Origin of the sequence: Fodinicola feengrottensis, from assembly GCF_039530045.1 — a bacterium.
GTDB lineage: Bacteria > Actinomycetota > Actinomycetes > Mycobacteriales > HKI-0501 > Fodinicola > Fodinicola feengrottensis.
Genome location: NZ_BAAANY010000001.1, coordinates 226,251 through 282,898, shown reverse-complemented (window position 1 = coordinate 282,898; position 56,648 = coordinate 226,251). Strand labels below are relative to the sequence as shown.

Annotated in this window: 50 protein-coding genes and 2 pseudogenes (2 of these 52 cut by a window edge); 25 read left to right on the top strand and 27 right to left on the bottom strand. The window is 66.4% G+C overall.

Features of this window, described 5'->3' with window-relative positions:
• Window positions 1-719, bottom strand: the 5' portion of a protein-coding gene (locus ABD301_RS01355) for an MFS transporter (RefSeq protein ID WP_344306350.1). The gene continues 502 nt to the left of window position 1, outside the view; the window shows 719 of its 1,221 coding nt (coding positions 1-719); its start codon is at window positions 717-719; its stop codon lies off the left edge, out of view.
• Window positions 720-897: 178 nt separating this feature from the next.
• Between ABD301_RS01355 and ABD301_RS01350 the strand changes: the two genes are divergently transcribed.
• The 3 genes from ABD301_RS01350 to ABD301_RS01340 are packed head-to-tail and all read left to right on the top strand — an operon-like array spanning window position 898 to window position 9,490.
• Window positions 898-4,008 (top strand): non-ribosomal peptide synthetase, encoded by a 3,111-nt coding sequence (locus tag ABD301_RS01350; protein WP_344306348.1) that lies wholly within the window; start codon window positions 898-900, stop codon window positions 4,006-4,008.
• Window positions 4,005-7,112: a non-ribosomal peptide synthetase gene (locus tag ABD301_RS01345; RefSeq protein ID WP_344306346.1), complete on the top strand. Its 3,108-nt coding sequence runs from the start codon at window positions 4,005-4,007 to the stop codon at window positions 7,110-7,112. Before ABD301_RS01350 ends, ABD301_RS01345 begins: the two co-directional genes overlap by 4 nt.
• Entirely contained in the window at window positions 7,112-9,490 is a 2,379-nt protein-coding gene (locus tag ABD301_RS01340) for a beta-ketoacyl synthase N-terminal-like domain-containing protein (protein ID WP_344306344.1), read from the top strand. The genes ABD301_RS01345 and ABD301_RS01340 overlap by 1 nt, the downstream gene beginning before the upstream one ends.
• Before the next feature lie 99 nt (window positions 9,491-9,589).
• On the opposite strand, the pseudogene ABD301_RS01335 reads toward ABD301_RS01340, so the two are convergent.
• The 5 genes and pseudogenes from ABD301_RS01335 to ABD301_RS01315 form a co-directional block, all read right to left on the bottom strand.
• A pseudogene (locus tag ABD301_RS01335) lies at window positions 9,590-10,462 on the bottom strand (acyltransferase domain-containing protein); the annotation flags it as partial.
• A gap of 14 nt (window positions 10,463-10,476) precedes the next feature.
• Window positions 10,477-11,508 carry an HAD-IIIC family phosphatase gene (locus tag ABD301_RS01330; RefSeq protein ID WP_163569930.1) on the bottom strand — a complete coding sequence of 344 codons (1,032 nt, stop codon included), beginning with the start codon at window positions 11,506-11,508 and terminating at the stop codon, window positions 10,477-10,479.
• A complete protein-coding gene (locus tag ABD301_RS01325; protein WP_344306342.1) occupies window positions 11,505-12,659 on the bottom strand; it encodes an acyl-CoA dehydrogenase family protein in 1,155 nt (384 codons plus the stop codon). The genes ABD301_RS01330 and ABD301_RS01325 overlap by 4 nt, the downstream gene beginning before the upstream one ends.
• Window positions 12,649-12,903: a phosphopantetheine-binding protein gene (locus ABD301_RS01320; RefSeq protein WP_163569928.1), complete on the bottom strand. Its 255-nt coding sequence runs from the start codon at window positions 12,901-12,903 to the stop codon at window positions 12,649-12,651. Before ABD301_RS01320 ends, ABD301_RS01325 begins: the two co-directional genes overlap by 11 nt.
• Window position 12,904: 1 nt before the next feature.
• Window positions 12,905-13,771, bottom strand: a complete 867-nt coding sequence (locus ABD301_RS01315) for a 3-hydroxyacyl-CoA dehydrogenase family protein (protein ID WP_344306713.1) — start codon at window positions 13,769-13,771, stop codon at window positions 12,905-12,907.
• Between the two features lie 281 nt (window positions 13,772-14,052).
• Between ABD301_RS01315 and ABD301_RS01310 the strand changes: the two genes are divergently transcribed.
• Complete coding sequence (locus tag ABD301_RS01310; protein WP_163569927.1) at window positions 14,053-14,307, top strand: phosphopantetheine-binding protein; 255 nt, start codon at window positions 14,053-14,055, stop codon at window positions 14,305-14,307.
• Window positions 14,304-16,424: a non-ribosomal peptide synthetase gene (locus ABD301_RS01305; RefSeq protein WP_344306339.1), complete on the top strand. Its 2,121-nt coding sequence runs from the start codon at window positions 14,304-14,306 to the stop codon at window positions 16,422-16,424. Before ABD301_RS01310 ends, ABD301_RS01305 begins: the two co-directional genes overlap by 4 nt.
• 86 nt (window positions 16,425-16,510) lie before the next feature.
• Here ABD301_RS01305 and ABD301_RS01300 read toward each other — a convergent pair.
• From ABD301_RS01300 to ABD301_RS01290, 3 genes and pseudogenes are all read right to left on the bottom strand, one after another.
• Window positions 16,511-16,940: pseudogene (locus ABD301_RS01300) on the bottom strand (transposase); the annotation flags it as partial.
• A gap of 220 nt (window positions 16,941-17,160) precedes the next feature.
• Window positions 17,161-18,402 carry an HNH endonuclease gene (locus tag ABD301_RS01295; protein ID WP_344306337.1) on the bottom strand — a complete coding sequence of 414 codons (1,242 nt, stop codon included), beginning with the start codon at window positions 18,400-18,402 and terminating at the stop codon, window positions 17,161-17,163.
• A 791-nt stretch (window positions 18,403-19,193) separates the two neighbouring features.
• Window positions 19,194-19,751 carry a TetR/AcrR family transcriptional regulator gene (locus ABD301_RS01290; RefSeq protein ID WP_163569922.1) on the bottom strand — a complete coding sequence of 186 codons (558 nt, stop codon included), beginning with the start codon at window positions 19,749-19,751 and terminating at the stop codon, window positions 19,194-19,196.
• A 108-nt stretch (window positions 19,752-19,859) separates the two neighbouring features.
• On the opposite strand from ABD301_RS01290, the gene ABD301_RS01285 reads away from it, so the two are divergent.
• Window positions 19,860-20,816, top strand: a complete 957-nt coding sequence (locus ABD301_RS01285; protein WP_344306335.1) for an NADP-dependent oxidoreductase — start codon at window positions 19,860-19,862, stop codon at window positions 20,814-20,816.
• 26 nt (window positions 20,817-20,842) lie between these two features.
• Window positions 20,843-21,250, top strand: a complete 408-nt coding sequence (locus ABD301_RS01280; RefSeq protein WP_344306333.1) for a YchJ family protein — start codon at window positions 20,843-20,845, stop codon at window positions 21,248-21,250.
• 11 nt (window positions 21,251-21,261) lie between these two features.
• Here ABD301_RS01280 and ABD301_RS01275 read toward each other — a convergent pair whose 3' ends face one another.
• Together ABD301_RS01275 and ABD301_RS01270 are read right to left on the bottom strand one after the other, a co-directional pair.
• Complete coding sequence (locus ABD301_RS01275) at window positions 21,262-21,627, bottom strand: hypothetical protein (RefSeq protein ID WP_344306331.1); 366 nt, start codon at window positions 21,625-21,627, stop codon at window positions 21,262-21,264.
• 168 nt (window positions 21,628-21,795) lie between these two features.
• Window positions 21,796-22,413: a TetR/AcrR family transcriptional regulator gene (locus tag ABD301_RS01270; protein ID WP_163569921.1), complete on the bottom strand. Its 618-nt coding sequence runs from the start codon at window positions 22,411-22,413 to the stop codon at window positions 21,796-21,798.
• A 206-nt stretch (window positions 22,414-22,619) separates the two neighbouring features.
• Here ABD301_RS01270 and ABD301_RS01265 point away from each other — a divergent pair, with 206 nt between their 5' ends.
• Entirely contained in the window at window positions 22,620-23,627 is a 1,008-nt protein-coding gene (locus tag ABD301_RS01265; RefSeq protein ID WP_344306329.1) for an MBL fold metallo-hydrolase, read from the top strand.
• 153 nt (window positions 23,628-23,780) lie between these two features.
• Window positions 23,781-25,475, top strand: coding sequence for a hypothetical protein (locus ABD301_RS01260; protein ID WP_344306327.1), 1,695 nt, complete (start codon window positions 23,781-23,783; stop codon window positions 25,473-25,475).
• Between the two features lie 41 nt (window positions 25,476-25,516).
• Here the strand turns inward: ABD301_RS01260 and ABD301_RS01255 are convergent, their stop codons facing one another.
• Window positions 25,517-26,095 (bottom strand): TetR/AcrR family transcriptional regulator, encoded by a 579-nt coding sequence (locus ABD301_RS01255; RefSeq protein ID WP_344306325.1) that lies wholly within the window; start codon window positions 26,093-26,095, stop codon window positions 25,517-25,519.
• Window positions 26,096-26,181: 86 nt separating this feature from the next.
• On the opposite strand from ABD301_RS01255, the gene ABD301_RS01250 reads away from it, so the two are divergent.
• Entirely contained in the window at window positions 26,182-27,063 is an 882-nt protein-coding gene (locus ABD301_RS01250) for an SDR family oxidoreductase (RefSeq protein ID WP_344306323.1), read from the top strand.
• 27 nt (window positions 27,064-27,090) lie between these two features.
• Here the strand turns inward: ABD301_RS01250 and ABD301_RS01245 are convergent, their stop codons facing one another.
• Together ABD301_RS01245 and ABD301_RS01240 are read right to left on the bottom strand one after the other, a co-directional pair.
• The gene (locus ABD301_RS01245) at window positions 27,091-28,317 is read right to left on the bottom strand and encodes an RNA polymerase sigma factor (RefSeq protein ID WP_344306321.1); all 1,227 of its coding nucleotides are present in this window, start codon (window positions 28,315-28,317) and stop codon (window positions 27,091-27,093) included.
• Entirely contained in the window at window positions 28,314-28,685 is a 372-nt protein-coding gene (locus ABD301_RS01240; protein WP_344306319.1) for a YciI family protein, read from the bottom strand. Before ABD301_RS01240 ends, ABD301_RS01245 begins: the two co-directional genes overlap by 4 nt.
• 302 nt (window positions 28,686-28,987) lie before the next feature.
• Between ABD301_RS01240 and ABD301_RS01235 the strand changes: the two genes are divergently transcribed.
• Complete coding sequence (locus ABD301_RS01235; protein ID WP_344306317.1) at window positions 28,988-30,544, top strand: MFS transporter; 1,557 nt, start codon at window positions 28,988-28,990, stop codon at window positions 30,542-30,544.
• A gap of 129 nt (window positions 30,545-30,673) precedes the next feature.
• Window positions 30,674-31,450 (top strand): AfsR/SARP family transcriptional regulator, encoded by a 777-nt coding sequence (locus ABD301_RS01230; protein WP_344306315.1) that lies wholly within the window; start codon window positions 30,674-30,676, stop codon window positions 31,448-31,450.
• A 2-nt stretch (window positions 31,451-31,452) separates the two neighbouring features.
• On the opposite strand, the gene ABD301_RS01225 is transcribed toward ABD301_RS01230, so the two are convergent.
• Window positions 31,453-32,352, bottom strand: coding sequence for an N-acetylmuramoyl-L-alanine amidase (locus tag ABD301_RS01225; RefSeq protein ID WP_344306313.1), 900 nt, complete (start codon window positions 32,350-32,352; stop codon window positions 31,453-31,455).
• Between the two features lie 68 nt (window positions 32,353-32,420).
• Window positions 32,421-32,927, bottom strand: coding sequence for a CGNR zinc finger domain-containing protein (locus tag ABD301_RS01220; RefSeq protein ID WP_163569913.1), 507 nt, complete (start codon window positions 32,925-32,927; stop codon window positions 32,421-32,423).
• Between the two features lie 97 nt (window positions 32,928-33,024).
• On the opposite strand from ABD301_RS01220, the gene ABD301_RS01215 reads away from it, so the two are divergent.
• The gene (locus ABD301_RS01215; protein ID WP_344306311.1) at window positions 33,025-33,744 is read left to right on the top strand and encodes an SDR family oxidoreductase; all 720 of its coding nucleotides are present in this window, start codon (window positions 33,025-33,027) and stop codon (window positions 33,742-33,744) included.
• Window positions 33,745-33,838: 94 nt separating this feature from the next.
• Window positions 33,839-35,491, top strand: coding sequence for an MOSC domain-containing protein (locus ABD301_RS01210; RefSeq protein WP_344306309.1), 1,653 nt, complete (start codon window positions 33,839-33,841; stop codon window positions 35,489-35,491).
• Window positions 35,492-35,569: 78 nt separating this feature from the next.
• Here the strand turns inward: ABD301_RS01210 and ABD301_RS01205 are convergent, their stop codons facing one another.
• The 3 genes from ABD301_RS01205 to ABD301_RS01195 all read right to left on the bottom strand — a co-directional run bounded on the left by ABD301_RS01205 (window position 35,570) and on the right by ABD301_RS01195 (window position 39,045).
• Complete coding sequence (locus ABD301_RS01205; RefSeq protein WP_163569912.1) at window positions 35,570-36,829, bottom strand: DUF222 domain-containing protein; 1,260 nt, start codon at window positions 36,827-36,829, stop codon at window positions 35,570-35,572.
• Between the two features lie 366 nt (window positions 36,830-37,195).
• The gene (locus ABD301_RS01200) at window positions 37,196-38,368 is read right to left on the bottom strand and encodes a sensor histidine kinase (RefSeq protein ID WP_344306306.1); all 1,173 of its coding nucleotides are present in this window, start codon (window positions 38,366-38,368) and stop codon (window positions 37,196-37,198) included.
• 20 nt (window positions 38,369-38,388) lie between these two features.
• Entirely contained in the window at window positions 38,389-39,045 is a 657-nt protein-coding gene (locus ABD301_RS01195; protein WP_344306304.1) for a response regulator transcription factor, read from the bottom strand.
• A gap of 134 nt (window positions 39,046-39,179) precedes the next feature.
• Between ABD301_RS01195 and ABD301_RS01190 the strand changes: the two genes are divergently transcribed.
• Genes ABD301_RS01190 through ABD301_RS01175 form a run of 4 tightly spaced genes read left to right on the top strand, consistent with a single transcriptional unit; the run spans window position 39,180 to window position 42,653 of the window.
• Complete coding sequence (locus ABD301_RS01190) at window positions 39,180-39,689, top strand: hypothetical protein (protein ID WP_163569911.1); 510 nt, start codon at window positions 39,180-39,182, stop codon at window positions 39,687-39,689.
• Complete coding sequence (locus tag ABD301_RS01185; RefSeq protein WP_344306301.1) at window positions 39,689-40,759, top strand: peptidoglycan-binding protein; 1,071 nt, start codon at window positions 39,689-39,691, stop codon at window positions 40,757-40,759. Before ABD301_RS01190 ends, ABD301_RS01185 begins: the two co-directional genes overlap by 1 nt.
• Window positions 40,756-41,463 (top strand): ABC transporter ATP-binding protein, encoded by a 708-nt coding sequence (locus tag ABD301_RS01180; protein ID WP_344306299.1) that lies wholly within the window; start codon window positions 40,756-40,758, stop codon window positions 41,461-41,463. Before ABD301_RS01185 ends, ABD301_RS01180 begins: the two co-directional genes overlap by 4 nt.
• Entirely contained in the window at window positions 41,460-42,653 is a 1,194-nt protein-coding gene (locus tag ABD301_RS01175) for an ABC transporter permease (protein ID WP_344306297.1), read from the top strand. Before ABD301_RS01180 ends, ABD301_RS01175 begins: the two co-directional genes overlap by 4 nt.
• A gap of 25 nt (window positions 42,654-42,678) precedes the next feature.
• Here the strand turns inward: ABD301_RS01175 and ABD301_RS01170 are convergent, their stop codons facing one another.
• Both ABD301_RS01170 and ABD301_RS01165 read right to left on the bottom strand, forming a co-directional pair.
• Window positions 42,679-43,341, bottom strand: coding sequence for a rhomboid family intramembrane serine protease (locus tag ABD301_RS01170; protein WP_344306295.1), 663 nt, complete (start codon window positions 43,339-43,341; stop codon window positions 42,679-42,681).
• 29 nt (window positions 43,342-43,370) lie between these two features.
• Window positions 43,371-44,144 (bottom strand): helix-turn-helix transcriptional regulator, encoded by a 774-nt coding sequence (locus ABD301_RS01165; protein ID WP_163569909.1) that lies wholly within the window; start codon window positions 44,142-44,144, stop codon window positions 43,371-43,373.
• A gap of 128 nt (window positions 44,145-44,272) precedes the next feature.
• Between ABD301_RS01165 and ABD301_RS01160 the strand changes: the two genes are divergently transcribed.
• From ABD301_RS01160 to ABD301_RS01150, 3 genes are all read left to right on the top strand, one after another.
• Window positions 44,273-44,626, top strand: coding sequence for a VOC family protein (locus ABD301_RS01160; RefSeq protein ID WP_344306293.1), 354 nt, complete (start codon window positions 44,273-44,275; stop codon window positions 44,624-44,626).
• Window positions 44,627-44,899: 273 nt separating this feature from the next.
• Window positions 44,900-45,340 (top strand): MerR family transcriptional regulator, encoded by a 441-nt coding sequence (locus tag ABD301_RS01155; protein WP_163569908.1) that lies wholly within the window; start codon window positions 44,900-44,902, stop codon window positions 45,338-45,340.
• Window positions 45,341-45,361: 21 nt separating this feature from the next.
• Window positions 45,362-46,246, top strand: coding sequence for a phosphotransferase (locus tag ABD301_RS01150; RefSeq protein ID WP_344306289.1), 885 nt, complete (start codon window positions 45,362-45,364; stop codon window positions 46,244-46,246).
• Here the strand turns inward: ABD301_RS01150 and ABD301_RS01145 are convergent.
• Genes ABD301_RS01145 through ABD301_RS01135 form a run of 3 tightly spaced genes read right to left on the bottom strand, consistent with a single transcriptional unit; the run spans window position 46,227 to window position 49,426 of the window.
• On the bottom strand, window positions 46,227-47,534 hold the full coding sequence (locus ABD301_RS01145) for an ABC transporter substrate-binding protein (RefSeq protein ID WP_344306288.1): 1,308 nt from the start codon (window positions 47,532-47,534) through the stop codon (window positions 46,227-46,229). The two genes, ABD301_RS01150 and ABD301_RS01145, sit on opposite strands and share 20 nt — an antisense overlap.
• On the bottom strand, window positions 47,531-48,430 hold the full coding sequence (locus ABD301_RS01140) for a carbohydrate ABC transporter permease (RefSeq protein WP_344306286.1): 900 nt from the start codon (window positions 48,428-48,430) through the stop codon (window positions 47,531-47,533). The genes ABD301_RS01145 and ABD301_RS01140 overlap by 4 nt, the downstream gene beginning before the upstream one ends.
• Window positions 48,431-48,439: 9 nt before the next feature.
• Window positions 48,440-49,426: a carbohydrate ABC transporter permease gene (locus tag ABD301_RS01135; RefSeq protein ID WP_344306284.1), complete on the bottom strand. Its 987-nt coding sequence runs from the start codon at window positions 49,424-49,426 to the stop codon at window positions 48,440-48,442.
• Between the two features lie 167 nt (window positions 49,427-49,593).
• On the opposite strand from ABD301_RS01135, the gene ABD301_RS01130 reads away from it, so the two are divergent.
• Both ABD301_RS01130 and ABD301_RS01125 read left to right on the top strand, forming a co-directional pair.
• A complete protein-coding gene (locus ABD301_RS01130; RefSeq protein ID WP_344306282.1) occupies window positions 49,594-50,229 on the top strand; it encodes a DUF998 domain-containing protein in 636 nt (211 codons plus the stop codon).
• A 99-nt stretch (window positions 50,230-50,328) separates the two neighbouring features.
• Entirely contained in the window at window positions 50,329-51,768 is a 1,440-nt protein-coding gene (locus tag ABD301_RS01125) for an aldehyde dehydrogenase family protein (RefSeq protein ID WP_344306280.1), read from the top strand.
• A gap of 22 nt (window positions 51,769-51,790) precedes the next feature.
• On the opposite strand, the gene ABD301_RS01120 is transcribed toward ABD301_RS01125, so the two are convergent.
• Both ABD301_RS01120 and ABD301_RS01115 read right to left on the bottom strand, forming a co-directional pair.
• The gene (locus ABD301_RS01120) at window positions 51,791-52,600 is read right to left on the bottom strand and encodes an alpha/beta fold hydrolase (RefSeq protein ID WP_163569903.1); all 810 of its coding nucleotides are present in this window, start codon (window positions 52,598-52,600) and stop codon (window positions 51,791-51,793) included.
• A 59-nt stretch (window positions 52,601-52,659) separates the two neighbouring features.
• Complete coding sequence (locus ABD301_RS01115; protein ID WP_344306276.1) at window positions 52,660-53,634, bottom strand: AraC-like ligand-binding domain-containing protein; 975 nt, start codon at window positions 53,632-53,634, stop codon at window positions 52,660-52,662.
• Window positions 53,635-53,799: 165 nt separating this feature from the next.
• Between ABD301_RS01115 and ABD301_RS01110 the strand changes: the two genes are divergently transcribed.
• Together ABD301_RS01110 and ABD301_RS01105 are read left to right on the top strand one after the other, a co-directional pair.
• Window positions 53,800-55,230, top strand: a complete 1,431-nt coding sequence (locus tag ABD301_RS01110) for a BTAD domain-containing putative transcriptional regulator (RefSeq protein WP_344306274.1) — start codon at window positions 53,800-53,802, stop codon at window positions 55,228-55,230.
• Complete coding sequence (locus ABD301_RS01105) at window positions 55,227-56,624, top strand: APC family permease (RefSeq protein WP_344306272.1); 1,398 nt, start codon at window positions 55,227-55,229, stop codon at window positions 56,622-56,624. The genes ABD301_RS01110 and ABD301_RS01105 overlap by 4 nt, the downstream gene beginning before the upstream one ends.
• On the opposite strand, the gene ABD301_RS01100 is transcribed toward ABD301_RS01105, so the two are convergent.
• On the bottom strand, window positions 56,608-56,648 hold the 3' portion of the coding sequence (locus ABD301_RS01100; RefSeq protein ID WP_344306270.1) for an MFS transporter. It continues 526 nt past the right edge of the window; 41 of the gene's 567 nt are visible here — the last part of the coding sequence; its start codon lies beyond the right edge, outside the window — the gene reads right to left on this strand; it ends in the stop codon at window positions 56,608-56,610. The two genes, ABD301_RS01105 and ABD301_RS01100, sit on opposite strands and share 17 nt — an antisense overlap.

Genomic DNA, 56,648 nt, shown 5'->3' with positions numbered 1-56,648 from the left:
ATCCACAGCGGTACGCCGGCGTCGAGCATTCCCCAGTTGAGCGCGAGTACGCCGTTGAACGCCGTGAGGAGCAGGAAAGGCCGGTCTCTGAGGACGAGCATGCGACGCTTGACGCGAAGGTCCGAAAGAGATGTCACGTGTGGCACTCTGGCCAGCAATGCCAAGAAAACAAGGGTGATCGTTCCGCACCCCAGGCACAGGGTCCGGTAGGCCGCGTCGGTGTCGACGCTGAGTACGACCGTGCCCACGACGGCTCCGCCGATGGTGCCGAGTTGGACCATGGCGTGAGCGGTCGAGACGCTGGACAGTCGCTGGTCGGGTTCGGCGAGGCCGGAGACCAGCGCGACGCGCATTCCCGGGGTGGCGCGCTCAGCGGCGACGAGGACGCAGGTGACGGCCAGAATGGTGGGAAAGTCACGTACGACAGCAAAGGCGAACATGGCCGCGCATTGCGCGATTCCGATCGCCAGGAGGGTTTCGCGGGTCCCTATCCGGTCGGCCAGGTAGCCGAGCGGACCGCTGATCGCCAGACCGGCGATCCCGGCGGCGGTGACGCCGATGCCGAACTGTGCCGTGCTCAGGCCGATGCCGTGCAGGAAGAACAATGCCCAGCAGGTGAACCATGCTCCTCTGCTGATGCTGGACACCAGGACGGCGAGATGGACCGAGGCCATCGGTGGCCGCCGGCCGGTGTGGCGGAGGGTTTCCGGTGCGGTCATGTGGCGTCCAGGATCCGCGAGATGACGGGCCGGCGCAGGTGCTGGCGACAGGCCTGCACGATCGGGATGCCTGAAAGGGATGTGTTGCTGGACAACGACTTCTCGATCTGAGCAGATGAGGGGGACCGGTCGTTTGTCAGTGCGACAGCCAAAGCGGCAGCCGGTCGGGAGGCTGGACATGCGCGAATCCGCTGGTGCGCCACTGTCGTACGCGCAGCGGCGGCTGTGGTTTCTGCAGCAGCTGGATCCGGACAGCCCGGCCTACAACATGCGGTGCGCGCAGCGGGTACGTGGTCGCCTCGACCTGACCGTTCTGCGCCGGGCACTGAACGAGGTCGTCCGGCGCCATGACATTCTGCGGTCCACAGTGGACGATGACGGTGCCGGGCCGATGCTGCACTCCCGTACGACGGCCGATGTCGACATCGCGCTGACGATCGCCGCTCTCGACGAGGTGCCGGACCTGGCGCGCGACCGGCTGCGCCGGCCGTTCGATCTGCGCCGCGGGCCACTGCTGCGCGCCGAAGTCTTCCGGATCGGTGCCGACGACCACGTGTTCCTGTTGTGTCTGCACCACATTGTCCTCGATCATTGGAGTTTGTCCGTCCTGTTGGACGAGATTTCCGCGTTGTACGAGCGTTTTGTGTCCGGCCGGCCGGCGGATCTGCCGGCGCCCGCGCTGCAGTACGCGGCATTCGCCAGTTGGCAGCGTGATCGGTTGACCGACAGCGTCCTGGCCGGTCAGCTGCGCCGATGGCGGGAACGCCTCAGTGGCATCCAGCCGGTCGCTCTGCATCCAGACCGGCCCCGTCCGATCTTCCAGGAATGGCAAGGCGAACGCGTACGACACACCTTGCCGGCGGAGGCGTTGCAGGACATTCGCGCGTTCGCCGCCGGCCACCGTGCGACGGTTTTCATGGTGGTGGCGACCGCATTGTCGGTGTTGCTCAGCCGGTACGCGCGGCAGGCCGATGTGTCGTTCGGCGCGGCGTTCGCGGATCGCAGCCGCAGCGAGCTGGCTGGCATGATCGGGTTTTTCGTCAATACGCTGGTGTTGCGGACGGACCTGTCCGGCGACCCGGGTTTCGCCGAGGCGCTCGGACGCGTCCGACGGACGGTTCTGCGGGCACATGACGACCCGGATCTGCCGCTGGAGCGGCTCGTCGACCTGGCCGGACCAGATCGGGACCTGAGCCGTCCGCCGCTGGTCAGCGTCGTGCTGTCCTATTTGAACGAAGCAGCGTCTGGCCTGCGGGTTCCTGGCTGCGACACGAGCGAGTTCGCATTTGATCCGGGTATTGTCCGGTTCGAGCTGGACCTGACGATCGGGGAGTTCTCCGATGGTCTGGAGATCGACCTCGACTATCGGAGCGATCTGTTCGACAGGCCCGCGATGCGGCGGCTGCTGGCGCATCTGGTGCGGCTTCTGACCGGTGGCGTAGCTGAACCGGACCGGCCGATTTCCGGTCTGCCGCTGCTGTCCGAGGCCGAGCGAGCCGAACTTCTGGCCTGGGGCAACGTCGACGACACGACCGCCGCGCCGGGCCGAGGGCTGGCGGCGCTGGTCGCCGAGCAGGTCGCGCGGCGGCCGGCTGCGCCGGCGGTGCGCGACGGCGAGGTGGTCATCACGTACGGCGAGCTCGCCGATCGAGCGGCGGCGATGCGGGAAACGCTGCGGTCGTACGGTATCGGGTCTGGCAGTTGCGTCGGTGTCTGTCTGGAACGATCCGTTGAGCTGGTAGTGACGCTGCTGGCGGTGGTGGAAGCCGGCGGCCACTACCTGCCGTTGGATCCTGGCTATCCGGACGAACGGCTCGCCTACATGCTGGCCGCCACCGGTACGTCGGTCGTCGTCACCACCACCGCGCTGGGAGAGCGGCTTCGCGAGCCAGCGGCGACCGTGCTGTGGCTGGACGATGGACTGCCGTCCGGAGTCGCCGCCGGTCGCGCGTACGACGCGGATCCCGAGGACCTCGCCCAACTGCTCTACACGTCCGGGTCGACCGGCCGGCCCAAGGGGATCGAGCTGTCCCAGCGGGCCGTCGTCCATCTCGCCATGAACAACGGTTATCTGGAGCTCGGCGCGGATGACCGCGTGGCGCACGCGGGCAGCGTGTCGTACGACGCCGCGACGCTGGAGATCTGGGGTGCGCTGCTCAACGGCGCGGAACTGGTGGTGATCCCGCGATCGGTCCTGGTCGACCCGCAGCGGATGGCAGCCGCGATACGCGAGTACCGGATTACCGCGCAGCTGGTGACCAGCTCGCTTTTCAACCATCTCGTCGGCGCTGTTCCGGATACGTTCGCGCCGGTCAGGACGGTAGTGGTGGGTGGAGAGGCGCTCGACGTCGGGACCATCCGCGCAGTGCTGCGCAATGGCAAACCACAGCGGCTGCTGAACGGCTACGGGCCGGCCGAGAACGGCACGTACTCGACCTGGTACCCGATCGACACGGTGGCTGACGCGGACCGGTCCGTGCCGATCGGCCGGCCGGTCCGCGGTACGCGCTGCTACGTCGTGGACGACGCGCTGGAACTGGTGCCGGCTGGCGTCCCCGGCGAGCTGTGCCTGGCCGGGCTCGGGTTGGCCCGCGGGTACGTCGACGATCCGGGGACGACGGCGCGGGCGTTCGTGCCAGATCCGTACGGCGGACCAGGCGAGCGGATGTACCGCACCGGCGACATCGTGCGCTGGCGTCCGGACGGGACGCTGGATTTTCTCGGCCGCCGCGACGGACAGTTCAAGGTGCGCGGCCAACGGGTGGAACCGGCCGAGATCGAGGCGCGGCTGCGCGACTGTCCCGGGGTACGGTCCGCGGCCACCTTGCTGCGCGGACCGCACGAGTTGGTCGCGTACGTGGTCCCGGATGACCAGGCGCGCGAGCTGTCTGCCGCCGCGCTGCGGCGAGCGCTGGCCAGCAGGGTGCCGGCGTACATGATCCCCACGGGTTTTGTGATTGTCGACGAGTTGCCCTTGAACGCGCACGGAAAGGTCGACCGATCCAGGCTTCCGGAGTCGCCTGACGACGCCGGCGGCATGGATTTCGTGGCGCCGCGCAACGACACCGAGAAGGCGGTCTGCGAGGAATGGGCGCAGGTCCTGGCGACCGGGCTGGTCGGCGTCACCGACGATTTCTTCCAGCTGGGCGGTCATTCGCTGCTGGCCACCGCGCTGACGGCACGGCTGCGCCGGCGGCTCGGGATCCGGGTGCCGGTACGAATGTTGTTCGACCATCCCACGGCCGAAGCGTTCGCCGCCGCGATCGACGATCTCCTGGACCGCCGGTGACGCCGGAGATCTGGCTACCGGCGGCCGGAGTCCAGCAACGGATGTGGTTGGCCGACCGACTCGAACCCGGTGCCGGCCGGTACGTGGTGCCGCTGGCCTGGCAGGTCGATGCCGAGATTTCCGTTCCAAGACTGGAAAAGGCGCTGGCCAAGCTGGTCGAGCGGCACGAGATCCTGCGGACGTCGTTTCGCGAGCGCGATGGCCGGCTCTATCAGGTGGTCGGACGGCCCTGGCTGCCGGCGGTCGAGGAGGTCGAGGGCGACCGCTCCCGGTGGCTGCGCACTGCCGCGTCGCGTCCGTTCGATGTCACGACGAATCGGCTGCTGCGGGTCAGCCTGGCCCATCGTCGGGTGCTTTTGTTGTGCGTACACCATCTCATCTGGGACGCGGCCTCGATTCCGTTGTTTTTCCGTGAGCTGGACACGCATTACGCTGGACGGCAGGCACCTGCCGTCGTTCAGTTCGAGGAATTCGTACGCGCTCAGCGCGCGATGGCCGACGAGGCTGAGGGGCTCGACTACTGGACGGATTTTCTTGCTGGCGCACCGGCATATCCGGCGGTGCCGCCGCCGCTGCGCACCGGCCCGCCGGGGGCTGTCCCGGTGCGCGTACCGGATGACCTGTTCGACCGGCTGGCCGCGATGTCCGGGGTACGGCACATATCATGGTTTATGGTGCTCGCCGCCGGACTGGCGGCTCTGCTGCATCGCTGGACCGGCCAGGACGACGTGACCATCGGGGTTCCGGTCGCTAATCGGGACGACTTTCCCGAGACATTGGGGCCCTGCCTGAACACCGTCGTGGTGCGCTCGCGGATCACCGCCGCGACGACGGTCCGGCAGTTGCTGGATGGCATTCGCGACCAGGTGCTGGACTCGCTGGAATACCAAGGCACGCCGTTCGAGGCGGTCGTGGGGGCGTTGAACCCGCCACGGCGACCCGGCTGGGTGCCGTACGCGGACGTCACGCTCGCGGCCACCACCGCCTTCCGCGACGATCTGCGGCTGGGTGACGCGCGACTGGTTCCGTACGCGCTCGACCACGACGACGCCGGTTACGCCGGAAAGTTCGGGCTGACGGCGACCTTCGAGGAGATCGATGGCCGGCTACGTGGCGTGTTGATGTATCGCGGGGACCGGTTCACCACCGCTGAGGTGCGGCGGATGGCCGGCTGGCTCGGCCGTTTCACGCATTCCTTCGACACCGCCCTGGATCTTGCGGTCAAGACGCTCGATCTCCTGGATGTGGCCGAGCTCGCCGAAATCCACCGGTTCGAGGCCGGTCCACCGGCGCCCGCAGCGGCCAGCGTGCCAGCGGCCTTCGACCAGCGGTGCGCCGACCAGCCGGACGCCGTCGCCATCGGCTCATTAGAAGGCGACCTGACCTATCGCGAGCTGGCCAGCCGCGCCGATGCGGTGGCGGCCGTGCTGTCGCCACTCGTGCGGGATGCACTCGTACGCGGCCGGCCGCCAGTGGTCGTGGTGGTCCTTCCCCGCGGCCCGGACCTGGTCGCCGCGATGCTGGCGGCGTGGCGGGCCGGTTCGGCGTTCTGTCCGGTCAGCCCCGGCCAGCCGGTCGACCGGCTGGCGTTCATCCTGGCCGATCTCGATGCGTCCGCGGTCATCACCGACGATCCGCGGGCGATCCGCGCCGCCGCGGCCACCGGGACCGCCGTGCTGCGCAGTGCCGCCTTTGTCGGTACGTCCGCGCAGCGCAGGCCTCAGCTGCCAAACCCGGACGACACGGCGTACGTGCTCTACACCTCGGGCACGACCGGCGAACCCAAGGGGGTCACGTACAGCCACCGCAGCCTGGCGTCAGCGACCCGCGCGTACGCGGATTTTCTCGGCGTACACAGCGAAGACCGGATCAGCTGGATCCACGACGTGTCGTTCGACATGACACAGTGCGAGGTGTGGCCGGCGTTATGCGCCGGCGCGACCATCTGCCCGTACGAGCACAGCGTGGTGGTCGCGGATCTCGCCGGCTGGCTGGCCTACCGCCACGTCACGGTGGCGTTCACCCCGACACCGCTGGCCGAGGTGTTATGGACATCCGGCGCCGACCTGACGGGCCTGCGCTGGCTGGTGTTCGCCGGGTCGCCGCTGACCGCGTTGCCACCGGCATCGGTCACCTATCGGATCTGCGACGCGTACGGGCCCACCGAGACCTTCATCGCCACCATGCACGCGGTCTCCCCGAAGTCGGCGACCGCACTCAACTGCGTCGGCCGGCCGGTCGCCGGAGCCCGCGTTTTCGTCCTGGACCAAGCTGGCCAGCGATGTCCGGTCGGGATGCCCGGCGAGATCCACGTGGGCGGCGCGACCGTCGCGGACGGCTACTGGCGGCGACCGGAGCTGACCAGCGAACGGTTCGCCGAGCGGACGTATCGAACGGGCGATCGGGGCCGCTGGCTGACCGACGGGACACTGGAATACCTCGGTCGAGCGGACCGTCAGCTCAAGATTCGGGGCTATCGCGTCGAACCAGCCGAGATCGAGGCACGCCTGCACAGCGATCCGGCGGTCCGGGCAGCCGCTGTCCACGGCCACGACGGCAGCATCCTGGTGGCGTATCTGGTTGCCGCGGCCGGTACGCCACCGGACACCAGCGCGGTGGTGGCGCGGCTGCGTACCTGGCTGCCGGCCTTCATGATTCCCACCGCGATGGTGTGGCTGGCCGAGTTGCCGATGAACGAGCGCGGCAAGGTCGACACGGCGCGGCTGCCTCGGCCCGGCGGGGTGGACCTGGTCGGACACCGTCGATGGACGCCGCCGCGGACCGAGCTGGAGCGGCGGATCGCGGCGGTGTGGACGGCCGTGCTCGGCGTCGAATCGGTCAGTGTGGACGACAACTTCTTTGATATCGGTGGAAACTCGCTCCTGCTGGCCGCACTGCACGCGCGGCTCGCCGCCGAGCTGGACGCCGGACTGACCTTCCACCGACTGTTCGAGTTTCCCACCGTACGAGCACTCGCGCGTGCTTTCGCCGTGGACACCGTCCCGGCGGACGCCACCGACGACATCGGGCTGCGCGCGCGGAGAGCTCGCCAAGCGCGAGCCGCCCGCGTACGGCCTCCCCGCCGCGACGAAACGGATCACTGATGACCGACCACATCGCCATCGTCGGGATGGCCTGCCGGCTGCCTGGTGCGAACAACGTCGAGCAGTACTGGCGAAACCTGCGCAGGGGGACCGAAAGCATCAGCCGGTTCGACACCGCGCAGCTGCTGGCCGCCGGCATCGATCCCGACACCGCACGGCATCCCCGGTACGTGCCGGCGCGCGGAGTCATCGAGAACGCCGAGTTCTTCGACCGCGCGTTCTTCGGGATGAGCCCGGCCGAGGCGGCCGGCACCGACCCACAACACCGCGTGCTGCTGGAAACCGCGTCCGTCGCGCTGGACGACGCCGCCATCGACCCGGATCGGTTCGGTGGCTGGATCGGGGTGTTCGCCGGCTGCGCACCGGTGAACGTCGACCTGCTCGCTCGCGGCGATGACGACCTGATCGAGATGATCGGCTACGACAAGGACTTCCTGGCCACCAAGGTGGCGTACAAGCTGGGCCTGCGCGGCCCGGCAATGACCGTGCTGGCCGGCTGCTCGACCTCTCTGGTGGCCGTCCACCAGGCCGCGCAGAGCCTCGCGAACTACGAGTGCGACGCGGCGATCGCCGGTGGCATCGCGCTCTGGATGCCGCAGACCACCGGCTATCTCTACGAAGAAGGCGACATCCTGTCCCTCGACGGACACTGTCGTACGTTTGACGCCGACGCCAGTGGAACGGTCGGCAGCAGTGGCGTCGCGCTGGTGGTGCTGCGTCGGCTGGAGGACGCCGTACGCGACCGTGACCGGATCGTCGCGGTCATCCGCGGCTCGGCGTTGAACAACGACGGATCCCAGAAACTCGGCTACACCGCGCCTTCGCTGGCCGGTCAGCGGGACGTCATCGCCTTCGCTCAGGCCAGAGCCGAGGTCGACGCGGCCGATATCGGTTACGTCGAAGCGCACGGCACCGCCACGAAAATCGGCGACCCGATCGAGGTGGCGGCGCTGACCGCGGCGTTCCGCAAGAGCACCGACCGCGCCGGCTACTGCTGGCTCGGCTCGGTCAAGAGCAACCTCGGCCACACCGCCGCCGCCGGCGGGGTGGCCGGCCTGATCAAGACCGCGCTGATGCTCCGTCACCGCGAGCTGGTGCCGACTTTGCACGTACGACGGCCCAATCCGGAGCTGGAGCTGGACAGCAGTCCGTTCCGGATCGCCAGCAGCACTCAACCGTGGCCAGCGGATGGGCCGCTGCTGGCCGGCGTCAGCTCCTTCGGGGTCGGTGGCACCAACGCGCACGTCATCGTGGAAAGCGCACCGGCGACCGTACGCAGCGCCGCCACGAGTCGACCTGGTGTCTTCGTCATCTCCGCGGCCACCCCGAACGCGTTGCGGCGGCTGGAAAACGACCTCGCCGAGTCACTCGAGTCCGGCACGCAGCCGCTGCCGGACGTGGCGTGGACCCTGGCCACCGGCCGGCGCCGATTCTCGTACCGGCGTGCCATCGTCGCCACCACGACGCAGGAACTGGTGGCCGGGCTGCGGACCGGGTCGCCGGCAGTCGGGTCCGGCCGGCCGGCAATGCTTGCCGCGCAGTGGGAACGCGGCGTCGACATCGATGTGCCGGTGGATGGTGAACCGCACCGTTGCGTACTTCCGCCGCATCCTTTCGAACGGACCGAATGCGACCGGACGCCGGCGCGGGCGGCCGTCGTTCGCAGGTCGGAGCCACGATGGATCCAGATCACCGAGACGATGGTCGCCGGCCACGACGCGCTTGTCATGGTCGACTGCGAGCCGGTCGCGGATCTGGTACGACAGCTGGCCACCGCGGACGCGCACGTTTCGGTCGGACCAGCCGGCGTGGAGCGCGTTGGTCAGCGGCCCGCGTTGGTCGTACGGCTGCATGACGACACGAACATCGGCACCCTTCCCACCGACCGTCGGCTGGTATTGCTCGGCAGCGGGCTCGCGGACGTACTCGGAGACGAACAGCTCTCACCACGTACGGCCGATGTGCAGGCGCTGCTGGAGAAACACCGCGGATCAGTCATCCTCTTCGACCTCGGCGAGGGCTCGATCCCGACATTTTTCCCGGCCATCCAGCCGACCGTGACCACGTACGCCTGGCGCGGCAGACGCTGGTGGGGACTGGAACAGTCGGCCGCCTCCGCTGTCGACCCCGGCACGGCTCATCGCGACGACGTCCAGGCGATCATCACCGAAGTCTGGAGCGATTTGTTCGGCTTGCCAACCGTTGGCGTACGCGACAATTTCTTCGGCCTCGGCGGCCATTCACTGCTGGCGGTTCAGATCGCCGCTCGGCTGCGCGCTCGGTTCGGTCTGGATATCCGCACCGAGGCGATCCTGAAAGGCCAGACCATCGACGCGCTGACCGGATTTGTCATAAGTCTCAGCGGAAAGCTGCCGTAACGCGGCCTCGTAGGTGGTGGTGGCAGACGCGTGGTAATGCCGTGGCGGCAGGGTCGTGACCACGGTCGTACCGATCCGAGTGCCGGACACGAACGACGCCAGCGTCCGGCCGGGGCCGACCTCCACCAACGTCCGGTGATGCGCGAGCAGCGTACGCAGGCCGGCGTCAAAACGTACAGTTTCGGTCAGTTGCCGCGTCCAATAGCGCGGATCGGTGGCCTCCGCAGCGGTCAACCAGGTCCCCGAGATGTTCGACACCACGGGAATTCGCGGCGGCCGCAGGTCGAGGCCGGCGATGACCGCATCGAGCTGATCGGTCAGTTGGTTTAGCTGCGTCGAGTGGAACGCATGCCTGGCGGCCAGTCGCTGACATGCCACCTCCGTACGCTCGAGTTCCCGCTGCAGTCGCACCACGTCGTCCACAGGACCGGCTACGACACAGAGCGACGGCGTGTTGACCGCGGCCACGGACAGCTCCGCGGTGATGAGGGAACGTACCCGGTCCTCCGGCAGCAGGACGGCGAGCATGGCCCCCTCGTCGAGCGTTTCCACCGCTTTGGCCCGTGCCGTGACCAGCAGCGCGGCGTCGGCAGGGGTGAACACCCCAGCGACGGTCGCCGCGATGATCTCGCCGAGGCTGTGGCCCATCACCGCGTCCGGCCGTACACCGGCTTCCAGCAGCGTCTCGGCCAGCGCGACGCCGACGGCGAAGGTGGCCGGATGAGCCGCCAGCGTACGGTCCAGCGACTGCTGCGCCGGATCGGGTTCGTCCCGGCCGAGCAGCCGCCGCAGATCTGGCTCCGCCGTACGAATGGGTTGGTCCACGTCCGGGTAGATGACGGTGTGCAGGTCGAATCCGAGCAGCGGCGACAGCAGTCGGCAACACCTGTCGACGCCGTCCCGGAACACCGGCTCGTCCTGGTAAAGCTGAGCACCCATGCCTGGATACTGGTCACCGGCGCCGGTGAACATGAAGGCGATCCCGCTCACATTTGGCTCCAGGTCGAGGAAACGGTCACGTGCGGTGCAGGAGTGGTCGGTGTCCCGTGGTGTTCCAGCAGCTGTACGCCGTCACGGCTGCCGACCGCACGGAAGCCGGCCAGCCGGTAGCTGATCCGCATCGGCCGGTTGACTGGCGTCGGGACGAATTCGCCGCGCAGTCGGGTTTTCTGCCGCTGGCTCTGGGTTATCAGGTCGTGCAGCAGAACTGTGCCGATTCCTCGTGCGGACACCCGGCAGGACATCAGCAACAACTTCACCGTCCACACCTGCGGGTCGTGGGTCAGCAATGCGAGGCCGACGATGCCGTACGAGCCGAACCGGTCGGACAGCTCGACGACGATCAGGTCATGAACCGCCGAGCTGGCCAGCTCGGCCAGCTCGGCCCGCGAGTACGGGTAACCGGTCGCGTTGAGCTGGTTTGTTCGTACCGTCAGTTCCTCGGCGCGGTCGAGGTCGCCGAGTGCGGCCCGGCGGATCGTCACGTTCATCTGCAATGACGCCAAGAACTCCGGCGCCGGGCCGGTGAAATCCTGTTCGGCGCGCCGACGGCGGAATTCCGCGTGGTACATCAGCCGCCGGCGCCGACCCTCGCCGGTCACCGCGGCCGGAGTGAGATCCGGACGGGTCAGCAAGGCGGGGATGTCGGCGTCGGCGACTCGTACGTCCGGGTGAGTGCTGGCGACCTCGGCCCGTTCGACCGGGTCGTCGTCCACGAACAGCAGGGTGTCCAGGCCGATCGACAGTTCTTCGGCGATCCGCCGTACCGAACCGGATTTCGCACCCCAGCCTAGCTGTGGCACCAGGAAGTAGTCCGACAGGCCAAAATCTCGTAGCGCGGCGGTCGCGCGGGCGCCGTCGTTGCGGCTGGCGATCGACTGCAGGATCCCCCGGCGGTCCAGTTCCCGCACGGTGTCGACCACGCCCAGCCGCAGGTGAATCGCGTCATTCTCCAGCAGGACACCATTCCACACCGTGTCGTCCAGGTCCCAGACCACGCATTTCACCAGCTCTGTCATGAGCGGCCACCGGCGAGCCCGTATTCGGTGTAGCCGTACCGGCCGATCAGTTGCTGGTGAATTTCGTTGCTGCCTTCGATAATCTCCAGCACCTTCGCGTCCCGGAAATACCGTTCCACTGGCGCGTCGGCGGAACAGCCGTACGCGCCGTGAATCTGGACCGCGTCGCGGGCCGCGTCCACCGCGTTGCGCGCCGCGACATATTTGGCCATGCTGGCCGCCATCGGTGCCTGCGGATCGCCGGCATCCAGTAATTCGGCGGCCTGCCGGCACAGCAGGCGGGCCGCTTCGGTGCCGGTGATCATCTCGGTGAGCATTCGGTTGACCAACTGATGGTCTATCAATGCGGAGTCGCCTTGGCGGCGTTCGGTCGCGTACGCCACGCTTGCGTCGGTACACGCCTGCGCGACGCCAACACCGCCGGCCGCGACGCTGAGCCGGCCCAGCGTGAGGGCGTGGCCAGACACCAACGGATGCGCGTTCCGGGCTCGACCGACGACCGCGTCGACGCCGATGGGGCAGCCGTCGAATGCCAGGTGTGCGAGCTCGGCGCCGCGGCAACCGAGCAGTCCTCGTACCGGTTCCCGGGTCAGGCCCGGGGTGTCCGCGGTGACCAGCAACGCGGTCACGCCGTCGTCTTCTCGCGCGAAAACCAGGAAAACGTCGGCGACCTGACCGCCACTTACCCACGTCTTCTTTCCGGAGAGCCGATATCCATCACTCTGCCGCACGGCCACGGTATCCACCGGCCGGCCGTCGCTGCCGGAACCGGGCTCTGTCAGCGCGAATCCCGCGAGTGCTCGTCCGCTGGTCAGCATGGGCAGCCACTGGTCGCGTTGGTCGTTTCGGCCGCACCGAAGGACGGTCCTGGCCACCATGTCATGTGCGGTCAGAATCGTCCTGGTGGCGCTGCAACATCGGCCGATCTGTTCATGCAGCATCGCGTACGTCATCAGATCGAATCCGCGGCCACCGTGCGCCGGCGGGACAAACGGCGCGAAAAAGCCCTGTCCCGCCAGGATTGTCCGCAGCCCCGGATCCAGGTGCTCGCGTTGGTCGTGCCAGCTCGCGCGGGTGCCGATTTCCGCTCGCGCGAACTCCGCGAACCCGCGGATCGCGGCGGACCGCTCCTGGATCGGCTCAACGAGCACTGGGTTTCCTCGCGACGAGGGCGGCGATCGCGTTCACCGTGGCGAAGTTCTCCATGTCCAGGTCGTCATCCTCGACGATAATCCCGAACGCGCGCTCGACGAACAAAACCAACTGCACGGCGAACAGCGAACTGAGGTGGTATCGCAGGAACATCCGCTCGTCGTCGGCCAGCCCGTCCAAACCGGCCGCATCGACGACGAACACCCGTACACGGTCCCGGATCCCGCTCACATCCACCGGCATGTCAGCTCCCGGCCGCCGGATCGTACGCGAAGAAACCAGCTCCGCTCTTGCGACCCAACCGGCCCTCCTCGACCATCTTGCGCAACAACGGACAGGGCCGGTATTTGCTGTCACCGAACGCCTCGTACAACATCTCGATGCTGTTCAGCACCGTGTCGATCCCGATCAGGTCGGCGGTGGCCAGTATCCCCATCCGATGTCCGAGACCACCGGTGAAAAGTCGATCGATCGCGGCCGGCTCCGCGACGCCTTCCTCGACCAGGGACGTGGCCTCGTTGACCGCCAGCATGAGCACCCGATTCGTCACGAATCCCGGCGAATCTCGGACGCCAACCGCTTCCTTTCCCATCCGATCCAGCAATTCCATCACCCGCGCGACCGTTGAGTCGGAGGTGTCACGGCCTCGGATCAGCTCCACGGTCGGTTTCAACGGCACCGGATTCATGAAATGCAGGCCGACCACCTGATCGGGCCGATCCGTCGTCGCGGCGATCCTGGTGATCGGAATGGTCGACGTATTCGCCGCGAAAACGGTTGCTGTCGGACACGTCCGACTCAACTCCTGGTAGACGGACTGTTTGATATCCCAGTTTTCCGGGACGTTCTCAATGACGATGTCGGCGTCCGCGAGACTTTCGTAGTCTACCGAGGGATGAATCCGCTGGAGCAGCTCTCGACTGCCGGTCGTCGTACCGGCGCCGCCGTCCAGCAGTCGGTACATTCGGGCGTTCACCCGGATCTCGTCCACCGCGTCGGTCAAAGTCCGCGCGTCCACGTCGACAAGCACGACGTCAACGCCACTTGCCGCAACCGCGTGGCACACTCCGCGACCAATCACGCCAGCTCCAACGACACCGACCAGCTCCACACTCAAGCCGACGACCTCTCGTCTGGTATGACTCCCGACCCGGGGAGGCAGGACAATCGACAGTCTGACATCACCGGGCACCGCGACAGAAGGCCGCAAAGCCGGGAAAACTCGGGAAATCCCTGCACTCGCGGGTTCGTCGTACGGGCATTGATCGGTGCACGGAAGTACGCGCGTTCGCACCTGCCCGCACCGTGCGAGAGGCAGCGAACGTTCGTACTGACGCCGAGCGGACGCAGAACCGGAAACAGGGTTGTCGGCGACGACCTGACGGGAGCAGCGTGACTTCTCAAGACCAAGTCGAGCAACTGGTCATCGACGTGTGGCAGGCGGCACTGCGGGTAGCCGACATCGACATCAACGATGATTTCTTCGCGCGCGGCGGACATTCCGTCCAAGCAATGGCCGTAGTCACCGCCCTGCGTGAGCGGTTGGCCATCGAGCTGCCGGTCAGCCTGATCTTTGAGGCGTCGACAGTCGCGGAATTCGCCGCCGAAATCAGGCGCGTACTCGCGAACAAACAACAGGTTCCATGAGCGGCGACCAATTGGTGGCACTCGACCTTCGGTCCATCGGCAGGCGTACCACTGGCCCGGCAGGCAGCGCCGAGATCACCATCCCGCTGCCGGACCCAGTCGTCACCGCGATCGGAAAACTCGCAACCGAAACGAAAACTAAGTCCTTCGCTGTCATTCTGACCGCACTGGCCGCGACCTTTTCCCGCTACACGGGGCAAGCCCGCGTACCGATTCTCGTCGCGCCAGGGGGTCGCTGGCAACTTTTCGACCTCGAAATCGACGGCGATCCGGTCTTTCGCGAACTGCTGCGCCGAACTGCCGCCGGTGACCTCGTTCCGGATCCCACCGACCCCGCGATGTGCCAGGTCGCCGCACACCACCGCGGGACCGTTCCGCCGGATCATTCCCCACGTGTGCGCTTTTGCGTTGAATCGGCGCAGATACGCATCACGTACGACAGCGCGACGATCGATGACGGCGCCATTGCGCGGTTCGCCAGCCACCTGCTCACGCTGCTGACCGGCGCGGCCACCGAACCGGACACCCCGCTGAGCAAACTGCCGCTGTTATCACCCGCAGAGTTCACCATGATGCTCGACCGATGGAACGACACTGCTCAAGACCTGCCGCAAGACCGTTGCCTGCATGAACATTTCACTGCTCGCACCGAATTGACTCCCGACGCGGTGGCGATCATTCATTCCGACGGCATCCTTACGTACGCTGACCTCGACGCCGCGAGCAACCGTCTTGCCAGCCATCTTCAGACCCTCGGCGTCGGCCCCGACACCATCGTCGCCATCTGCCTCCGCAAAACGCCTGATCTGGTGATCAGCATGCTGGCCATTCTGAAAGCCGGCGGCGCTTTCCTGTCGCTGGATCTCGAATACCCAACCGCGCGACTGGAATTCATCCTTGCTGACTCCGCTTGCCGAGTCGTCATCACCACCAGCGACCTGACCGGGAAGCTGCCTCCCGGTACTGGGGAAACGGTCGAACTCGACCAACTGCTGGCTGGGCCAACGAATCCCGGACCGCCACGTTCAGCCGTCACGGTCGACAATCTCTGTTATCTCATCTACACGTCCGGATCCACTGGTACGCCGAAGGCCATCGCCGTCACACACCGCGGAGTGGCCAACAATCTGCTCGATCTGAACACACGTTTCAGCATCGGCCACGGCGACGCTGTCATTAGCTTGTCGTCACCCAATTTCGACATGGCCGTGCCAGAACTGCTGGGGATCCTCATCGCCGGCGGCACCGTCGTGCTCCCCACCCTGACGCGAGCCCGCAATCCACGGCACTGGTCGCAACTCATCACCGAACATCAAGTCACCATCTGGAATTCGACACCCGCGCTGCTGGAGATCCTGCTCGGCTCCATCGAATTCCGTGGTGGCCCGGCACTGCCGACGGTGCGCCTGGCGATGCTCGGGGGTGACTGGATTGACCTCACCCATCCCGAACGCCTTCGCGCGATTTCACCGAGCGTACGGTTCATTGCTCTCGGTGGCATCTCGGAAGCCTCCATTCACTCGACCATCTACGAGGTCACCGACCGCGACCCTGAATGGCGAAGCATCCCGTACGGCCGTCCGATGGCCAACCAAACCACGTACATTCTCGACACCGCTGGCCAACTCGTACCCGTCGGGGTGCCGGGTGAACTCCATATCGGCGGTATTGGCCTCGCCCGCGACTACCTCAACCGCCCCGACCTGACCCAAACGAAATTCATCCACTGGCACGCACCCGACGGCCGCACCCGCCGCCTCCTGCGAACCGGAGACATCGCGCGATACGGACCAGATGGCATCATCGAACTCCTCGGTCGTATCGACTTCCAAACCAAGATCAACGGCCTACGCGTCGAACTCGGCGAAATCGAGGCGCACCTGCTGGGTTATCCAGCAATCGCGCGCGCCGTCGTCACCGCCCGCCGTACCAAAGGCAATCATCAGCTTGTCGCGCATGTCGTCCTGCGCTCCAACTATCCCGTCCTGGACACTGATGACCTCATCCAGCACCTCCTCGCCCACCTGCCTAAGGCAATTATTCCTGGCGAGATCGTCACTCTGACCGATCTTCCCTTGACACCCAACGGCAAAATCGACCGAATGGCACTGCCGTAGATCCCACCAACTCGGCCAAAAACTCCGGCCAGCGTTCAACACAGGTGACGTTCAACGGATGCCGGATTTTAGTTGCCCGAGCGGGAGATTCCCTTGAGACCGTCGCAAACCGCGATGCACACGTCGTTGGTGCCGCGGTTCTTGATCTCCGATAGCACCCGCATCCAGCACTTGGCGCCCTCCCCGTCGCCGTGCTCACCGGCCACAGCCCGAGGATGTCGCGGGTGCCTTCGGTGGCGACGGCCAGCGCGACGTAGATCGGCCGGTTCTGCCACTCGCTCATGCCCTCCAGGACCCGGTCGGTGATCGCGGAGATCGTCGTCTTGGACGCGGTCGCATCGTACACCTCGGCCAGGTGCGCCGAGATTCTCCCCGGTGGTCAATTCCTTCGCGGACAACGAAATCACGAGGTCGTCGATACCTGATGCGCGTCGCTGCCGCCGGCCCAGCCTCGGTCGCCAACGTTGGACCGCTTCCCGTTACGGAGTTACCGCCGTCCCGACCGACCGGATCATGCTTGGAATAACGAGATGCTCATCCATCTCCCCATCCAGAGCCGACTCGACCACGATCTTGGTCAACCGAGCCAGCAGCCCACCCTCACCGGTCAGCCTCAACCCCTCGCCCCGCGCTGGCTCGACACGGGTTCAGGTCTGTTGAGACGGATGGGGTGATGGTTCGTCTGCAGGGTTGTGGGCCGCCGGGTGTGGTGGTGCCCGGCGGCCGGGTGGGTTTTCTATGCGGCGAGTTGGTTGATGCCGCGGATGGGTCTTCGTTCGCGGTCAACGTACGCGGGCGGTAGGAATTCAACGATTCCGTTGACGATGCGTACGTCCCAGCCGCCGTGATGGACGAGGCGATGGCAGCGGTCGCACAGGAGCACGCAATTGTCAAGGCAGGTATGCCCACCGTCGGCCCAGTGCTGCACGTGGTGCCCCCTGGTCCAGCGGGGTGGTCGGCCGCATCTGGCGCAGCCTTTGTCTCGCGTTATCAGGGCTTTGCGTAGGGCTGGTGTGATGAGTCGTTCGTTGCGTCCGACGTCCAGCGGCACGCTGTCGCTGCCCAGCACGATCGGGATGATGTCCGCGTCGCACGCGAGCCGGCGGACGCCTTTGGGGGAGATGGGTGCGCCGCTGTGTGGGTATGCGACTCCGAGGCGGTCGCGGAGCATGTCCCAGTTGATGGTGATGGTGAGATGCGGCCGCTCGGCGCCCTGGACGGGGAGTTTCCCGGAGTCCGCGATCAGATTCAACGCTTCCGCGAGCGCGTCCCCGTTGCGTTCGGACACTGACCGCTGATCAGGGGTGCCATTCTCGGCGGGGCGGGGTTTGGCCAGGGGGCTCAGAATTTCACTGAACAAAGTGCCGGTTTCCCCGTCGAACGAGCCACTGAAGTTCAGGCGTCCGTCTGTGCCGGTGTGTAGGGATAGTTCGCGGCGTGGTTTCTCGTTTTCGTGTTCGGACGGCGCCGGTCCGTCGGGGTCCAGGTGATCATGGATCCGTCGCCCGACTTTGGCTAGGCCTGGTGCGGTGTACCGTTTCGCGTGTTCCACCAGCGACGCTTCGGCTTCTTCGCGGTCTTTGATGGTCACCCTGGCCGGGAGCCTGGTCACGACCCCAACAATCGTGTCGATTTGGGAGTCCGCGAGTTCCCCGCGGCGCATCGCCTCACTCGCGATGCTGAGTGTGGGTGCGAGTGTTTCCCCGGTGAGGGCTTGGCTGGGGCACAGGTTCAGGGCTCGTTTGTAGCGTCGGGATGCCTCTGTGGGGGACAGTCGAAGGAGGTCTTGCAGCATGCCCAGGGTGTTGCGGTGCCCGAGCGTCTTGCCGACGTTTCCCCGGTGGATCGCCGCGACAATGTCCAACACTTCGACCTGTAGTAGCCGGACCGCTTTTTCTTTCTCCTGTAGCAGCTCGCCGAGCTCGTCCGGGTCACACCTCCAGAGCTCTGGAGAGGTGACTTCGTCGCCGGCGGCCATGACATTAATTCTACCGCCGGCACCGACAATATGATCGCGTACGGGTAATCAGGAAATGCGTACTTTCACAATAACCCCAACGAAACATAGAGCGCGCGCGTTCAACGTTTTGTGAGCGAAAGCGTTGGGATGGACGGTGCGGTTGCTCCTGTGACTGCAGTGAAACCTGAGAAGATCACGCCAACAAATATCGCAAATTTAGAAGCGACACGCTACTACTAGGCCGGCAGTTTCCTAGCCGGAGTTTCCGGCCTTTCATGATCAACATCGACGAACCCGCTGGTCAATGAGCATGACTCGGACGCCCCTGGCGTATTACCCAGGTTGCCAGATTCTCGCTATGACGTACCTGTAGGTGGTGGCGCAGGAGTGCGGAAGTCTATCGCCAGGCGAGACCCGACAAGAATCGCGGTCCCTGCGCTACTGGGTAATACCGCCGGAAGGGTATCGCAACGAAATGAATTGCCGAGTCCTCAAGCCCGGAAACTCAGCCTAGTGGATATTTGCCGGGCCTCATCGATCGGTCGGGTTGTTGTCCGGCCGCCGAGTGTGGGACTTTGCCCCCGCTCGGCGCGGACAGTGGGGGTTTTGTCCCACTCGCGATTGTCCAAGGGCCTCACGGAAGTGCGACTGGCGCAGAAAACGCGCCGTTCAACGCCAAGAGTCGCCATCTCGGTCACACTCGGCGAACGCCACCAAAAAGGGGCACCGACTCCGCAGAAGTGCAGGTCAAGCCTGCGCTTTGAGGGCGGCTCTTTCGCGCGCCCGACTCGCCCAAGATATCTCTTGAATCAATGCCGGCTTAGTAGGCCGTCCATTAGGAGATTTAGTAGGCGACCGGCCTTGGCTTCATGCTCGGGCCGGGGGGCCACGGTGAAGATGCCGATGAGGGACGCGGCTATGTCTTCGGCGGTGACGTCGGAGCGGAGGTCGCCCGCCGCGCGGCCGGCCTCAAGAATGGTCGTGATGGCCGCCAGTAGCTCGGTCCGGGTTTGGGTGTGCGCGATTTCGCCTGACTCGATCATCGCAAGCAGCGTGTCAAGCATGCCGTTCTTGGTCGCGATCCAGTCACCGAACAAGTCCATCCAGTGCCGCATAGCCGCGGCTGGGGGCAGCTCGCCGAGCAGTTCGCGGGCGCCGGTGGTCAGCCGTACGACCTGGTCCCGGTAGACCGCATCGACCAGCGACTCGCGGGTCGGGAAGTGCCGGTAGAGCGTGGCGATGCCGACCCCAGCCTCGCGGGCGATCGCACGCATCGATGGCTCGGCGTCAGCCGACACGAACACGCGGGTCGCCACCGCGAGCAACTGGTCACGGTTACGGGCCGCGTCCGCCCGTGGCGCGCGCATCTCCCCATCGGTCGAAACGGAACGCGCTCCGGTTGTGTTATGGTCGTCCATGCAAACGGAGCATAGTCCGTTTCGACGTGTTCCCTCGGTCCAAGGAGACAGGCGTACATGCAGCAACAGAGCGATCAACTGCCGACGGGCCAGAGCAGGGCGGTCCAGCTCGAGTCATTCGGCGGCCCCGAAGGCCTGGACATCCGGGAGATTCCCGCCCCGCAGGCCGGACCGGGACAGGTACGCGTGCGGGTCACCGCGGCCGGTCTGAACCCGATGGACTCGATCATGACCGCCGACGCGAACACCGCCGCCCGGTTTGGCTTGAGCCTGCCAACCGGGTTCGGGACCGACTATGCGGGTGTGGTTGACCAGGTCGGTGCCGGAGTGACCGGCTTCGCAGCTGGCGACCGGGTGTTCGGGGGCGCCCTGTCCCGCGCGGTCGCCGACTTCGTAGTGATCGACCCGGCCGGGGGGATCGCGGCGAACGAGGCCCATCACACCCCCGATGGCGTCGACGACCGCACCGCCGCCACCCTCACGATCGCCGGCCGTACGGCATCGGCCGCCCTCGCCGTGGTCGACCTCGGCCCGAACGACACAGTGCTGATCGGCGGCGCGGCGGGCGGGGTCGGGGTGTTCGCTGTCCAGCTGGCCCGGATCGCAGGGGCGCGGGTGATCGGGACCGGATCGGCGTCCTCGTCCGATTTCCTGCGCGATCTCGGAGCCGAGCCGGTCGCCTACGGCGACGGTCTGGCCGACCGAGTCCGGGCCCTGGCTCCCGGCGGGGTCACCGCGGCCATCGACCTGCATGGGACGGAAACAGTGCACGCCGCAAGGGAACTCGGCGTCCCGGACGGCCGCATCTGCACCATCGCGACACAAGTCGACGGTGTGTCGGCGGCCAACGGCGCGAACGCCGCTCTCGGCGCCCTGGAAGCGGTCGCCCTGCTGGTCGCGGCGGGCCAACTCCGAGTGCCTCTCGCGGCGAGCTTCCCGGTCGAGCAGATCCGCCGCGCTGCCGAGCTCCAGGCCGGCCGGCACGTACACGGCAAGGTCGTCGTCGATCTCTAGATCGATGAGGGCGGAGAATGGCGGTCATGTCGTCTCGCCCCAAGACCCGCTCGCCGCGGCGATGCCCGTGCGGCGGCATGCCACCGTACGACGAGTGTTGTGGCCCCGCGCATGCCGGCACCTCTCCTGCCGCGACCGCGGAGGCCCTGATGCGCTCGCGCTACTGCGCTTTCGCCATGGGTGACGCGGCCTATCTGCTGCGCAGCTGGCACCCGACGACCCGGCCGAAAGCGCTGGACCTGCAGCAGGGGCCGCGCTGGGAGCGGCTCGAAATAGTCGCCACCACAGGTGGAGGGCTGTTGCATGTCGACGGCACAGTGGAGTTCCGCGCGTACTACCGGACACCCGACGGCTCACCCGGCGTGATGCACGAGGTTAGCCGGTTCGTACGAGAAAAGGGCCAGTGGACCTACCTCGACGGCCACCAGTTCTGAGCCCGCTTACGTTACGAATGCACCGTGATGCACGGGTGGCCGTTGAGGTTCTTGTGGCCCTGTGTTCCGCGAATTTCGGCGCAGATCTGAGTGCCGTTCGCGAAATTGCGGTTGATGTTTACGTGCATCGGTTTCGGTCCCCATCCGTACGGGACCGTGCAGAGTTCGTTGGACTGGTAGCTCTGCTTCCCGTTCACGAACAGGATCATAAATCCACAATGGATGCTGTAATTCTTGTTGGAATAATATCCGTCCACGCCTGATACATTCAACTTCTTGCCGTGTACGTCGAAACAGACATTCTGGTTGCAGTGAAGTCCGGTTTCCGCTGCGGCCGGAGCGCCGCTGGCGAAAACGGCTGCGAGCAGGATGGTCAAGACAGCAAAAATTTTCGCGCCTCTGTTCATAACTTTCCTTCTGTGTCGGCAGACCTTGATCTTGACGGCTCGTCTTGCGGGAGTGTTTCCCGATCCGTGTCGAGGCGTCAACGGTTTTCGGCCTGAGCCGAAAATGACTCTCGGGCGCACGCCGAAGAACGGCGCCGTTTATGTTGAGCCGATGCCGTCGCGCAGCATGGCGACCGACACGTCGAGCCACTCGGCGAACGCGGTGCGCCGTCTGGACTTCGGCCGGCCGCGCAGATAGCCGAGCACCTCGTCTGAGGCCAGCAAACGGAAGATCGCGATCAGCTGGGCAGCGATGACCCGCGGCCGGGGAGCGTGCTCGTCGGTGCCCGCTTCGGCTGCCAGTTGCCGGGCCAGCGCGATCTCGAATCGCTCCCACATCAGCCGCATGCGGGCCTGCAGCACGGCACTGTCGCGGACGGTCGCACGCAGCCGTTCCAAGTCGTCAACGGACGGCGTGGCCGACATCTCCGCGCGAAGCAGCGCCTCGATCGCGTCCAGTGGCGTCTCGCCGTCCGCCCGGTCGCGCACCCGCGCGACCGGCCGCTCGCATATCTCGTTTTCACCGTGGAAAACCAGGTCGTCCTTGGCCGGGAAGTAAACGAACAATGTCTTGGCCGAGATGTTCACCGCGTCGGCGATCTCAGCAACGGTCACGTTGTCGTAGCCACGCCCGGCGAACAGTTCGGCGGCGGTGTCCAGGATCGCCTGCCGAGTCATCAGCTTCTTGCGCTCACGCAGCCCCAGCGTCTGGTTCATGGTCGTATGCTACCGGTGATCTACGTCACTCGGTGTAAAAAACAATAGAGGTGAAAAAGTGACTCGACTCCCTTTGGCCGGCGCGGCGGTGGTCACCCCATCGATCCATCAGCTCCAGTTATCGCTGCAATCCACTATTGGCCGTTGATACGCAACGGTAAGGCTGACAATCTAAACCCGGTTTTGCACAACAAAAGGAGTGTTAAATGAACAAGCCCGCGCGCGGCCGGGTCGACGCCCCCATCTCGCGTCGGGTGTTGCTCGCCGCTGTGATCGGCACGGCCGTCGCGGGGTGTGCACGTACGAACGCTCAGCCGTCGGTGAAGTCAACGTCCGGGCCGGCGACGGTCGGCCAGTACGCGTCCGCCAATCCGGGCTCGGTGAACGTGTTTTGGTTGCATACCCCCAAGGGACTGGTGGTCGTCGACACCGGCCGCGCGCTGTCCGATGCGCGGCAGGCGCTGGCGCGGATCCGGCAGACCGGCAAGAGCGTCTCGGCGATTCTCCTCACCCACTCCCATCCTGACCACGTCGGCGGAGCCGGCGTTATTAGCGACGCGTATCCAGCAGCGCCGATCTATGCCTCCCACGCGACCGCCGAGCTCATGCGGACCGATCCGCTGGGGTTCTATCCACTAACCCGCCAGGGACTCGGCGCCGACTATCCAGCCAAGGTCATCCCACCCACCCGGACCTTCGACCCCGGCGCGACGATCAAGGTCGACGGTGTCACGTTCCAGACGGCGGAGTTCGGACCTGGCGAATCGGAATCCGCGACCGCCTACTACGAGCCAGTCAGCCGTTCGCTGTTCTGCGGCGATCTGCTCTGCAACAAGGCAACGCCAGCGTTGCTCGAAGGACACAGCTGCGGCTGGCTGACCAACCTGGACCAGCTTGAGCGGCATTTCTCGCAGGCGAAAACGTGCTATCCGGGCCACGGCACGCCGGCCGACACGCGTACGCTCCTCACCGCCCAACGCGCGTACCTTCAGCAGGTACGCGGACTCGTCCATAATGCGACGGCCCCGGCGTCGCCAGGTGGCGTAAACGTCACAACGCCGGAACAACAGTCAATATTGGCCGCGATGGACCACAGTTACCCGCGCTATCCGTCGGTCGCGTCGATCCCGAACATGCCGCAACGCAACGTCGCTGCCGTCGCTACCGAACTCACCCATCCGACCGGCCAGGCGCACTGCTGCTGCGGATCCTGACAGCCGCCGGAACCATCTACTCATTCCCAACCCCGAAAAGCGTTGGCCGTTGGCCGGAAGTAACACGGGTCAGAATCGCGACCTTAAGCTGACCCAAAGGAGATGGGAGACGCTCTCGCTGCGGTGTGAACCTCCGACCGAATCGAGCGAGCGATGCGTGACAGGGCAGCTGACCAGCGCAAATGCGGCGACGACCGGCCGCCGGCCGGGGGCTGGCGAGAGCGGCCGCAACCAGCGCGGATCCTGGGTCTGCAGCGCCAAGCCGGCAATGCGGCGGTGTCTGCGCTGTTCGGCTCCCAGGCGGCTCCGCTTCAGGTCCAGCGCAACGTGGGTGTCGAGCTGGAGGAGTCCAACTGGCAGGTCACCGACAGTGCTGGCGGGAAGGTCGGCAAAGGTACGCCACTGGTCTATCGAACGTACTTTCAGTTGCAGGCCGAGGACAACGGCGCTCGCGAGTCCAACATCGAGCTGGTGACCAATCCGCCCGGAGTCGTCGACGTGGCCGAATGGCGGCAGATGAAAGCGGCGATGCGGCTGTTGATCGGGCAGTTGGCCGACCAGCCAGCGGGACGGCGGTTCCACACGACTGAACTGCCCGGTGGAGTGCCTGGCTACTGGTTGACTCCGCCCGGAGGCGGCGGGTTCCATCCCGACCTGCAGGTCACCGTTGGTGTTCCGCTGCGTGCGGTGCCGCATTTCTACGATCTGCTGGCCGGCGGTGCACAGCCGATCGCGGACGTACGGCCCGTCGACACCGCACTGGTGCGCCGGATGGCCGGCCGCAAGGCAAGCCCGGAGCTGCTGGGATTCATCACGCTGATCCAGTCCTATTTGGCCGCGACACCAGCCGGAGATGACCCCCTATACTCGATCTCCTTTCTCAAGGGGTTGACCAAAGTTCTGGCGCGCACGGACTTCGCCGCAATGTTCGCCCTGCTGCCGGACGATGACCGGAAGGTGATTCTGGGCGACCTGTCCGGCTGGGTGCACACGATGATGGACATGTCGGCCACCGCGATCGTCGAGCGGCGCCGCCAAGTGCTTCGAGGCGACGAGCAGCCGCCCCAGCCAGACCCGCGGCAGATGGCGACTTCGCCGCTGTTCAACGCGGTCGTACACGATCGTCGGTCCGGCATCGCGCCGAGGATGCTGACGACCAGCCGAGGGCAGTGGCTGCTCGCGATGACGCAGGGCGCCGATTTGTCTTCGGCAGCGGGAAAACTTCGCTGGGCATCGATGCTTAAGGCTCCCGACGAGAACCTGAGCGACGAAGATGTCCCTGAGCTTGTCGACCGAATGAAAACCGACCCCGCCACCCTCGCCGCTCGCCTTCGGGCGTGGCGTGAGCGGACCAACGTCGACAATCAGCAACTTGCCAAGCGGGAGTGGCCGGTGCCGGATGTGTCGCCCACCGAAGCGGCGCGCCGGACCGCGGTGTTGGGCCGCGATGTCGTCGATCTGGACGGAAACGAGCTGCCACCACGGACCCGACGTGACCCCGATCTGGCCCGGACCTACCACGAATTGACTGACTTGTTTGAGGGCCTGGGCGCACTTGGCGGGCGTACGGACACGGTGCGATACACCGGCAGCCGCGGTCGTAGGAAGGATGAGGGCTCCGTCATCCTGGAGATCAGATCACCGACTGGCGACGACAAATGGGCCGCGATGGACAATGTCTTCGACGCCGCCATGCAGGCGATCGCAGCGACAGCACCAAAACGGCGACCGGCGGAGTTCGTGCTCACCGGAACCGGACGGCAGTTGCGCGACGACGTGCGGCGCGCGCATCGCCTCGCACTCGAACGCACGGAAGCGTCCAAGCGCGAGAAGGGCGACGACACCTGAGGGTCCGCTGTGGCGTCGTTCCAGGACGGTACGACTGACGGTCAGCCTAGGGAGGCGGTGGCGGTTCGCAGGTCGTCGAGCGCCTTCAGCGTGTACGGCGCGAGCTCGTCGACGGGGGGTCGGTCGGATCCGGACCACTCGGTGAAGCCTCGTTTGAAGGCGAGTACGCCCAGTTCGCCGGCGAGCTGGGCGGTCGGGTCCGGTACGCCGCGGGCGACCAGGGCGGCGGTCATCGCGGCGGCGAGGCCGACGCTTTTGAGAGCGTCACGTTCCTGAAGCTCGGCGTTGGCGTCGATGGCCGCCTTCAGGCGCGGGCCGAGTTCGCGGTTCATCGGGCCCATCGCGCTCGACGCGCGGACGAGACCGGCGGCGACCGCTGCCAGCGGACTGGCGTCCGGTGGCGCGCCGGCGATGCCCTCGGTCAGCAGTTGGCTGAGCGTCTCCTGCCCGGCGGCAAGAAGCTTGCGTTTGTCGGGAAAATGCCGGAAGAAAGTGCTTTTCGTGACGCCGGCGCGTTCGGCGATCTGCGCGACCGTGGTTTCGTCGTACCCCTGCTCGGTGAACAGTTCCACGGCAGCCAAAACGAGCCGTTCCCGTGCCCCTGGTTCCCACCGTGCCATGGACCTCAGTCTAGTCGATGGGACTCTTGTCCCATCGCCTGGTAGTGTCATGGGATAGAAGTCCCATCACTTTTCGGGAGAGTCTTATGCACGTATTTATCACCGGCGGCACCGGGCTGGTCGGGTCCGCTGTCGTCGCCGAGCTCTTGGCCAATGGTCACACTGTGTTGGCCCTCGCTCGTACCGAGTCGTCCGCGAAAGCCGTCGAGGCAGTCGGCGCGAAGGCGCTGCGGGGAAGCCTCTCTGACGTGGACACTCTCCGCGTCGGCGCTGGTCAGGCAGATGGAGTGATCCACTTGGCGTTTGCCAACGATTTCAGCAGCGCGGACGCGGTCGCTCAGGCGGTGGCCCAGGAGAGCGCCGCCATCGCTACCTTGGGTGCGGAACTTGTCGGGAGCGACCGCCCGTACGTCGTGGTTTCCGGTACGCCATACGTGCCTGGCCGCCCCTCCGTTGAGTCGGATCCAACGTCGACCGAGGGGCCGGTCGGCGGTCGCGGAGTCGCAGTTGCGGCGGCCCTGGATCTCGCCTCGCGCGGAGTCCGGAGCACCGCCATACGCTTGCCGCGTACGGTCCACAACCAAGGCAACGGTGGATTCGCCGGCTTGCTGACCACCATCGCCCGCGGATCCGGAGTGTCCGGCTACCCAGGTGACGGCGACCAACGCTGGCCGGCCGTACACGCCCTCGACGCGGCCGTCCTTTTCCGGCTGGCCCTGGAAAAGGCACCTGCCGGGACGGTTTGGCACGCGGTGGCCGACGAAGGCGACGCCGTACGCGAGATCGCCGCCGTCATCGGCCGTCGCCTCGGGCTGCCGGTCGAACCGGTGGCAACGCAGACTTTCGGCCCGCTCGGACCGATTTTCGCGACCGACCAACCGTCTTCCAGCACCCACACCCGTGAAGCGCTCGGCTGGAATCCAACCCACCCAAGCCTTCTCGACGACCTGGAAAACATCCAGCCCTGAAGCGGTCGCGAAAAAGGGGGCCGACCATTAGTGACCTGAGACGCGGGCCGCGCGGGATTCGAGAAAGCGGCGCTCGGTGATGCTGGCGGTGCCGCGAGCGGCCAGCAGATAGTTCGTACGAGCGCCCGTCAGATCACCGGCCTTTTCCAGCAGGTGCGCGCGTACTGAATGCAGCCGGTGGTGGTTCGCCATCCGCTCATCACTGTCCAATGTGGACAGCAGCGCGAGGCCGGCCGGCGGCCCCTGGGTCTCGGCGAGCGCGATGGCGCGGTTGAGGGTGACCATCGGGTTCGGTGCGATCCGCTCCAGGATCTTGTAAAGCAAGTGCACCTGGGCCCAGTCGGTGCCCTGCGCGCGAGCAGCCTGCGCGTGTACGGCGGCGATCGCGGCCTGCAGTTGGTACGGCCCGAGGGCGGACGCGGCCAACGCCTGGGTGACCAGTGCGGTGCCCTCGGCGATCTGCTCGCGGTCCCAGCGGGCCCGGTCCTGCTCGTCGAGCGGGATCAGGTCACCACCGGGTCCCGTCCTGGCCGCTCGCCGGGAGTCGGTCAGCAACATCAGTGCGAGCAGCCCGGCCAGTTCGCCGTCATCGGGTAGCTGCCGGCGCACCATCCGGGTCAGCCGGATGGCCTCACGGGCGAGGTCGGCACGATGCAGGTCGGTCCCGGAAGAGGCCGTGTAACCCTCGTTGAAAATCAGGTAGAGCACCTGCAGAACCACCTGCAACCGCTCCGGTAGCTCGTCGGCGGCTGGCCGGTGAAACTGGCTCCCAGCTGCCTTGATGCGCTGTTTGGCGCGGCTGATCCGGGCTGCCATGGTGGCCTCGGGCACCAGGAAGGCCTGGGCGATCTCGGCCGTCGTGAGCCCACCGACGGCCCGCAGCGTGAGCGCTGTCTGGGAGGCCGCGGTGAGCGCCGGATGACAGCACAGGAACAGCAGAACCAGCGAGTCGTCGGTGTCCGGCACGGTGTCGTCGACCGCCTCCGGAACCCGCGCGGCCAGCACGTTCTCCCGTACCCGCCGCGCGTGTTCGCGCCGCTGCTGGTCGATCAACCGCCGGGAGGCGACGGTGATCAGCCAGCCGTACGGGTTCGTCGGTACGCCCTCGGCCGGCCATTGGACGGTGGCCGCGAGCACCGCCTCCTGGACCGCGTCCTCGCATTCCTCGAACTGGCCATGCCGGCGTACGAGCGCACCAAGGACCCGCGGCGCACACTCGCGCAGCAGGTCCTCGGCGGTCGAATCAGTGGTCACACCTCAAGGTTCCCATCGGAGAACATCACCTGGCGGACCTCCACGCCGAGGCCGTCGACCTTGGCGTCCGGGATCTCGGCCGCGAGTTCCAGCGCACGCTCACGGTTCTCGCAGTCGATCAGGTAGAAACCGCCCAGGTATTCCTTGGCCTCCAGATACGGCCCGTCGGTGACCACCCGCTGGCCACCCCGCACCCGTACGACCGCGCTCTGCGACGGGTCCGCGAGGCCCTGGGTGGTGATCATCTCGCCGGAAGCGGTGATTTTCTCGATGAAACCGCCGTGCCCGTTGCCGATCTCGGCCCGCTCGTCCTCGGTCAGCGCGTCCCAGACCGCCGGGTTCATGTGCATGATCAGCAGGAATTTCATGTCCACTCCTTGTGGTGCGCCGCGGATCCCGATGCGGATCCGTCGGCGGTTGGTCGAAGCACGCCGGCCGTCCTTGACATTGTCGACGGAACTTTTTCCGACTCGAACCTTGGCACGGCGGTGGCCTTGTTTGCGGTGTGTTCCGCGCAACACCGTGCTGCCGGATCGGTCATTCCGTTGCGTACGTGCCGCTGCGAGGGTCGGGTCGCGGCCGGGTGAAATTTCTTCTCATCCAGATGTCAAGAAGCCCGCGACGGCTGCGACCAACCGGTGAACCGATCCGAGGCGAACGAGGAGTGGACATGCCGAACACGATGCACAGCGAGGTCGCCGGCCGGCGAGAATGGCTGGGGCTGACGTTGCTGGCGCTGCCGGCCCTACTGGTGGCGATGGACATGACCGCGCTGTTCCTGGCGCTGCCGCGGTTGAGCGCGGACCTCGGGGCGACCAGCATCGAACAGCTGTGGATTTCGGACGGGTACGGCTTCATGGTCGCCGGCTTCGTCATCACGATGGGCACCCTGGGCGACCGGATCGGCCGCCGCAAGTTGCTGTTCGTCGGCGGAACGGCGTTCGCGCTGATGTCGGTGGTCGCCGCGTTTTCGGTCAGTCCCTTGATGTTGATCGTCGCGAGGTTGCTGCTGGGGATCGCCGGCGCGACGCTGACGCCGTCGACGTTGGCGCTGATCGGCAACATGTTCCGCGACCCGGCGCAGCGCGGCAGGGCGATCGCGATCTGGGCCACCTGCCAGTTCGCCGGTGGGGCGCTCGGGCCGGTGCTCGCCGGTGCGCTGCTGCAGCACTTCTGGTGGGGTTCGGTGTTCCTGGTCGCGGTGCCGGTGATGGTGGCCCTGCTGGTGGCTGGCCCGTTCCTGCTGCCCGAGTTCAGCAATCCGACCGGGAACCGGGTGGACCTGGCCAGCGCCGGACTGTCGTTGGCGGCGGTGTTGCTGCTGGTGTACGGCCTGAAGCAGCTGACCGTCGGCGACTCGCACAACCCCGTCGTACCGCTGCTGTCGATCGCTGCCGGCGTGGTTGTCGCAGTTGCCTTCGTACGCCGCCAACTGGTGTTGGAGACCCCGCTGCTGGACCTGCGGCTGTTCGCCAACCGGGCCTTCACCGCCGTTCTCATCTCGCTGGTCTTCGCCGGCGTCGCGATGGCCGGCACCGGCCTGCTGGTCACCCAGTATCTGCAGAGCGTGCTGGGCTTCACCCCGCTGGAGTCGGCACTGCTCTTCGCCCCGATGGGCATCGGAGTGGCGGTCGGTACGATGCTCGCCCCAGCGCTGACCCGGCGGATGCTGCCGAGCACCGCGATCGCCGGTGGGCTGCTCATATCGGTCCTGGGCTGCGTCTTGTTGACGCAGGTCAGCGCCACTGGCGGGCTGCCAGTGGCGATCGCGGCGGTGACCGTACTGGCGCTGGGCACCGGCCCGCTGTTCGCGCTCGGCACCGGCCTGGTCATTGGATCGGTACGCCCGGAGCGGGCCGGCTCGGCGGCGGCCATGTCCGAGACCAGCAACTACTTCGGCGGCGCCTTCGGGATCGCGCTGCTCGGCGCGATCAGCGCAGCTGTCTACCGTACGCAGCTCGCGGGCTTCACCGGCGTACCAGCCGCCGCCCGTGAGACCTTGGCCGGCGCGCAGGCCGCCAGCGCGCACCTGCCGGCAGCGCAGGCGTACCAGTTGCTGCAGACCGCCAAGGACGCCTTCACCAGCGGGGTCACCATTTGCGGAATCATCGCCGCGGTGATCTTCGCGGCGCTCGCGGTGGTGGTCGTACGCACTGGCCAGCGCGCCGAAACCGCCGCGCCGGAGAGCGAAAACGCGGCACAGACCGCGGCGCCGGTGGCCTCCTGACCGCCCGTCGTACGTGCGCGCCGGAGTCGACCTCCGGCGCTCACGTACGCGCGCGGTTTCATCGGCCGCCAGCTGGTGTGACTTCGCCCCCGGGTGCGCGTTCATCTGGGGGACCAAAGGACTATCGACATGGCTGCGAACCAACTGGAATTCAGGGCACTTGGACCGCTGGAGGTCACCAGGGATGGACTGTCGCTCGACCTCGGACCGGTCCGCCAGCAGGCGTTGCTGGGAGTTTTCCTCAGCCGACCCAACGAAACCCTGACGGCTGACACCCTGCTGCATGCGGTGTGGGGCGATGATCCGCCGAACAGCGGGACCCGGGTGGTGCCGACGTACGTCTATCGGCTCCGGCAGTGCCTCGGACCGGACGTGTCGGCGCTGACCGCCATCGAGCGAGCCCGAGGTGGCTACCAGCTGCGGGTTTCGTGGGATTTACTGGATACCGAGCGTTTCGAGCGGCGGATCGCCGAGGGGCACCAGGCCCGGCGGGCCGGCGACGAGCAGCTGGCTCGGCGACTTTTGGCTTCCGGGCTGTCTTATTGGCGGGGTGTGCCGTTCGGGTCGTTGCCTGGTCCAGCATTGGCCGTACGTCGTGAATATCTGACCGAATACCGGTTGGTCGCGCTGGAAGACCGCATCGAACTGGACCTGCGGTATGGCGATCCGGCCGCGATCGTTCCGGAGATTCGGCTGCTCCGGGCCGGTTATCCGGCACGTGAGAGGTTCACCGCCCACTTGATGTACGCGCTGTGGCGGTGCGGTCGGCAGGCCGAGGCCGTGGACGCGTATGGGGAGACTCGGCGTCGGCTGGTCCGGGATCTCGGGGTCGAACCCGGCACTGCGCTGCGCGATCTCTACTGCAAGATCCTGCGCGACGAGGGGTGGAACGCGCCGCTCAGATAGGGCTAGCGGTGGGTGGGGACGCAGATTTCGACGGCAGCGACCAATCCGTTGGCGTAGCGCTGCTTGTCGGCGGCGTTGAGGCCGGAAATACCGGCGCTGTTCCCGCCGGCTTCGTTGTAGATCCACGGAACCCTGGACAGCAGCTGGACGATCCAGATGTTGCCGGGCGCGAGGTCGCGGTCGCCGAGGTCGTAGCCGACGTCGCCGCGGACCGCGACCGAGTGGCCTTCGGCACGGGCACGCTGTTGCTGGAAAACCTGACCGTACCGGGCGCTGATGTCTGCGATCGTACGGTCAGTGAAATAGACGCGTTTGCCGCTTCGGGTCGCCCGGTAGGTCCCGACTTTCTGGTAGTAGACGGTGTTGTTTCCTTGGTTGAAGGCAATCCCGCCCTTCGGCCCGGCCTGGTCGTGAATGCTCAGCGCGAGGGCCGCGTGGGCGTTGTTGGCCACCGCCGACCGCTGCGCCTGGTTGACCCGGTCGCGCAGGTGCGGCTTGGTCATAATGACCTGGTAGCCAGCGGCCTCCAGCTTGGCCTTGACCAGCAGCGCCACCGCGAACACGTCCTGCATCTCCGGCTCGTTTTCGTAGCCGGAGACGTCCAGGCCGCTGGCCGGATCGATCGCCTTGACGGACGGGGTGTGGCCCGGATCGAGCACGATCACCGGGCGGCTGGCGGGCAGCGGGCCGGCGATTGGAGGCCGGACCGAGAGCGGCTGATTGGGCGTACCAGCCGGGCTGGGTGAGGTCGACGGACTCGCAGAAGCGGATGGGCTGGTGGTGTCGCTCACCGGCACAGTGGGCGGGCCGGCCGATCCACAGGCCGTGGTGGCGACGGCCAGGGCGCACAGGGTCGCGGCCATCGCGACGGCTCGTCGTGGTCGCGTCCCCGTGTTACTCATCAACTCACTGTAACTGTTGGCGGCGGCGATCCCGGCATCCCCTACCTAAACGGGCAGACTTTCGCGCGTCAGTTGGGCAGCTGGCTGCGCTGATAGTGCCGGCGAGCCTTCAGTCGGTTCCCGCAGACCTTCATCGAGCACCAGCGGGCCGTGTTCGGCCGGCTGTGGTCGAGCAGGAACAACTGGCATTCACCGTTGGCGCAGGCCCGCAGGCGTCCCGGCAACTGCTCCCGTACGCGACCCCAGGCCAGCAACGCCTCGGTGGCGAGCCGGCGGTCGGCTGGCACATCGAGTCGCCAGTCGATGCCCGCATCGGTGAGGTCGGGCCGCATGCGTACACCCCGCAGTGCCGGCGCCAGCGTGGTCACCGGCTCCTTTCCGCGTACGACAGCCTGCAACTGGTCGCGGACCCGGCGCAGGTGGCTCGCCTCAGCCGTTGAGCCGGTGCCGCCGCGCGTACGAGCCCAGTCCCCCGCTTGGTCGTCGGCCGCCAGCAGGTCGACGGGACCGTGCTCGGCCACTGGAGTGCTGTTCAGGAGATCGAGCAGCAACTGCTCTTCGCCAGTGTGTGCCATGCCATCATCCTAACCGTTATAACTATCTTGACAAGTTAGAATGATGGGGTGTCTACTCGGGTCACCTAACCAGCCAAAGAGCACTAAGGAGTTAGCCGTGGCGAAGTCGCTGCAGGGCAGCCGGGTGTTGGTCATCGGCCGAGGCAGCGGCATCGCCCGCGCTATCGCGCTGGCGGCCCGTGACGCCGGCGCCGAGGTGGTGGTGGCCGGACGTAACCAGGAGGCTCTGAAGGCCGCGTACGCCCAGGAGTCGGGCATCACGACGGAAACCGTCGACGTCACCGACGACGACGCGATCATCGCGCTGGGGGAGCGGCTCGGCACCATCGACCATGTCGTGTCCACCGCGTCGGCCCGGGCCCGCGGCCGGTTGGAGGATCTGAGCCGTGAGTCGGTCCAGGCGTCTTTCGACACCAAGGTGATCGGCCCGCTGATGCTGGCCAAGTATTTGCGGCCGCGGATCAACGAAGGCGGTTCGTTCCTGTTGTTTTCCGGTGTGGCGGCTTTCAAAATCGCGATCGGCACGATGGCGGTAGCCATCACCAACGGTGCCGCGGACACGCTTACCCGCTCGCTCTCATTGGAACTCGCGCCTATCCGGGTTAACGCCCTCTCCCCTGGGGTGATCGACACCGGCGCTTGGGACGGCCTCGGCGAGACCGCCAAAGCCGAGCTTTTCAAGGACATGAGCATGCGCAACCCGGCCCGTCGGATCGGCACCGAAGAAGACATCGCCAGCGCCGCGATTTTCGCTCTCACCAACACTTTCCTGACCGGTGTCACGCTCGCCGTCGACGGCGGCGAAGCACTTGTCTGACGACGTCACCGTGCTGCTGGACGACCAGGCTTTGCGATGGGAAGCTGACACCGCGTGGCATCGACGGTGGTCTTGATATCGAGGAGGTCGGATAGTGTCGACCGTGCTGTCCTTGAATGTCGGCATGCCCCGCGATATTTCCTGGAACGGCTCCACCGTTTACACCGGTGCCTGGAAAGATCCGGTCGACGGGGCCGCGATGGCGCACCGGCTGGGAGTTGACGGCGACGGTCAGGGCGACACCGTTGGTCACGGCGGTCCCAACCGGGCCGTGCTCGTCTACCAAGCCGAGTCTTATGACTACTGGCGCGACTATTTCCACCGGGATGATTTGGTCCCTGGCTTCTTCGCCGAAAATCTCACTGTGCAGGGCCTCGCTGACAACGAGGTCTGCATTGGCGATCGCTATCGGATCGGGGCCGCCGAATTCGAGGTCAGCCAGCCGCGGGTGACCTGCTATCGAGCCGGGCTGCGGATCGGCGAACCGCGGCTGGCGGCGCTGCTGGTTTCCCATCACCGGCCCGGTTTCTATATGCGGGTGGTCAAAGAGGGGCTCGTACGGGCCGGCGACGATATCGTCCGGACTTATGCCGGGGTGGGAAGTGTGAGTGTCGCCGCCGTCGACGCCCTGCTGTATTTGCCGGACAAGGACCGCGAAACGCTCCGCCGGGCCGTCGACATCTCGGCGCTGAGCCACGGCTGGCAGGAATCGCTGCGGCAACTGCTGGACCCTGACGAGACTCCGGGTCCAGGGTGGACCGGGTTCCGGAAACTGCGGGTGACCCAGGTCGTACGAGAAAGCGCCACGATTTCCTCGATCCACCTCGCCGATCCCGATGGCGAGCGGCTACCGCCGGCGCGGCCAGGCCAGTATTTGTCCGTACGCGTGCCAGTCGGCCCGCATGGCGCGGTCCGCAGCTATTCGGTGTCGTCCACGGACGCATACCGGATTAGTGTCAAACACGAGCCCCATGGCCAGGTCAGCGGCTACATCCATGTGACCGTACGAGCCGGGGACACCCTCGAGGTCGCCGCGCCACGCGGAGATTTCGTGCTGGGGGAGGACAACCGGCCGGTCGTGCTGGTCTCCGCCGGCGTCGGCATCACGCCGGTGCTGGCGATGCTGCACCGGCTCGCCGCCCAGCGGTCCGAGCGCGAGATCTGGTGGCTGCACACCATCCGGCGGCCGCAGGAGCAAGCCTTCGCCGGCGAGACGCAGGACCTGCTCGCCTCGCTGCCGCACGTTCATGCCCGTACGTATTACAGCGCCGAGAGCCGACTTTCGGCGGCCCGGCTGGCCGAACTGAAGCTTCCAGCCGATGCCGTCGCGTACGTGTGCGGACCGACAGGGTTTATGACCGACATGGCCGAAGGCCTGCGGGCGGCCGGACTTGATCGTGTCTACAGCGAAACTTTCGGCACACTCGCGCCGATCACTCCCGGAATCAGGGACAAGAACACCAAACAGCCCCACCAACCGGCCGGAAAGCTTGGGCGAGGACCGGAGATCACTTTCGCTCGCAGTGGTATTTCGGCGGCCTTCACCGAAGGAAGCATTCTCGAATTCGCCGAATCGTGCGATGTCCCCGCGCGTTGGGCGTGCCGTTCTGGAGTCTGTCGTACGTGCGAGACGCCGTTGCTGTCCGGAGAAGTCAACTATTCGCCAGCACCGCTGGAAAATCCGACGCCTGGCACCGTCCTGCTGTGCTGCGCCCGTCCGCGTACTGACGTTGTTCTCGACATGTAAAGGAAAGCGATGGACCACCAACTCGAAGATGGATCAACATGAACTGGAATGTCCGGCACAGGCTCGCAACACTGGTCCTCAGAACGGTGGTGGTGGGTATTCGTCGTTGGGTGTGACGTCGTAGGTGCGTCCGGTGGGGCTGGTCCAGAGGAATCGGCCTGGTGTTGGTTGGGTGACGGTCCAGCCGTGTTCTTTGATGTCGTTGTGGAATTTGCATGCTGGTCCGGCACTGTCGTACGCGGTTTTCCCTTCCGGGTCACGGAAGGGGGTGGTGTGGTCGAACTCGCAGGTCGCCGCCGGCCGGTTGCAGGCGGGTCCGCAGCATCGTTGGTCGCGTGCGTTCACCAGGTCCCGTAGTGCCTTGGTGGGGCGGTAGCGCGTACGGCCGTGGTCGATGACCACACCACTGACTGGGTCGGTGAGGATGCGGTACCAGTCGCTGTTTTCGTCGCCGGCGAGTTCGCGGGCGCGTTGCGCGGTCATCGGGCCGTATCCACTCAGGATCGCGGGATTGTCGTCCAGACCCATCAGCGTGGTGGCGTCTACGCGGAGTTCGATTTTGGTGCGTACGTTGCTGGGCACGCCCAGACAAAGGTCGGTAAGAGCGTCGGCGCGGAGCGCGTCCATGGTGCGGGACTCGTCTTTGGTTTTGAGGCTGCGGGCGATGGTGTCGATGATGCGGTAGATCGCTTCGGCTGATTCGGCGGGCAGGAACGCGCCCAGTAGAGCCATCCCGTCTTCGCAGGGCTGCTTTTCCACCCGTCGTTCGGAGACGAGTTTCTTGCGGCGGGTTTCGGCAGCGGCTGGGTCGATTTTGATGACCTCCCGGCGGGCCCTGTCCCTGATCGATCGAGGCGTCTTGGAATCGGCGCCGGGTAGGACCTTTTCTTCGACTTTCTGTGCGTCTTCGGGTGAGAGGTGGCTGACCTGGTCCGCGAACGTGAATGCTTTACGCAGGTCAAGGTGACCGTGAGACATTCCCGCCATGGTGCCGGGGAGTTCGTGAACCAGTTGGTACGCCAAATTCAACCGCTTCTGAGCCGCGGACACGCTCCACGTGAGCGATGCGGCGATTTCACCGGCCGCGTACTTGGAGAACGGTGCACCTACGGCGGGGCGGGCGTTGGTGAAGCGGTCCATGAACCGCATCTGCATCGCCTGCGTGTAGGAGATGACTTTGTCGAGTGTCTCGACCGCGGCCAGTGCCGTGTCCGCGTCGGCTCGGCCGTACCGGTCGAGTTCCTCCAGCATCTGCAAAGGAACCCAGCTGGGTGGCAAGGTCCGCCACGGTTGTTTGTTGGGGTCGGTGAATTCCGGTCGCCTTCGTTTTCTGCTCATGACCCGATTTTACCGGCTGCCACCGACAGTTGGGACGCCAATTTTGTTTCTGTGGATAGGAATGGCCCTTGTGGAAAAGACAAAGAATGATTGTTGTTGTTGATCATGGAAATTCCCGCACTTTCTCGACTTCGTGTCAAGTGCGGGACACTCCCATGATCAACAACTTAGTGCGGGGTGCCAGACGGTGAGTGAGACGGACGTGCCGTATGGCGCTCGGCGCACCGGGAATGCTACCGGAGTAGTTAGCGGATCCCTCCCCGGCGCAAACACCGCGAACTTGACGTTCTCGCAGTGTCTATCGGCGTGTCGGCAGTGAAAACGTCGAGTTCGCGAAGAACTTCGTCTTTGGGGATCCGCTGGAGTCTACCGTCGATCGCGAGAGGATGAGGTGGGAAGGACCACTCGGACCGTCAGGCCGCCGCCTTCGCGCGGGAAGGCGGTCGCGGTGCCGCCGTGTGCGACCGCGACGGACCGGACTATCGCGAGGCCAAGTCCGAAGCGGCCGGTGCTGGCCGTCCGCGGGCCGAGCCGGCGAAAAGGCTCGAAGATGGCCTCGGTCAGGTCGGCTGGTACGACGGGACCGGAATTGCTGACGGTCAGCACCGCGCTTTCTTGGTACTGAAAGGTTTCCACCGCGACCCAGCCGTCTGGTTGGTTGTACGTGAGCGCGTTCTGTACGAGATTGTGGGCTACCCGCTCCAGCAGCACCGGGTCCCCGTTGACCGCCGCCGGACCCAGCGAGGTGCGTACGGTGTCCGCGGCGGATTCCGTTGCGTGCCAAGCGATGTCGGCGAGGTCGACCGGTGTACGGGTAGCCAGCCCCTGGTCGCTGCGGGCCAACGTCAGTAGCCCGTCCAGCAACTGTTCATGCCGGGTGGTGGCGATCAGTAGCTTGCCGCCGAGTTCGCGCAGGTCGGCGGAGGCGTTCGGCCGGTTCATCGCCACCTCCAGCAGCGTACGGTTGACCGCGAGCGGCGTTCGCAGTTCATGCGATGCGTCCGCGACAAACCTGCGTTGGTGCGAAAAAGCGCGGTCCAGCCGGGCCAGCATCGCGTCGAAGGTGTCGGCCAGCTCCTTCAGCTCGTCGTCCGGCCCGGCCAACCCGATCCGCTCGTGCAAGGTGGAGTCCGCGACCGTACGAGCCGTCGCGGTGATGTGGTGCAGCGGCCGCAGTGCCCGCCCGGCCAGCAGCCATCCGCCGGCCAGCGCCAGCATCGCCACCAGCCCGAGCGCGATCGCACTCTCGGTCAGCAACGACTGTTTGGCGGCCGTTTCGGCCGCCAGTTGGCGGCGGTTGAACTCGTCCGCCAACTCAATAGCCGCCTCTTCCCGCTTGGCCGCCTGCGCGTCGGAAAAGCGCGGGGTGGCGGCCACCCCGAGATCCTGAACGATTTTCGCCGTGGAGCGGGGATAAATACGATCGGTCGTGGCGGTGATGTTGTTGTGCAAGGCGTTCGCGAACAGGACGTACGTGATGCTGACCAGACAGAGGCCGGCGACCATCACCATCGCGCCGTACCAGAGCGTCAACCGCACCCGTACGGTCGGCTGTTTCGTTACGACAGCTCGTATCCGGCGCCACGGACCGTGGTGATGAGTGGGGGCTGGCCGAGCTTGCGACGCAACGTCATCACCGTCACCCGTACGACGTTGGTGAACGGATCGATGTTCTCGTCCCATACCCGCTCCAAGAGACATTCCGCCGAGACCACCGCGCCATCGGCTCGCATGAGTTCTTCCAGCACGGCGAACTCCTTGAGGGACAGGTAAATCGGCCGGTTGTTCCGGAGCACCTCGCGGCGGTTCGGGTCCAGCCACAGCCCGGCCTTTTCCAGCACCGGTGGCGCCAACGGCCGGGATCGCCGGGCCAGCGCCCGGATCCGGGCCACCAGCTCGACGAAGGCGAATGGCTTGCCCAGATAGTCGTCCGCGCCCAACGAAAGTCCGCCGACTCGATCGTCCACTGTGGTCGACGCGGTCAGCATCAGCACCCGAGAATGGCCCCCGGACAGCACAATCCGCCGGCAGACTTCATCGCCGGAGAGCGTGGGCAGGTCCCGGTCGAGCACGACCACGTCGTACTCGTTGACCGCCAACCGGTCCATGCCGTCGTCGCCGTCGTACGCCACGTCGGCGGCGATCGCCTGCTGCCGCAGGCCCTCGGCGATCGCGTCGGCCAGCAGCTGTTCGTCCTCGACGACCAGTACGCGCATTTTCCCTCCCGCTGTTCCCGCTCATTGTGGTGATGTGTGTATAAGCGGGGGATAAGGAGAATTCCTTACGCTGTCCTTAACTACCGATCTCTTGACTGTGCCTGGAGAAAGTCCCAGCACCTTCGGAGGCCGAAATGAAACACCGTCATTGGTTGCTCGCCGCCTCGCTGGCCGCGGTGGCGATGACCAGCGCGTGCGGCGCTGGTACGAGCGTGCCGCAGGTGGCGTCGGCGAACGGCTCGTCGGCTCCGGCCGCGTCGCCCAGCGCGGCGGATCCGCACGCGCAGGCGGTGAAGTTCACCCAGTGCCTGCGCAGCCACGGCATCAAGATCGATGACCCCAAGGGCGACTCCGGCGGGTTGCCGCGACTGCCCGCTGGCCAGGACCCTGGCAAGATGCAGGCCGCCTTGCAGGCATGTCAGCAGTACGCGCCGCAGGGCAACGTGGGCAAACCAGCGACCGCCGCCGACCTGGCCAAAGCCCGCAAATGGGTGGCGTGCATGCGCGACCACGGGGTGAAGAACATGCCCGACCCGAACCCGCAGGGTGCCATCCCGGAGCCGTCAAACGTGGACAAAGGCACATACCAGGCGGCGCAGAAGGCCTGTCAGTCCATCTTCGGCAGCGACAGCGGCGGTCGCTGATGAACGTGCGATCCCATACGGCCGTGCTGGCCGGCGGGGTGGGGGCGGTGGTCGTCGTCGCCCTGGTCGCCGGCACGGGCGTACTCACCGCGGCCAAGAGCGGCCCACCCCAGTCCACCGGCCTGCCGCCGGCGACCGCGACGGTGAAAGTCGGGGATGTCACCGAAACGCTGGACACCACGGGCAAGCTGGCGCACGGCTCGCCCGTCGACCTCGCCGCGCACTCCGCCGGCACGCTCACCTCGCTGCCCGCGGCCGGTGCCAAGGTGGTGCGCGGTGGCGCGCTTTATTCGGTCGACGCGAAGCCGGTTTTTCTGTTCTACGGAACGGTTCCGCTTTATCGGCCGGTGCATTCCGGCGACACCGGCGCGGATGTGGCGGAGGTCGAAAACAACCTGTCCAATCTCGGCTATGGCGGGTTCACCGTCGACGACAAGTTCACCGACAAGACCGCGCAGGCCATCAAGAACTGGCAGAAGGACGCCGGCGTCCCGGTCACTGGGAGCATCGACGCGGCCGATTTCGCGGTAGCGGCCGGGCCGGTCCAGGTTTCGCAGCTGCACCACGTGCTCGGTGACGCCATCGCGCCCGGCCAGCCGGTCCTCTCGTACACGTCCGGTGGCCGGGTCGTGACCGCGTCGATCGACGCCTCTGACCAGCAATATGCGCAGGTCGGTGCCTCAGTCACCGTCGAACTGCCGGACCACAGCAGTACCGGAGGCACTATCGCCGCGGTCACCAGCGCGCCGCCGCCGAGCACCTCGGACGGGAACTCGTCGTCGTCGGCGAACCTGACAATGACAGTTTCCTTGCAGAATGCCGACAAAGTCACCGGAGTCGATGGCGCGCCCGTCACGGTCCATGTTGTGACCGCCCATAAGGACAACGTGTTGACGGTCCCGGTGATCGCGCTCTTGGCGCTGTCCGAAGGCGGCTATGGCGTCCAGGTGGTGGATGGCGCGAGTACGAAGACCGTTGCTGTCAAGACCGGGCTGTTTTCGCAGGACACGGTGGAAATCAGCGGGGCCGGCGTGAAAGCCGGAATGAAGGTCGGGGTGCCGTCGACGTGACTGTGACCGCGTTGAACGACCACCGCCCGCCGGTGCTGGAGCTGATGGAGGTGGAGAAGATTTACGGACGATCGGGCTCGCAAACGCCGGCGTTGCGCGGAGTGTCGATGACCGTACGAAATGGCGAATTCCTGGCCATTGTCGGGCCGTCCGGCTCCGGCAAGACGACCATGTTGCACTTGGCCGGCACGCTGGAAAGGCCCACCGCCGGGATCGTACGGGTGGATGGCGAGGACATTTCCCGGCTGCCGGACCGGCGGCTCGCGGCTATTCGAGCGTACCGGATCGGCTTTGTTTTCCAGCATTTCTTCCTCTCTGCCGGCAACACCGCGCTGGAGAATGTCGCCGATGGGTTGATCTATGCCGGGGTCCCGGTCCGTCGGCGTCGAGTGCTCGCGGCACAGGCGCTGGAGCGCGTCGGGATGTCCCACCGCGTACGCCATCGGCCGCACGAGCTCTCCGGTGGCGAACAACAGCGAGTGGCGATCGCCCGCGCGGTCGTCGGCGAGCCCGGGTTGTTGCTGGCCGACGAGCCGACCGGCAACCTGGACAGCGAGTCCGGCGCGGGGGTGCTGGCGCTGCTGCGGACACTGCATGCGGCTGGTACGGCCATCGCCCTGATCACCCACGACGTGCCGCTCGCGCGGTCCATTCCGCGTACGGTCACCATCCAGGATGGCCGGATCGCGCAGGACTCCCGATGAGCAAATCCCGGCTCCGCCCCTCCGACCTCGCCCGTGCGGGTCTTTATGGACTGCGAGCCCGGCCGATCCGGATCGTGCTGTCCGCGCTGGGCATCGCCATCGGCATCGCGTCGATGGTCGCAGTGGTGGGCATCTCCACCTCCAGCCAGGCCTACCTGAACCAGCGGCTCGCGCGGCTGGGCACCAACTTGCTGAAGGTGCAACCGGGGCAGAACCTCGCCACCGGCGGCACCGCCGCGCTGCCGGACACCGCGCTGTCGATGGTCGGCCACATCGCGCCGGTCACCTCCGCGACCGCGACCGGCATGGTGCCGCACACGCACGCGTACCGCAACGATCACATCGCGGACGTACAGACCAACGGCGTCGAGGTGGACGCGGCCAAACTCAACCTGCTGTCGACGGTCGGCGGCACGCTGTCCAGCGGTACCTGGCTGAACGCGGCCACCCAAAACGTCTCCGCGGTCGTACTGGGGCACAACACCGCCCAGCTGCTCGGCATCGGTTCCGCTGGCCCCGGCGTGCAGGTTTGGCTGGGCGGCAAGTGGTTCTCGGTGGTCGGCATCCTCAACCCGGTGCCGCTGGCGCCCGAGCTGGACAACTCCGCGCTGGTCGGATGGCCGGTGGCGCAGAAGCTGCTCGGCTTCGACGGGCACGCCACCACCATCTACGAAAGATCAGCAGACGACGCCGTACCAGCCGTGCTGGCCGTCCTCGGCGCCACCGCCAACCCGCAACACCCTGAGTCGGTGAACATCAGCCGCCCGTCCGACGCGTTGGCCGCCCAGAACGCGGCGAACCAGACCTTCAACGGCCTGCTGATCGGGCTCGGCGCGGTCGCGCTGCTGGTAGGCGGCATCGGAGTGGCCAACACCATGGTCATCTCGGCGCTGGAGCGTCGCCGCGAAATCGGCCTGCGCAGAGCTCTCGGAGCCACCCGGCCACATATTGCCGGGCAGTTTCTGGTCGAGTCGGTGCTGCTGTCCGCACTGGGCGGGGCCGCGGGTTTGCTCTGCGGGATCGCGGCGACGGCCGCCTATGTGCTGCCGCGCGGCTGGGTGGTGGCTGTGCCGGTCTGGGTCAGCCTCGCGGCCGTTGTGGTGACGATGGGGATCGGCGCGCTGGCTGGTCTTTATCCGGCCGTACGCGCCGCCCGCCTGTCACCGACATCAGCGCTGTCCAGCGGGTGAACTCGTCGATGAGTGGAGCTGGTCCTCAGATGCTGCCGGGGTCTTTCTGGAATGCGGGCGGTGGCGGCGTGAGCTCCGGCTTTTGGCGCTTCTCCCGGAAGAACCAGCCGCCGACAATGCCGGCGGCGAATCCGAACAGGTGGCCTTGCCAGCTGATTTGTTCGTTGGTCGGGAGCAGGGCGGTGAGTTGGTACGCGAAACACAGGGCCATTACCGCGCCGATGACGATATCGATCAGGTGCCGGTCAAAAATGCCGCGAACCATGATATAGCCGAAATAACCAAAAACCAGCCCGCTGGCGCCGACGGTGATCGCGGACGACGGGCCGGTGAGCCAGATGCCCAACCCGCTGGCGGCGATGATCAGCGCGGTGACGCCGAGGAATTTCTTCACTCCGCGGTACGCGGCGAGGAAGCCGAAGATGAACAGCGGTCCGGAGTTTCCCTCGATGTGCGCCCAACTCGCGTGCAGGAAAGGGGCGGTGACGATTTCCGGCAGCGAGCCGATGTCCCGCGAGGTGATGCCGAGGTCCTGGCTCAGCCGGTAGCTGTCGACCGAGTTGAAAAGCTGCACCACCCACATCAGGGCAAGCAGCCCCACCATCACCCACAGCGCCTTCTTGGCTTCGGCGATCATCAGCTCGGCAGCACTGCGGCCCTGCGGATCAACGGCGTTTTTCAAGGCCATGCATGCCAGGCTAGTCGAGAAAGGCCGCACTATGAGGTGATCAGAGCCCGAAGGGCAGTGGGTGATTCCCCGAAGTGCTCCCGGACGGTTCGGCACAGGTGCCCCTGGTCGGCGAAGCCGAGGTCGGCGGCGAGAGTGGCCAGGCTGCGCTCGCCGGCTTCCAGCCGGTCCAGGGCGCGGCCGGCTCGTACGCGATTTCTATACCGAGTCAGGGAAACTCCCATCACCGCGGTGAAGTCGCGGCTCAGCCGGTAGGGCGAGACCGCCAGCAGGTGGGCCAGCGGCAGCAGCCCGGTGGCGGCTGGGTGGCCGGCGAGGATCGCCTCGCGGGCCGCGGTGACCATGCGATTGTCATGAATCGGGCGCAATGTCTGGCCGATGGTGGCGCGGACCAGCGCGAGCAACCGCTCGGTGAGCGCGTAGTCGACATCGCCGCTGTGCCCAGCGGCGAGCAGCCGGCGATGGGCCAGCTCCAGGCGCGCATCGACATACACGGCCGGGTTCGGGTGTTCGGCTGCCCAGGCCGGCCACAACGCGCGGGTGAGCTCGATGCTCGTACAGTCGTCGCCGCCGGCCGGATGCGCGAAGGACTCCTCTTCGTCCGGCACACCCAGATAGGCGGTCGTCCTGTCGAGGTCGGCCACCGCATCGGCGACCCGGCGGCGGAACCGCCCGCGCCGGATCAGCACCACCCGAAAGTCAGTCCGCGCGGGCTCGGCGGACCAGCCGCGGTGGTCGTCTCGGCAGCTCACCGCGGCGACCCGGAAATCGGGCCGCTCGGCGAGCACCACCTCGGACAACATGAGATCCACCATAAACGGCGGGCGCAGGACACTAGTACGACAGTGCCCGCAAGGATCTCCAATACATCGCCGCGACCGGCGGGCAGCCTGATGCCCGCAGGTTCTGTCGCAGTCGAAGGAGCTATCTCATGTCAGGAATCAGCAGTGTCGTCATCAACTGCGCCGATCCGGTCGCGCTCGCGCATTTCTACCAGCAGGCGACCGGCTGGAAAATCACCGCGAGCGACGCGGATTACGCGGCTTTGTCTGGAGAAGGCACCGTGCAGCTGGGATTCCAGCGGGTGGACGACCACCAGGCGCCCGGCTGGCCGGGCACCGGAAAGCAGCATTCCCATCTGGACATCGACGTCGTCGACCTGGCCCAGGCGACCAAGGAACTGCTGGCGATCGGCGCCACCCAGCCCCAGTTCCAACCCGGCGGCGACGACTGGGTGGTGCTCGCGGACCCGGAGGGTCACGTTTTCTGTTTGGTCACTGGATAACTCGCGGCGGCGCTGGCGGTCGCCTACCAGCAGAAGTCCGGCAAAAGCCAGCGTGTAGGCGGTGATCCGCAGGTCGCGGTGAAACGGAACAGTCATGCTGACGATCAGAACAAGTGCTGATCCGGCGAGCTGTTAAACTCCCGGCATGACCTCAGGGCTCCCGCCGGCGTTGCCTCAGCGCAGCCCGGCGGATCGCCGAGCCTATTTGTTGACCTTGACTTCGCAGGGAAAACGCGCACAACAGCGTGGCGAGCGACTTGTCGATGGATGTCCATGAGTGCGGGACTGAGCATTGGGCAGGTGGCCGAGCGGACCGAGCTGAGCGTGCACGCCCTGCGCTTCTATGAGCGCGAAGGGATCCTGGTCGGCCCGGTGCGGCGGGATCACAACGGCCGACGGGTTTATCACGAGTCCGATGTGGAATGGCTGACCATTTGCACGTGGTTCCGGGTTTCCGGCATGTCCTTGCCGACTATTCGGCGATATGCCGAACTCGTCCGACAAGGCGTTGGCAATGAAAAGAACCGGTTGGCGATCCTGCGCGAGCACGAAGAACGGGTGATCGGTCAAATCCGTGCGCTGTCCGAATCCCTGGACACGATCAAATATCTGGCGAGCGCGTACGAGAGCCGGATCGCCGACGGCAGCGCGACCGGCCTGTGGACCACATCATTCGGCGCCGCACAGACTGCACAGACTGACCAGACGACTTAACGCACGTCTATCGTCGAGTTCATGGCGAACTGGGGAGATCCGGCGCTCGCGCCGGTTCGGCGGCTGGACGCCCGCGCGTTGGTGGCGGCGCTGGCGGCGGATGCCGGCGTGCGGCTGGAGGTGCTGGGGCCGGCACCCGGCGGGCAGGTCGGCGCCGCGTACGTACGCTGGCCGGACGGCCGCGAGGGGGTGCTGACCTGCGCCTCGCCGGGCTCCGCGGGACGGTTGCAGCGGACCGACGAGCTGCTCAAGCTGGCCCGGCTGCGCGGGATTCCGGTGCCGGCGTACGAGCTGATCGCCGACCTGCCGGACGCGGTCGCGATCGTGCAGGAGCGGTTGCCCGGCGACCAGCCCGATCGTGCGGATCTGCCGTTGGTACGCGCGATGGTCGACCTCAACGAGCGGTTCGCTGGTCTGCTGGCCGACCGCCCGGACGTGCCGGCGCCGGAGCTTTACCTGACCAAGAGCGGGCCGGGTTTCTGCGTCCACGAGTCGCTGCGCGTACACAGCCGCCGCAGCCAGGCCTTGCTCGACTGGATAACCGAAGTTGGTCGGCAGGGACCGTCGACGATGAGTGGTGACGACCTCGTGCACCTGGATTTCCATCCGGAAAACGTGTTGGTGCGGCACAACGCGATCAGTGGGATCGTGGACTGGGACGGCATCGGCCGTGGTGACCGGCATTTCGGGTTGGTCACCCTGCGATTCGCGTTGGTGGGCGGCGATCCGGCGGCCGCCCGCTGGGTGGACGACCGGATCGACGCGACGCTGGACGACGAGACATTGTTGCTCTATCAGGCCCACATGAGTTTGCGAATGGTGGACTGGGCGATCCGGCATTTCACCGCGGCCGACATCGAGCGGTGGCTGGACTTCACCGAGGACCTCAGCCGTTCTTGGGGATGATTCCGTTGATGTCCCGTACGGTCGTGGCCAACGTCGGTCCGACCGGGCGCTCCCCGCTGAGCATCTGATCCCACGAGGATTTCAGGATGTTGTTGGCATAAGTGGCCCACGGTTCGACGAACCGGATGCCGACCTTGCCCGGTGAGCTCACTTCGTATTGGACGGTCGGACCCACCGATCCGTCGCCGACCTTCTTCATGGCGGCGAAATAGGTGACCGATGCCGGCGCGTAAGCCGAAGGTGCGACCGGCGCGGCGGCCAGGACCTTGGCCAGCGCGGTCGTCTCCAAATACGTCATGACCGACCAGACCTGGTCCGGGTTGCGCAGCGTTTTCGGTGCGCAGATCCCGACGGCATCGAAGGGTTGCACACGCCGGCCGTTTTCCGGCATCGGCGCGAAACCCCAGCCGAAGGCTGGCTTGGACTGTTGGATGGACGGAGCCAGCCACTGGCCGCCGAAAAGCATCGCCGTACGCCCGCCGCTGAAGGCCGCGGTGGTGTCACCGCTGCCGGCGCCCGGCTCGGTCATCTCGCCGGCCTTGATCGCGGTCACCAGTTTCTCCACCGTCTGGGTGAAAAGCTGATCAGTCTGCACCGCATCGGCGCCGACCGGTCGGTTTTCGAACGGCTTTCCGCCGGCCGAAAGGGACGCCTGCGCGATCCCGAATGGCCCGTACAAAGTCGATCCCCAGCCGCCGTCATGCGCGTCCACCACGACACCAGGGCCGGTGTGCCCGTCGGCCTTGGTCAGCGCGGTGGCCGCGGCGAAAAGCTGGGCGTAGGTCCAGCCCGGTTGAGGCACCGGCACGCCGGCCTTCGCGAGCAGCTTTTTGTTGTAATAGAAGCCGTACGTGTTGACCAGCGTGGGCAGCCCATAGAGGCCGCCGTCCGGGCCGTGCCAGTAGTCCAGCGCGCCCGGCACGAAACCGGCCGGGTCCATGCCGTTCGTACGACGGGAAAGATACGCGTTCCAGTCGAAAAGCAGCCCCTTCTGGCCAAGGCTCTGCGCGGTGTCGTTGCCACACCAGAAGAAGTCCGGTGCCTTGTTCGCGAGGAAGAGCGCGGCGATCTTCTGGTCGTAGTTGTATCCGGGCGACGGCACCCTTTCCAGCTTTACCCCGGTCGCCGGTAGGCTGGCCATCGCCGCGTCGATGGCCGCGTTGGTCTGCGGGGTTTCCCAGGTCAGATACGTCACGGTGTCCGTCGCCGTCCCGCTGCTGGCCGCGCAACCGCTGGCCAGCAACGCAAAAGCGGCCAGCGCACCGACCAGTCGAAGGTGGCTTCTCATCTGGACGCCGTGGTGCCAAGGGCGCTCAGGCCCTGCATGAAATAGCGCTGGGCCAGGAAGAACAGCAGTAATGGCGGCAACATGTAGAGCAGGTTCGTTGCCATGTAGTAGTTGTACTGGGTGGTGGCGACACCGGCGAACCCGCCGAAGAAGGATCCCATTCCCAGCGAGAGGACGAACTTGGACTCGGTGGTGAGGAAGATCAGCGGATTCAGGTAGTCGTTCCAGATGGACTGGAAGGCCAGGATCGACATGGTCATCCACAGCGGTCGGGTGATCGGCAGCATCACCGTGAAGAAGGTCCGGAAGTAGCCGCAGCCGTCGATTTTCGCGGCCTCGTCGAGGGAGTACGGGATGCTGGTGAAATACTGCCTGGCCAGGAAGATGAAGACCGGGTTGGCCAGCCAGGCCGGCAGGATCAAGGGGATCCAGGTGTCGTCGACTCCCAGCAGGACGTAGAGCCGCAGCAGCGGAATGATGCCGACGATCGGCGGCAGGAACATGCTCGCGGTGAAGACGTAGAACCAGATCTTGCGGCCGGGAAACGGAATTCGGGCGAGGCCGTAGCCGACCAGCATCGAGCTGAACACCGAGCCGATGGTCGCCAGCACGGTGACGATCAGAGTGTTGCCCAGCATCTGGTAGAAGTTGATTTGTTTTGGCCCCGCGACGAAGTTCTCCAGGTGCAGTTCCTTGGGGAAGAACTGTGGCGGGAACTGCAGGATGTCACTGTCGCCCTTCAAGGCGATGGTGACCATCCAGAGCAACGGCATCAGCATGAAGGCCGCGAGCAGCAGGCACAGCAAATACCAGGCGGCGCGGGACACCGCGAGGGGTACGCCCAAGTCGGTCCGCGCGCTCGTACGAGTGAGGACCGCATTGTTGAGAGTGGCCATCGTCGACTCCTAATCCTGCGTGTTGTCGGCGTAGACCCACAAAGACGAGGTCCGGAGGGTCAGCGCGGTCACGATCAGGACCAGGATGAACAGCACCCAGACCTCGGCGGTGGCATAGCCCAGCTGCGGGAACTTGCTGAAATTCTGGAAACCGTCGAAGTAGATCTTGTACATCAGCAGGTTGGTGGTGTTTTCCGGGCCGCCGTTGGTCAACAGTTGGATCGGGGTGAAGGTCTGGAAAGCCTGGTTGATCTGCAACACGATTTGCAGCAGCAGGATCGGCGTGATCATCGGCAGGGTGATCGTGAAGAACGCCCGAATCGGTCCCGCGCCGTCGATCCGAGCCGCCTCATGCAGCTCGGCCGGCACGGTTTGCAGGCCGGCGAGGAAAATCATCATGGTGGCACCGCAGCCCCAGAGCCCGATGATGACGATCGAGGGCAGTGCCATCTGGGTGCTGCCGAGCCACAGGCTGGTGGGCAGGTGCAGTGCGGTGAGTGCCTGGTTGGCGAGCCCGTACTGCGGATCGTAAAGATATTTCCACAGTGTCAGCACGGCGACGGCCGGCAACACGACCGGCAGGAAGAAAATCGTCCGGAACCACCGCACGCCGGCAAGTGCGCGGTTCAGCAGCATCGCGAGGCCCAGCCCGACAATCAGGGTGGCCGGCACGCTGATCAAGGTGAACAACAGGGTCGCCCACAGCGACGGCCAGAAAGTCGGGTCCTGGGTGAAGAGGTACGTGAAGTTGTGCCAACCGGTCCAGGTAGCCGCGGTCAGGCCGTTCCAGTCGGTGAACGCGTGATATCCGCTGAAGATGATCGGATATCCCACCAGCACAAGGAAACCAATGATCGCCGGCGCGATGAACAAATAGCCGGCACCGATGTCCCGACGATGTTTGCGCCACCATTTGCGGCTCGCCGGCCGGCCGGTGGCTCGAGCCGGCGCGAGCGGTCCGGAACCGGCCGCGACGGCCGTCGTGTCGGTCGACATCCACACCTCCCAGGCGTACGCCCCGAAACTGTCACCGGACAGGCTGTGACATGCGTCTCTGGCAACGTTCTCAGGAACGTAACGACGAGCCGTGCTCCGGTCAAGCCTCACTCCGGCGAACAGTCTGAAGGGCGCGAAGATGCGCGACATCGCCTACGCTGCCGCGCATGAACCGGAACCGCGCGTTGGTGGCCTGTGGCGTGATCGGGCCGCTCCTGTTCGTCGTGGTGTTCCTCATCGAGGGCGCGGTCCGGGCCGGGTACAGCCCGTGGCGGCACCCGGTCAGCTCGCTGTCGCTGGGCCCGCTGGGCTGGATCCAGGCGGTGAACTTCGTGGTCAGCGGGCTTTTGGTGATCGCGTACGCGATCGGGCTGCAGTCCGCGGTGCGGGCGTACGGCGGCGGATTCTGGACCCCGATGCTGATCGCGCTGGTTGGCTTGGGCCTGTTCGGTGCCGGCTTTTTCGCGACCGACCCGATCAGCGGCTATCCGCCCGGGACCGCGCCGATAACGGCCGTACGTACGGTCCACGGCGTCCTCCACGACCTGTGCTCGACACCGGTGTTCACCGCGCTGCCGGCCGCTTGCTTCGTGGTGGCCTATCGGATCGGGAAGCGCTTCTGGGTGGTCTACTCGATCGCCAGCGGGGTCGCGTCGCTGGCCTGTTTTGTGCTGACCAGCCTCGGATTCCAGCAGAATCCGGCCTTCGTGTCGGTCGGCGGGCTGCTGCAGCGGCTGACCATCGCGATCGGCTTCGTCTGGATGTCCGCGCTGGCCGTGCACCTGCTGCGCCGGACTGAATAGGGCACGAATGGGCGGGTAGCCGTGCGCGCGATGGCGACTGTGACGGCGGTCTCGTTTCTAGCCTGCTGACCAGAGACCAGCTGGCGAAAGCAGGCGCGCATGCGTACCGAGATGTTCGTGGACGGCAAGTGGATCGGCGCCACCGGCGGCACGTTCGCGAGTGTCGATCCGGCCACCGGCGAAGTGCTGGCCGAGCTGCCGGAGGCCACCGAGGCGGAGGTGAACGCGGCCGTCGACGCGGCCGCGAGGGCCTTCGAGTCGGCCGAGTGGGCGGGCATGTTGCCGGCCGCGCGGGCTCACGTGCTGCTGAAGGCTGCCGACCTGCTGGCGGCGCGTACGGCCGAATTCGCCCAGCTGGAGACCCGTGACCAGGGCCAGCCGCTGGCGATCAGCGCCGGTTTCTCGGTGCCCAACGCGGTCGAGCACTTTCGCTACTACGCCGGCTGGGTCACCAAGATCACCGGCATCACCGCGCCGCTGTCCGTGCCGAACGTCGACTACCGCACCCGGCGCGAGCCGCTCGGCGTTTGCGCGCTGATTACGCCATGGAACTTCCCGCTGATGATCCTGGTGTGGAAGCTCGCGCCGGCGCTGGCCACCGGCAACACCGTGGTCATCAAGCCGGCCGAGCAGACCCCGCTCACCACCCTGCTGCTCGCCGAGGTGCTGGCCGAAGCGGGCGTGCCAGCCGGAGTGGTCAACATCGTGACCGGCGGTCCCGAGGTCGGGAAGGCGCTCGTACGACACCCCAAGGTCGCCAAGATCTCCTTCACCGGCTCCACCGCGGTCGGTCGCGAAATCGCTTCGGAGGCTGGGCGCGCGCTCAAGAAGGTGTCGCTGGAGTTGGGCGGCAAGGCGCCGAGCATCATCGACGCCGACGCCGACCTCGACGAGGCCATCGAGGGCAACCTGATGAGCGGCCTGCTGAACTCCGGCCAGGTCTGTGCCGCCGCCACCCGCTTCTACGTCGACCGCAAGCGCGCCGACGAGTTCGCCAGCAAGGTCGCCGCGATCGCTGGCTCGATGAAGCTCGGCTCGGGCCTGGACGAAACCAGCCAACTCGGCCCGCTGGTGTCCCTTGAGCAGCTCGAACAGGTCGACCGCTATGTCCAGATCGGCCGCTCCGAAGGCGCCGACCTGCTCACCGGCGGCAGCCGCGCCGACGGCGACCTCGCCAACGGCTTTTTCTACCGCCCCACCGTCTTTGGAAACGTCACCCAGAACATGCGCATCGCCCGCGAGGAAATCTTCGGCCCGGTGCTTGCCGTTCTGCCGTACGACGACGCCGACGACCTCGCTTCCCGCGCGAACGACACCGATTACGGCCTGGCCGCTTACATCTGGTCGCGCGACATCGGTACGGCCAACCGGCTGGCCCACCAGGTGAAAGCCGGAACCGTCTGGATCAACATGCCGCCACTGCTGGACGCGGGTGCCGCCTGGGGCGGAATGAAGGCGTCCGGCATGGGCCGCGAGATGGGTTGGGCGGCGATCGAGGACTTCACCGAGGTCAAGAGCATCTGGACCAGCCTGGCCTGACTGCGACCAAAGGCCAGGAAACCTACGCAGTGAAGAAGTCGCCGACGGCCACCGCGAGTGACTCAGCCGAGGCCTGGTGGAACTCGCCGTCCAAGGTGGTCAGCGAGCCCTGTTCCAGGGTGTCCGCGAGCCACTTCGTGGACGTATGGGCCCAGTCCTCGACCTGGGAGCCGACGAGGATCAGCGCGGGCATCTTGGCGGCGGCGGTGCGCTCGGGCGACAGCGGGTGGCCGATCATGGTGCCTTCCAGGATTGCGCTGTCGTAGATCAAAGTGGGCGCGACTTTCTCGTACTCGGCCCAGGTGGGATCGGCGCGCATATATGGGATGGCTTCGGCTGGTACGCCGACGCCCTTGACGAAGAAGTGTTCGGCGGCTTCGCCGCGCCGGCCGGCGACCACGAGTTTGACCATGTCGTCGAGGTAGCCGGGCGGCACGGGCGTACGGGAGTCGTCGATGACGAAAGGTGGCTCGTACAAGGCCAGTTTGGTGATGGGGAGGCCGCGGTTGGCGGCTTCCAGGACGAGGGCCGCGCCGGATGACATGCCGTAGACAGCGGCCGAGCCGCCGGCGACGGTGAGCATGGCGGCCAGGTCGTCGATTTCGCGCTGTACGTCGTAGCCGACCGGGCCGGCGTTGTCGCCGCTGTCGCCGCGGCCGCGGCGGTCGTAGTTGAAGACGGTGAAGGTCGCGGACAGCAGCTCGGCGAGCCGGCCCATTTCCGGATTGAAGGCGCGGTGGCCGAGCGCTGGGTGGACCAGCACGACCGGTGGCCCGTCGCCGAGCCGGTCGTACCCGATGACGGTGCCGTCGGTTGAGGTCGTGGTGTCCATCGGAGATCTCCATTCACTGGCGAGCTGACACCAGGGGATCGAAGCATGCCGCCGCGGTTCTACATTTCCCGCGAAATTTCCCGCGGAAGTTCCCGCGGAGTTTCTCGCGACGATTGTCGGATGGCCGCCGCGGTCTGCCCGAACTCGCCCTTCAGGGCCCGGCTGAGGTGCGCCGGGTTCAGGATTCCCCAGCGGGCCGCGATCGAGGCCACCGTCCGGTTGGCCAGCCCCGGGTCGGCGAGGTCGTGCCGGATCCGGGCCAGCCGCTCGCCGCGAATCCACGCGGCCAGCGTGAGATCTCGCGGCTGTAGCAATTTGTACAGATATCGTACGGAAATTCGGTGTGCCTGGGCCACTGACTCGACCGTCAGCCCGGGATCGCCCAGTCGGGTCAGGCAGTACGCCAGCAGCCGGTCGGCGAGCTCGGACTCCGGCCGCCGGACCGGCACGTCGACCAGCTCGGAAATCACCATCGACACCAGCGCGTCGGCGAGGTGCCGGCCGGCGTCGCCGGCGAAGACGTCCGGGCCGGCGTCCAGCGGCTCGCTGACCGTACGGAAGAAGGTCGCCACCGCGCCGCGGACCGCGCCACCGCTGGGCACTGCGACGGCGGTCTGGCGGTCCAGGTCACGAGCGTGCAGGCCGAGCCGGCGCACCGGGACGCCGATGACCACCGCCTCGTACGGCTCGGTGAAGGTCAGTTTGTACGGCCGGCTCGTCACGTAGTTCACCAGGTCACCCGGGTGCAGCAGGCTCTGTCGGCCGTCCTGCTCGACGCGTGCCGTACCGGTCGCGTGCAGCGCCACCTTCACCAGCTCGGGATCGGACGAGCCGATCAGGGCGGGCGTCCGCAGGACCGTACAAGGGGCGCCGGTGATCCTGGTGACCCGTACGTCGCCGGCGGCCGCGCTGCGGAACGAGTTCCGGAAATCGCCGCGGCCCGCCGGAGCGATCTTCAGCGGTGCGAACGCCTGGGAGGCGGCCGTCTGGAACGACTCCACCTGGCCGTCGAGCGCGTCCGCGAACCTCGCCATGGCCGCATCATTGCCGAAACCAGCCCGCGTTGTCAGCCGGAAAACGGACGAAAGGCACAGGATCTTTCCTTGGCGTTCGGCGAAGTTTCGCGCTTAGCCGCGGCTATTTCGGATTCGGTTAGAATGCCCGCGGGAAGACGGGGAAATCAAAAAAGCGAGGCAGCCATGACGGCACCGACGGGGGACGGGCCGCTCAGGTTTGAGGTCCTGGGTCCGGTGCGCGCGTACGCCGGGGACCGCGAGCTTGACCTGGGCCCGTTGAAGCAACGTGCGGTGCTCGCGGCTCTGCTACTCAATGTCAACGAGACTGTTTCGGTGTCCCGTTTGGTGGACACCGTCTGGCCGGACAATCCCCCACACAACGGGCCGAACGTCGTACAGAAGTACGTTGCTGGCCTGCGTCGAGTGCTGGAGCCGGATCGTGCCGTACGCGCCCCGGCCCAGCGACTGCTGCGGTCCGACGGCGGCTATGTGCTGCGGGTGGACCCGGGCGGGTTGGATGCCGAGCGGTTCGCGCAGTTGCAGGGCGAAAGTGTGAACGGCGATCCGACCCTGTCGATCAGCAAGCTGCGGTTGGCCTTGGACCTGTGGCGCGGCGAGCCGCTCGCCGGCCTCGCCGGACCGGCGTTCGCGCATGCCCGGATACGGCTCTCGGAAAGCCGCGCGGTGGCCGCCGAGACGCTTGCCGAGACCGAGCTCGCGGCCGGCCGGCACCGGGAGTCGACCGCCGATCTGACCAGGCTGGTGGCCGATTTTCCGCTCCGCGAGCGGCCCCGCTACCTGCTGATGCTGGCGTTGCACCGGTCCGGCCGGCCGGCCGAGGCGCTGGCGGTTTTCGACGACGGCCAGCGACTGCTGACCGAGGAGTTCGGCATCGACCCCGGTGCCCGGCTGCTGGAACTGCGTGCGGAGATCCTTGGTGCCCGGACGGCCGAAATCGTTCCACGGCCGGCGGTGACCGCGGTCGCCCCGGCCGGTCGCCTCGGCTGGACGTGGGTACGCAAGGTGCTGGCTGGCCTGATCCCGCTGGTCACGTTTGGGTTGGCCAGCTGGGCGGTGGTGCTGTCGGCGGCGGTGGCCCGGCGGAGCTGGCGGTTGGGACTGTTGGCCGCGCTGTTCCTGGTCCAGGCCGCCGCAGTGGTGGTCGCCGCCATCGAAAATTATGAGCCGCCGAGTCCACTGGTTGCCGCGGTGCTGAGCGGCGCGTACGTGGCCAGCATCCTGTGGGGTGCGATCGCCGGCCTGTTGCTGGTGCGTGCGCCGGCCCGGCTGGCCGGCGCGGCGAGCTCCCGGGCCATCCGGCTGGTGGCGGCGGCGATCCCGTTGTTCTCCTTCGGGCTCGCCACCTGGGCGGTTTTCGGGTATTACGCCATCCGGCGACGCAGCGTCGGGTTGGCGCTTGCCGCGGTCGGCTACTACATCCCGTCCGCCATCCTCTTGGGCGCCGCCGTCTTCGACCCGGATGCGAGTGTTGGCTCGACTCTGCCAACCCTGGTGTATTTTCTGGTCGTGGGCGTCGGTGGGATGGTGCACGCGCACACGCTCGACCCGGACCGGCATCAGGTCAGCTTCCTGCCAGCCGACACCAGCCGGTGAGCGCTACCCCGAGTTTGCGGTCCGGCGCGGTGGGCCTGGGCGGCGCGGTCATCATGTCGGCGGCGCTGATGGGCCCGGCGGTGTCGGTCTACTTCAACCCGCAGGTGGCCGCCCAGCAGGCCGGCGCGGCGACACCGTTCGTCTTCGTGATCGCGCTGGTGGTGGTGCTGGTGGTGGCGAACAGTGTGGTGGAGATGGCCCGGGTGTTCCCGAGCGCCGGCTCCTTCTACACGTACGTGTCGAGGGCGATCGGCCCGCGCACCGGCTTCGTCACCGGCGGCCTGATGTTCGTCGCGTACGCGCTGCTGGTGCCCGCGGAGCTGGCGCTGATCGGCACGTACACGCACGACATCCTGGCCGGCTACGGCGTCCAGATCCACTGGACGATCATCTCGGCGGTCTTCGCGGTGTTGGTGGTTTTCCTTTCGCTGCGCGGAATAACCGGTTCGCTGCGGACCGCGTTGGCGCTTTTCGGCGCTGAGGTGGTCGTCATCGTGCTGCTGAGCGCGGTGGTGCTGGCCAAGGGCGGCGCGCACGGCCTCAGCGTGCTGCCGCTGCTGCCCACCGAATCCCCGAACGGCCTGTCCGGCCTCGCCCTCGGGATGGTTTTCGGCATTCTGTCCTTCGTCGGTTTCGAGGCGGCTACCACGCTGGGCGAGGAGGTCCGGCTGCCGGCCCGCAACGTGCCGCGCGGGATCTATCTCTCGCTGTTTTTCGTCGGCGTGATCTACCTTTTCTGTACGTACGCGGAAATGATCGGGTTCGGCGTGGACGGAGTGTCCCGGCTGGTCGCCGACGCGGCACCTTTCACCACGCTGGCGGACAAGTACGCGCCGTGGCTGAAACTGCTGGTCGGTCTGGCCGGCATTTCCAGTATTTTCGCCGTCACGATGAACTCCAACAACGGCATCGTCCGCATCCTTTACGCGATGGGACGGGAAGGTCTGTTGCCGCGGCTGTTGGCGAAGGTCCATCCAGTGCACCGGACGCCGACGGCGGCGATTTGGCTACAGGCCGCGGTGGCGGTGGTCTTCACGTACGTGGTTGGGCTGATTTCCGGGCCATTCAACGCGTACGTGTATCTGGGCTCGGTGCTGACCCTGGCGATCATTCCGGTCTACATGCTCACCAGCGTCGCCTGCATCCGGCACTTCGCCGGCCGCCGCTCATGGTGGCGGCATCTGGTGTTGCCGGTGCTGGGGATCTTGCTGCTGCTCATTCCCGTCTACGGCCAGGTCTATCCGGTGCCGGCCGCGCCGCTGCGGTATTTCCCTTATCTGGTGCTGATCTACCTTGTCGTGACGGCCGCGATCGCGATCGTCCTGGGTCGTACCCGCCCAGCGGTGCTCAGCCGGGCTGGCGCGATTTTGGCCACCGCTAAGAGCGACGGCTAGCCAGTACGACGATTTCGTTGACCA

What these genes read in the sequence shown, in the direction of transcription:
- ABD301_RS01350 (WP_344306348.1), top strand. Translation starts at nt 898, where the DNA reads ATGCGCGAATCCGCTGGTGCGCCACTGTCGTACGCGCAGCGGCGGCTG.
- ABD301_RS01340 (WP_344306344.1), top strand. Translation starts at nt 7,112, where the DNA reads ATGACCGACCACATCGCCATCGTCGGGATGGCCTGCCGGCTGCCTGGT.
- ABD301_RS01330 (WP_163569930.1), bottom strand. Translation starts at nt 11,508, where the DNA reads ATGACAGAGCTGGTGAAATGCGTGGTCTGGGACCTGGACGACACGGTG.
- ABD301_RS01320 (WP_163569928.1), bottom strand. Translation starts at nt 12,903, where the DNA reads ATGCCGGTGGATGTGAGCGGGATCCGGGACCGTGTACGGGTGTTCGTC.
- ABD301_RS01305 (WP_344306339.1), top strand. Translation starts at nt 14,304, where the DNA reads ATGAGCGGCGACCAATTGGTGGCACTCGACCTTCGGTCCATCGGCAGG.
- ABD301_RS01295 (WP_344306337.1), bottom strand. Translation starts at nt 18,402, where the DNA reads ATGGCCGCCGGCGACGAAGTCACCTCTCCAGAGCTCTGGAGGTGTGAC.
- ABD301_RS01290 (WP_163569922.1), bottom strand. Translation starts at nt 19,751, where the DNA reads ATGCGCGCGCCACGGGCGGACGCGGCCCGTAACCGTGACCAGTTGCTC.
- ABD301_RS01285 (WP_344306335.1), top strand. Translation starts at nt 19,860, where the DNA reads ATGCAGCAACAGAGCGATCAACTGCCGACGGGCCAGAGCAGGGCGGTC.
- ABD301_RS01280 (WP_344306333.1), top strand. Translation starts at nt 20,843, where the DNA reads ATGTCGTCTCGCCCCAAGACCCGCTCGCCGCGGCGATGCCCGTGCGGC.
- ABD301_RS01270 (WP_163569921.1), bottom strand. Translation starts at nt 22,413, where the DNA reads ATGAACCAGACGCTGGGGCTGCGTGAGCGCAAGAAGCTGATGACTCGG.
- ABD301_RS01265 (WP_344306329.1), top strand. Translation starts at nt 22,620, where the DNA reads ATGAACAAGCCCGCGCGCGGCCGGGTCGACGCCCCCATCTCGCGTCGG.
- ABD301_RS01260 (WP_344306327.1), top strand. Translation starts at nt 23,781, where the DNA reads ATGCGTGACAGGGCAGCTGACCAGCGCAAATGCGGCGACGACCGGCCG.
- ABD301_RS01255 (WP_344306325.1), bottom strand. Translation starts at nt 26,095, where the DNA reads ATGGCACGGTGGGAACCAGGGGCACGGGAACGGCTCGTTTTGGCTGCC.
- ABD301_RS01250 (WP_344306323.1), top strand. Translation starts at nt 26,182, where the DNA reads ATGCACGTATTTATCACCGGCGGCACCGGGCTGGTCGGGTCCGCTGTC.
- ABD301_RS01240 (WP_344306319.1), bottom strand. Translation starts at nt 28,685, where the DNA reads ATGAAATTCCTGCTGATCATGCACATGAACCCGGCGGTCTGGGACGCG.
- ABD301_RS01235 (WP_344306317.1), top strand. Translation starts at nt 28,988, where the DNA reads ATGCCGAACACGATGCACAGCGAGGTCGCCGGCCGGCGAGAATGGCTG.
- ABD301_RS01230 (WP_344306315.1), top strand. Translation starts at nt 30,674, where the DNA reads ATGGCTGCGAACCAACTGGAATTCAGGGCACTTGGACCGCTGGAGGTC.
- ABD301_RS01225 (WP_344306313.1), bottom strand. Translation starts at nt 32,352, where the DNA reads ATGAGTAACACGGGGACGCGACCACGACGAGCCGTCGCGATGGCCGCG.
- ABD301_RS01220 (WP_163569913.1), bottom strand. Translation starts at nt 32,927, where the DNA reads ATGGCACACACTGGCGAAGAGCAGTTGCTGCTCGATCTCCTGAACAGC.
- ABD301_RS01205 (WP_163569912.1), bottom strand. Translation starts at nt 36,829, where the DNA reads ATGAGCAGAAAACGAAGGCGACCGGAATTCACCGACCCCAACAAACAA.
- ABD301_RS01195 (WP_344306304.1), bottom strand. Translation starts at nt 39,045, where the DNA reads ATGCGCGTACTGGTCGTCGAGGACGAACAGCTGCTGGCCGACGCGATC.
- ABD301_RS01190 (WP_163569911.1), top strand. Translation starts at nt 39,180, where the DNA reads ATGAAACACCGTCATTGGTTGCTCGCCGCCTCGCTGGCCGCGGTGGCG.
- ABD301_RS01185 (WP_344306301.1), top strand. Translation starts at nt 39,689, where the DNA reads ATGAACGTGCGATCCCATACGGCCGTGCTGGCCGGCGGGGTGGGGGCG.
- ABD301_RS01175 (WP_344306297.1), top strand. Translation starts at nt 41,460, where the DNA reads ATGAGCAAATCCCGGCTCCGCCCCTCCGACCTCGCCCGTGCGGGTCTT.
- ABD301_RS01170 (WP_344306295.1), bottom strand. Translation starts at nt 43,341, where the DNA reads ATGGCCTTGAAAAACGCCGTTGATCCGCAGGGCCGCAGTGCTGCCGAG.
- ABD301_RS01165 (WP_163569909.1), bottom strand. Translation starts at nt 44,144, where the DNA reads ATGTTGTCCGAGGTGGTGCTCGCCGAGCGGCCCGATTTCCGGGTCGCC.
- ABD301_RS01160 (WP_344306293.1), top strand. Translation starts at nt 44,273, where the DNA reads ATGTCAGGAATCAGCAGTGTCGTCATCAACTGCGCCGATCCGGTCGCG.
- ABD301_RS01155 (WP_163569908.1), top strand. Translation starts at nt 44,900, where the DNA reads ATGAGTGCGGGACTGAGCATTGGGCAGGTGGCCGAGCGGACCGAGCTG.
- ABD301_RS01150 (WP_344306289.1), top strand. Translation starts at nt 45,362, where the DNA reads ATGGCGAACTGGGGAGATCCGGCGCTCGCGCCGGTTCGGCGGCTGGAC.
- ABD301_RS01145 (WP_344306288.1), bottom strand. Translation starts at nt 47,534, where the DNA reads ATGAGAAGCCACCTTCGACTGGTCGGTGCGCTGGCCGCTTTTGCGTTG.
- ABD301_RS01140 (WP_344306286.1), bottom strand. Translation starts at nt 48,430, where the DNA reads ATGGCCACTCTCAACAATGCGGTCCTCACTCGTACGAGCGCGCGGACC.
- ABD301_RS01135 (WP_344306284.1), bottom strand. Translation starts at nt 49,426, where the DNA reads ATGTCGACCGACACGACGGCCGTCGCGGCCGGTTCCGGACCGCTCGCG.
- ABD301_RS01130 (WP_344306282.1), top strand. Translation starts at nt 49,594, where the DNA reads ATGAACCGGAACCGCGCGTTGGTGGCCTGTGGCGTGATCGGGCCGCTC.
- ABD301_RS01125 (WP_344306280.1), top strand. Translation starts at nt 50,329, where the DNA reads ATGCGTACCGAGATGTTCGTGGACGGCAAGTGGATCGGCGCCACCGGC.
- ABD301_RS01120 (WP_163569903.1), bottom strand. Translation starts at nt 52,600, where the DNA reads ATGGACACCACGACCTCAACCGACGGCACCGTCATCGGGTACGACCGG.
- ABD301_RS01115 (WP_344306276.1), bottom strand. Translation starts at nt 53,634, where the DNA reads ATGGCGAGGTTCGCGGACGCGCTCGACGGCCAGGTGGAGTCGTTCCAG.
- ABD301_RS01110 (WP_344306274.1), top strand. Translation starts at nt 53,800, where the DNA reads ATGACGGCACCGACGGGGGACGGGCCGCTCAGGTTTGAGGTCCTGGGT.